Genomic DNA, 42,844 nt, shown 5'->3' with positions numbered 1-42,844 from the left:
CCCCCCCCAGGGCGTAAGGCGCAATCCGGGCCCCACCCCAACCCCTCCCCTGAAGGGGAGGGGCTTTTGGGTCACGCCGCCGCCTTGGCCGCCATCAGATAGTCGATCACGCTGCCCAGTCGTTCGCGCAGGTCCTTGCGCTCGACCACCATGTCGAGCATCCCGTGCTCGAGCAGATATTCGGAGCGCTGGAAGCCTTCGGGCAGCTTTTCGCGGATCGTCTGCTCGATCACCCGCTGCCCGGCAAAGCCGATCAGCGCATTGGGCTCGGCCATCTGGATGTCGCCGAGCATCGCGTAGCTGGCGGTAACGCCGCCGGTGGTCGGATCGGTCAGTACGACGATATAGGGCAGGCCCGCCGCGTGCAGGCGGCTGATCGCCACGGTGCTGCGCGGCATCTGCATCAGCGAGAGGATGCCCTCCTGCATGCGCGCGCCGCCTGCTGCGGTGAAGATGACATAGGGGCATTTCTCGGCAATCGCGCGCTCGGTGCCGCGGATGAACGCCTCGCCCACCGCCATGCCCATCGATCCGCCCATGAAGGCGAAATCCTGCACGCCGACTACCGCCTTGTGCCCCTGGATGCGGCCCAGCGCATTGGTCAACGCGTCGGTGGCGGTGCCCGCCGCGCGCGCGGCCTTGATGCGGTCGACATATTTCTTGCTGTCGCGGAACTTGAGCGGGTCTTCCTTGACCACCGGTGCGGGCAGCTCTTCCCAGATCTTGTCGTCGAACAGCATCGCAAAGCGCGCCTGTGCGCCGATGCGTTCGTGATGGCCGCATTTCGGGCAGACCGACAGATTGTCCTCGAATTCCTTGGCGAACACCATTTCGCCGCAAGCCTTGCACTTGTGCCAGAGATTGTCGGGCGTGGTGTCGCGCTTGGCGATCAGCGGGATGGAATTGCGGACACGGCTGAACCAGCTCATGGGGGATGCTCCTGTCAGGCGTTCGTGGTTTGGCGGGCGGCGGCGATGGCGGTGCTGAGGCTGCGGATATAGTCGCGCACCGGCGCCGCAGCATCGCTGCCATGCTGCGCAACAATGTCGACGATCGCGCTGCCGACGACGACGCCATCGGCGACGCGCGCGATGGCGGCGGCCTGCTGCGGCGTGCGCACGCCAAAGCCCACGGCGACGGGCAGGTCGGTCGAGGCCTTGAGCCGCGTCACCGCTTCCTCGATGCTCGCCTGCGCCGCCTGCTGCTTGCCGGTGATCCCGGCGACCGAGACATAATAGAGGAACCCGCCCGCGCCTTTGAGCACGGCGGGCAACCGCGCGGCATCGGTGGTCGGCGTCGCGAGCCGGATCGGCGCGATGCCCTTGGCGCGCAGCGCCGGGCCAAGCGCCGCGTCTTCCTCCGCCGGAATATCGACGCAGATGACGCCATCGACGCCGGCGGATGCGCAGGCCTCGGCAAACCATTCGGGACCGCGCCGGGTCATCGGGTTGGCATAGCCCATCAGCACCAGCGGTACGTTCGGGTGGCGGCTACGGAAATCGGTCGCGATTGCCAAGATGTCGGCGGTTTTCGTGCCAGCTGCCAGCGAGCGCAGGTTCGCCGCCTGGATCGCGGGGCCATCGGCCATCGGATCGGTGAACGGCATGCCCAGCTCGATCACATCCGCGCCGCCCTCGACCAGCGCGTCGAGGATCGCGGGCGTGGCGGCGGGTGTGGGATCGCCCGCGGTGACGAAGCACACCAGCGCCGCGCGGTCGGCGGGGAAGGCGTTAGCGAGGCGCGCGCTCACATCTCCACTCCCAGCTTGTCCGCCACGGTGAAGATGTCCTTGTCGCCGCGGCCGCACAGGTTGGCGAGGATGATCTGGTCGCGGTCCATGGTCGCGGCGACCTTGGCGACCGCCGCGATGGCGTGGCTGGGCTCCAGCGCGGGGATGATCCCCTCGGTGCGGCAGAGCAGCTGGAAGGCGTCCAGCGCCTCGTCATCGGTGATCGCGGTATATTCGACGCGGCCCATGTCCTTGAGCCAGGCATGTTCGGGGCCGATGCCGGGATAATCGAGGCCCGCACTGATCGAATGGCCCTCGGTGATCTGGCCGTCCTCGTCCTGCAGCAGATAGGTCTTGTTGCCGTGCAGGATGCCGGGAAAGCCGCCGAGCAGGCTGGCAGCATGCTGGTCGCCATCGAGGCCATAGCCTGCCGCCTCGACGCCGAGCATCTTGACCTGGTCGTCGAGGAACGGGTGGAACAGCCCGAGCGCGTTCGATCCGCCGCCGATCGCCGCGACCAGCAGGTCGGGCAGGCGGCCGGTGCGCGCCAGCATCTGTTCGCGCGCTTCCTTGCCGATCACGCTCTGGAAATCGCGGACCAGTTCGGGATAGGGGTGCGGGCCGGCGGCGGTGCCGATGATGTAGAAGGTGTCGTGGACGTTCGCGACCCAGTCGCGCAGCCCCTCGTTCATCGCATCCTTGAGCGTCGCGGCGCCGCTGGTCACCGGTACGACCTCCGCGCCGAGCAGCTTCATGCGGAACACATTGGGCTGCTGCCGCGCGACATCGGTTGCGCCCATATAGATCACGCAAGGCAGGCCGAAGCGGGCGCAGACGGTCGCGGTGGCGACGCCGTGCTGGCCCGCGCCGGTCTCGGCGATGATCCGCGTCTTGCCCATGCGCATCGCGAGCAGGATCTGGCCGATGCAGTTGTTGATCTTGTGCGCGCCGGTATGGTTCAGTTCGTCGCGCTTGAACCAGACCTGTGCGCCCTTACCCTCGGGGGCGGCCTTGCGCAGTTCCTCGGTCAGCCGCTCGGCATAATAGAGCGGGCTGGGCCTTCCGACATAATGTTCGAGCAGGTCGTCGAACTGCGCCTGGAACGCGGGATCGGCTTTCGCGGCCCGATAGTGCTTCTCCAGATCGAGCACCAGGGGCATCAGGGTTTCGGCAACATAGCGCCCGCCGAACTGGCCGAAATGGCCCTGTGCGTCGGGTTGATTGCGATAGCTGTTAAGCTGGGTTGCGGTGTTGGTCATGGTCGCGAACCGCTTGGCAAAAGCGGGCGATCTTGTCCATATCTTTGACTCCCGGCGCGCTTTCCACGCCCGAGGAGACATCGACCAGCGGGGCCTGGGTCGCGGCCAGTGCTTCGCGCACGTTATCGGGGTTGAGCCCGCCTGCCAGCCCCCAGGGCAGGGCGTGATGATGGCCCACCAGCAGCGACCAGTCGACCACCGATCCGTTTCCGCCGGGCAGCGCCTGGGCTGGGGCATCGAACAGCAACCGGTCGGCGCTGCCATCGAACCTGCGGGCATTGGTCAGCGTGTCTGCACTGCGCAATCCCAGCGCCTTCCACGCTTCGACCGGCATGTGCTGCTTCACGATCCGCAGCCATTCGGGCTTTTCCGATCCGTGGAACTGGATGACATCGGGCCGTACGGTGCGCTGCGCGCGCTGCGTCAGCTCTGGCGAGGCGTTGACCAGCAGCAGCACGACCTTGACATGGGAAGGCGTGCGGCGACGCAGCTCGGCGGCCTGTTCGAGCGTGACATGGCGCGGGCTCTTCTCGAAATGGACGAGCCCGATATGCGTCGCGCCCTCGCGCGCGGCGGTATCGATCGCCGCTTCGGTGGAAAGCCCGCAGATCTTGATGAGGGTTGTCATGTTACCTTCGTTTCCCGTGTCTCGTCATTCCCGCGAACGCGGGAATCCCGCTTTGCTGCTACCTGGCGCAAAAGCGGGACCCCCGCCTTCGCGGGGGTGACGGTAATATGGGGGATATTCTACAATGTCGCCATGATATCGCGTGCGGCCTGGTCAGGGTCTTCGGCGCGGGCGATCGGACGGCCTATGACCAGCACCGATGCGCCTGCATCGCGCGCCTGGCGCGGGGTGACGGCGCGCTTCTGGTCGCCCATCGCGGCGCTGGCGGGGCGCACGCCGGGGACGACGAAAAAGCCGTCGCGCCATTGCTGCCGCACCGCGCCGACCTCCTGGCCCGAACAGACGATGCCGTCGAGCCCGGCCTCGTGCGCCAGCTCGGCAAGCCGCAGCACATTGTCGTGCGCGCTGCCCGAATAGCCGATCCGCGAAATGTCATTGTCGTCGAGGCTGGTGAGCATCGTGACCGCGACGACCTTCGTGTTCGTTCCGGCGGCGGCCTTGGCGTCCTCCATCATGGCGCGACCTCCTGCGGCATGGATCGTCACGATCGCGGGTTCGAGCACATGGATCGCCTGCATCGCTGCCGCGACAGTGTTGGGGATGTCGTGCAGCTTGAGGTCGAGAAAGATCGGCAAGCCGATCTTCGCGATCTCGTGCACGCCGTGATGGCCATGCGCGCAGAAGAATTCCAGCCCCAGCTTCACCCCGCCGATATGGCTGCGCACCTGCTGCACCAGAGCGGTGGCGCGGGCCAGATCGGGAAGATCGACCGCGAGATAGATGGGATTGGACATGATGGAAAACGGGCCCCTATTATGATCCTTCAGACCGACCGCAATACCGGTTCAGGCTCGGCATGGTCTGCAAATTCCGTGGCTGGCGACGGTGCCGGTGCTGCCACAGGTGTCGCTGCCGTGCGCGCCTGGTTCGCCTCCAGCGTTGCCAGCCTGCGCTTCAGCCGCCACATCGCGGTGCGATGATAGGCCCATGCGGGCAGTACACCTGCCAGGAACGTGAGCAGCAGCAGCACCGGCAGCTTGGTCACCAGCTCCAGCCCGCCCCACAGGTCCACCGTCACCGCCTGCCAGTTGTTATAGGCGAACACGACGAACACCACCGCGATCATGATGAGCACAAGTGTCTTCAGAAACTGCATGACCGCCCAGTCTCCCTCAAGCGCATTCTCCCTCAAGCCAGCCCGCGTCCCGGCGGTCGACGGCCAGCATAGGAGGATAATTGCGGCTTGGCCAGTCCGCTGTCCCAGCGGACAATGGCCCGGTCAGTCGGTGCGGATTAGCCGGATGTCGATCTCGCGATCGATATAGCGCCATTCCTCGGTGATGCGCAGCCGCGCGAGCAGATCGTCGAACTCGCCTTCCAGCTCGGGTTCGAACTCGAACCAGGTGAGGAAGTCGAACGGTTCGCCAAGGTCGCGGCAGTGATGCAGGCGGCGCGCGATGCCGGGCAGATAGCCGAGGCCAATGGGGGTGTGGCCCGAGCGCTCATAGACCGCGCGCCGCTCGTCCTGCGCCATCGCCCACCAGGCGGCAGACTTGCGGATCGGGATCAGCGCCGCCATGCGTGCTTCGCTGCGCCCCAGCGGTGCCGAGCGGGCATCGAGACGCTGGCGTTCGGAGGCCGTGGTATAGCGCAGGTTCGAGGTGAAGCCGGTCAGCGTCCACAGCGGCGTGTCCACGGGACTGCCGGTGCCGATGCGCGCGGCAACCGGCAGCTCCCCGCCGATCCGGGTCGTTTGCCGCACCACCCGCCATTCGCCCTGCGAACCGGCATGAAAGGCCACTGTCAGTGGCGCGCTCACACCATAAGACACTGCACGGACCATCGACGAACCTCCTGACGCCGGGCGCGCAGCCCGGCCATCGCGGTTCGTCCGATGCCGTGGGGGCGTTACGCCCCTCGATGTTCAGCCGAAAACGCGTGCGAAGATCGTGTCGACATGCTTGAAGTGATAATCGAGGTTGAACTTCTCCTCGATCTCTTCCGGCGACAGCGCCGCGGTGACCTCTGCATCGCCCTTGAGCAGGTCGAGCAGCGACAGCGCGCCGTCCGCTTCCCACACCTTCATCGCGTTGCGCTGGACCAGGCGATAGGCGTCCTCGCGGCTCACGCCCGCCTGGGTCAGCGCCAGCAGCACGCGCTGCGAGTGGACAAGCCCGCCCATCTTGTCGAGATTCTTCTGCATCCGTTCAGGGTAGACGAGCAGCTTGTCGACCACGCCGGTGAGCCGCGCGAGGGCGAAGTCGAGCGTGATCGTCGCATCGGGGCCGATATAGCGCTCGACCGAGCTGTGCGAGATATCGCGCTCGTGCCACAAGGCGACATTTTCCATCGCCGGGATGGTCGCGCTGCGCACCATGCGCGCAAGGCCGGTCAGGTTCTCGGTCAGTACCGGATTGCGCTTGTGCGGCATGGCCGACGAACCCTTCTGGCCGGGCGAGAAATATTCCTCGGCCTCGAGCACCTCGGTGCGCTGCAAATGGCGGATTTCGGTCGCCAGCCGCTCGATCGACGAAGCGATGACGCCGAGGGTCGCGAAATACATCGCATGACGGTCGCGCGGGATGACCTGGGTCGAGACGGGCTCGAGCGCCAGGCCCAGCTTCTTGGCGACATGCGCCTCGACGCGCGGGTCGATATTCGCGAAGGTGCCGATCGCGCCCGAAATCGCGCAGGTCGCGATTTCCGCGCGCGCGGCCTTGAGGCGAGCGCGGCAACGGTCGAATTCGGCATAGGCCTGGGCGAGCTTGAGGCCGAAGGTGGTCGGCTCACCATGAATGCCGTGGCTGCGGCCGATGGTCGGCGTGTACTTGTGCTCCATCGCGCGGCGCTCGATCGCTTCGAGCAGCGCGTCCATGTCCGCGAGCAGGATGTCGGTCGCGCGCGCGAGCTGGACGGCGAGGCAGGTGTCGAGCACGTCCGAGCTGGTCATGCCCTGGTGCATGAAGCGCGCCTCGTCGCCGACCTGCTCCGCCACCCAGGTGAGGAAGGCTATGACGTCGTGCTTGGTCACCGCCTCGATCGCGTCGATCGCGGCAACATCGATCGCCGGGTTGGTCGCCCACCAGGCCCAGAGCGCCTTGGCGGCGGACTTGGGCACCACGCCGATTTCGGCGAGCGCGTCGGTGGCGTGCGCCTCGATCTCGAACCAGATGCGAAACTTGGCTTCCGGCTCCCAGATGGCAGTCATTTGCGGGCGGGCATAACGGGGGACCATAAGCTGTCCTTGCGGCAAGAGGCGAGATCGGGCCGCGCGCAGGCGACCCCGGCGAGTCCGCCGCGCAGCTAGCAGCTAGCCGCGGGGGGTTCAACCGGCGGCGTTTCCGCATTGGCGCCCGCCGCACGAAAATGCTGGATGACACTCATGGCTTTCGGGCATGGGGGAAAGCACGATTCCCCCCGATTTGACGCAGAGGCCCCCATGGTCATCGATACCGTAACCACCGAAAGCCGCGCCGAGACCGTCCGGCTGCTCACCGAGATCGAGCAGCGGCTGCGCTGGCTCTCCTCGTGGATGATCCACAATGCCAACAACATCCGCGAAAAGCGCGACGGGCTCAAGGTCGGCGGGCACCAGGCCAGCTGCGCCTCGATGACCGCGATCATGGCTGCGCTCTATTTCCACGCGTTGCGCCCGCAGGACAAGGTGGCGGTGAAGCCGCATGCCGGACCCGTGCTGCACGCGATCCATTATCTGCTCGACGAACAGACGCGCGAGAAGATGGAGCGGTTTCGCGGGCTCGGCGGGGTGCAGAGCTATCCTTCGCGCACCAAGGACAGCATCCCGGTCGATTTCTCCACCGGATCGGTGGGCCTGGGCGTCGCGATCACCGCGTTTTCGTCGCTGGTGCAGGATTATCTGATCGCGCACGGCCAGCTGCGCGAGGAGCAGGCGGGGCGGATGATCGCGCTGATGGGCGATGCCGAGCTCGACGAGGGCAATATCTACGAATGCCTGATCGAGGGCTACAAGCACGACCTGCGCAATTGCTGGTGGATCGTCGACTATAACCGCCAGTCACTCGATGCCACCACGGCGGACCGCATGTTCCGCCGCTTCGACGACATATTCGAGACCTGCGGCTGGCGCGTCGTGACCTTGAAGCACGGCAAGCTGCAGCGCGCGGCGTTCCAGCGCCCCGGCGGCAAGGCGCTGGAGGACTGGATCGAGACCTGTCCCAATGCCGATTTTGCGGCACTCACCTATCTGGGCGGCGCGGCCTGGCGCGAGCGGCTGATGCACGATATCGGCAAGAAGCGCGGTGTGGCCGAACTGATCGGCTCGTTCGACGATGCGGGCCTCGCGCAGCTGATGACCAATCTGGGCGGCCACTGCATCGAGACTTTGCTCGACGCGTTCGACAGCATGGATGACGAGCGCCCGACGCTGCTGATCGCCTATACCGTCAAGGGCTATGGCCTTCCGCTCGCCGGGCACAAGGACAACCATTCGGGCATGATGAACGGCGCGCAGATCGAGGGCTTCCGCGAGGCCCTCGGCATCGCGCCGGGCGAGGAATGGGGCAAATGGGCGGGGCTTGGCGACAATCTCGCCAGCGCGCTCCAGGCCTTCGTCGCGGACAGCCCGATCGCGCGCAAACAGGCAGAGCATGCCGCGCCAGCGATCCCGCTGCCCGATCGGCTGCCGGTGCCCGAGGGCGCGGAGCAATCGACGCAAGGAGCGTTCGGCAAGATCCTTCACGATCTCGCCAAGTCGGACGCGCCGCTTGCCGACCGGCTGGTCACCACCGCGCCCGATGTCACGCAGACAACGAACCTCGGCGCGTTCGTCAACCAGCGCGGGCTGTTCCGCCGTCAGGAGCTGGCCGATGTGTTCCAGCGCGTGAAGATCCCCTCGGCGCAGAAATGGGCGGCGCACCAGGCGGGCCAGCATATCGAGCTCGGCATCGCGGAGAACAATTTCTTCCTCGCGCTCGCCGCCCTGGGCCTTTCGGCACCGCATTTCGGCACGCGGCTGATGCCGGTGGGCACGGTCTATGATCCGTTCATCGCGCGCGGGCTCGATGCGCTCAATTACGGTTGCTATCAGGATTCGCGATTCCTGCTGGTCGGCACGCCCTCGGGCATCACGCTGGCGGGCGAGGGCGGCGCGCACCAGTCGATCAACACCCCGCTGATCGGCATGGGCCAGCCGGGGCTGGAAAGCTTCGAGCCGGCGTTCGCCGACGAGGTCGCGCTGATGATGGGCTTCGCGTTCCGGCACATGCAGGCGCAGGACGGCGCGTCGGTCTATCTCAGGCTCACCACCCGCGTCATCGAACAGGTCGCCCGCGTGGACGACGCCTGGGAGGCGGATGCGCTTGCGGGAGCCTATTGGCTCCGCGAGCCCGCGCCGGGGGCAGAGGCCGCGATCGCCTATTGCGGCGCGGTCGCGCCCGAGGCGCTCGCCGCCTGGGAGGCGCTGAAGGACGACATTCCCGGCCTCGGCCTGCTCGCCGTCACCTCGCCCGACCGGCTGCACCGCGACTGGTCGGCGCACAGGTCGGCGCGCTGGACCGGCACCCCCGGCGGCCAGAGCCATGTCGCCCGGCTGCTCGGCCAGCTCTCGCCCAGCGCAGGTCTGGTCACCGTGCTCGACGGTTCGCCCGCCGCGCTCTCGTGGCTCGGCGGCGTGCGCGGCCAGCGCGTCAGCCCCTTGGGCACCGACCGGTTCGGCCAGACCGGCGACCTGCCCGACCTCTACCGCACCTACCGGCTCGACCGTGATGCGATCATCGATGCGATGGCGGAGCTGTTCGTCGGGCGCGATTGACCGGGCTTGCGCCCCTGACATAGACTAAGCCTCACGAGCCCTGTCGGGCCGGGGGAGGAGCGCGGGAGCTTATGAGCCTGCCGTCGGCGGCATTGATCGGGCTTGCGGTCATCCTGCTGCTGTTTGCGGTGGCGGCCTTTGTCGAGCGGCGCGCGGGCGAGGCGGAACGGCGGCCCTGGCTCAGACAACTCGCCTATACGCTGGCGCTCGGCGTCTATTGCTCGAGCTGGACCTTTTATGGCGCGGTCGGTTCGATCGTGCGCGATGGCTGGTTCTACCTGCCGATCTATCTCGCGCCGATCTGCCTGTTGCTGTTCGCCCCGCGCTTCCTCAGGCGGCTGGCCCAGGCCGTGGCGGAAGAGCAGGCGACCACCGTTTCCGATTTCATCGCCGCGCGCTTCGGGCACGACAATGGCGTCGCGCGGCTGGTGACGCTGATCGCGCTGGTCGGCACCATCCCCTATGTCGCGCTGCAATTCCGCTCGATCGGCGGCGCGCTTTCGCTCGCTTCGGGCAGGCCAATGGCCGATGCGGCGATGATCGGCGCGGCGGTGCTGCTGGCGCTGTTCGCGATCCTGTTCGGCGCGCGCCGCTACGAGCTGGCCGGGCGCAGCGAGGGGCTGGTCTATGCGATCGGGCTCGAATCGGTGATCAAGATCATTGCGCTCACCGCGGTCGCGGCGGTGGCCGTGGTGTTGCTCGCCGGTGCAGATGCCGATGCCGTCGATCGCGGCACGACACTGATCGCGGAGAATTTCCGGCCCGAACGACTATCGGTCGAGTTCGCGGTGATCTTTCTCATTTCGCTGATGGCGATCGTCGCGCTGCCCCGGCAATTCTATATGGGGCTGGTCGAGGCGCAGGATGCAGGCGCGCTGCACCGCGCGCGCTTCGGCTTGGCTGCCTATCTTGCGGTGATGGCGATCATGGCGCTGCCGATCGCGCTCGCCGGTGCCAGCCTGGTGCAAGTGGATACCGGTGCCGATCTGTACGTGCTGCAGATTCCCGCGCTGGCGGGCAATGGCGGGGTGCTCGTGCTCGCGCTGATCGGCGGGATCAGCGCGGCGGCATCGATGGTGATCGTCGATTCCACCGCGCTTGCCACCATGGTCTCGAACGACCTGATCTTCCCCGCGCTGCTGCAGCGCGACCGCTCGGATGCGGCGGAAGGCGCGTTCGGGCGGCGGATGCTCCGCGTGCGGCGCGCCTCGATCCTCGGCATCGTCGCCGCCTCGCTCGCCTGGGCGCTGCTGATCCCGGCGGAAAACACCCTGGCCTCGATCGGGCTGGTTGCCTTCGCCGCGATGGCGCAGTTCACCCCGCACCTGATCCTCGCGACGCAGGGCGGCGGGCGCGATGCGCTGGCGGCGCGGGTCAGCCTGTCGATCGGCTTTGGCTTGTGGCTCTATACGCTGGCGCTGCCGCCGATCCTGCCCGATGCCTGGCTGGCGGTGCTGGAAGGGACATTCGCCGATCCGATGCGGCTGTTCGGCATCGGCAATGCCTCGCCGCTCGTGCATGGCGTGGCGTGGAGCCTGGGGTGCAATCTTGTCGCCTATAGCCTGGTCGCGGCGCGCAAGGTGCAGGGACGCCCGCTGCTGTGGCAGCTGCGCGGCGCGCAGAAGATCAGCGATCTCGACGATCTCGCGCGGCTGACCGCCAGCTTTGTCGGCACCGAGCGGGCGAGCTCCGAATTTCCCGATGCCGCCCCCGGCGTGCCGATCAACCGCGCCGCCGCGCAGCGCGCGCGGGATCTGATCGCGCGCGTCGTCGGCGCATCGTCGGCGCGCGCGCTGGTCGCCTCGGCGCTGGCGGGCAGCCAGATGAGCCTTGCCGATGTGACGCGCCTGCTCGGCGAGCGCGGCCAGTCGCTGCGCTTCTCGCGCGAGCTGCTCGCCGCCACGTTCGAGAATGTCGATGCGGGAATCAGCGTGGTCGATGCCGAGATGAACCTGGTCGCGTGGAACAGCCAGTATCTCGACATATTCGGCTATCCGCCCGGCCTGGTGCGCGTGGGCACGCCGATCGCGGACCTGATCCGCTACAATGCCCGGCTCGGCGATTTCGGCTCCGAGGATATCGAGCATCATGTCGCCAAACGGCTGATGCACATGCGCCGCGGCCAGCCGCACAGCTTCGAGCGGCAGCGCAAGGACGGGCGCGTCATCAAGACCGTGGGCGGGCCGATGCCGGGTGGCGGCTATGTCACCAGCTTCACCGACATCACCGCCGAAGCGCAGATGCGCGACGAGCTCGAACGCACCCTGGCCGAGCTGGAGCAGCGTGTCGCCGACCGCACGCAGGAACTGAGCAGCGCCAACCGCCAGCTCGCCCAGGCGACGCGAGACAAGACGCGCTTCCTCGCCGCCGCGAGCCACGACCTGCTTCAGCCGCTCCACGCCGCGCGGCTGTTCACCGCCGCGCTGACCCGTGATGCCGAGCCGGGCACGCAGCAGCTCGCCCAGCGGATCGACAGCGCGATCGGCGCGGCCGATGGGTTGATCCGTGCGCTGCTCGATATCAGCCGGCTCGATGCCGGCGGGGTGGAGCCGAGCCCCGAGCCGGTGGCGCTGCAACCGTTCCTCACCGATCTGGTCGAAAGCTTCGCGCCGATGGCCGAGGACAAGGTGCTTTCGCTGCGCACCGGCGCGCTCTTCGGGCATGTCCATACCGATCCGGGGCTGCTGCGCTCGATCCTGCAGAACTTCCTGTCCAACGCGCTGCGCTACACGCCCGAAGGCGGGGTTCTGGTCGGCACGCGGCGACGCGGCAGCCGCATCCGCATCGACATCATCGATACCGGGGTCGGCATTGCCGAAGACCAGATCGAGGCGATCTTCGCCGAATTCACCCGGCTTGGCACGGTCGAGGCCGAGGGGCTGGGGCTGGGTCTTGCGCTGTCCGAGCGGATCGCACGGCTGCTCGGCGGGGTAATCGAGGTGAAGTCGGTGCCGGGCAGGGGCAGCCGGTTCAGCCTGTCGCTGCCCGCCGCCGGAGGGGGCGAAGCGCCGAAGATCGGGGCTCGCCCCGCGCCCGCCATCTGGCCCGATCGCGCGCTCAAGGTGCTGGTGATCGACAACGATCCGCTGATCGTCGAGGGCACCACCAGCCTGCTCGCCCTGCTGGGACACGATCCGCACGGGGCTGATGGTCCGGAGGCAGCTTTGGCCGAGCCGGGGCCGTTCGATGCAGCGCTGGTCGACTATCAGCTCGGCGCATCGATCGACGGGCTCGTGCTGATTGCTGCGCTGCGCGAGAAGCATCCGGGCCTGCCTGCTGCGCTCGTCACCGCGCAGGGTTCGCCCGCGCTGGCACGGCGCGCAGCGAGCATGGGCGTGGTGCTGATCGCCAAGCCGGCGGGGGCGGAGCTGATCGGCGGTTTCCTCGCCAATGTCGCTGCAGGCGCGCGCGAACCCGCCTAGTGCTTGAGGTCGAGCCCTAGCGAGCGGGCGACCAGTGCGGCCTGGGTGCGGTTCTGCACGCCCAGCTTGCGCATGATCGTGGTCATGTGCGCCTTGACCGTCGCCTCGCTCATCGCGAGGTCGTGCGCGATCTGCTTGTTGAGCTTGCCGTCGATCACCTCGCGCAGCACGCGCAGCTGGGTGGGGGTGAGGCCCGCGACGTCCTGCGGCAGTGGTTCCGGCGCGTTCGATGCGGCAGCAGCAGGTGCGCGGCCGCCCAGTGCGCGGGCGATCGCGGCCTCGATCGTACCGAGATCGCTGTCCTTGGAGAGGAAGCCGACCGCGCCGAGCTGTCGCGCCTCTTCCGCCACTGCCGCGCCTTCCGCGCTGGAGACGACCAGGATCGGCACCTCGGGTCGCTCGGCATGGAGCATGGCAATGCCCGAATAGCCCATTGCGCCCGGCATCTTCAGGTCGAGCAGGATGAGGCGCAGCCCTTGCGCGGTGCTGGCGGCGGCGGCCGCTGCGGCCAGCGTTCCGGTCTCCAGAATCTGCGCCTGCGGAGCGACCCGGCTGACCGCCAGGATCAGCGCCTGGCGGAACAGCGGGTGGTCATCCGCGATCAGGATCGTTTCTATGTCGCATCTGCCATTTGCGGTCTGCCCGCGACAAGATGCTCGACAACCTGCGGATCGGCAAGCGTCGAGATATCGCCGAGGTTCGACAGGTCGTTCTCGCCGATCTTGCGGAGGATGCGGCGCATGATCTTGCCCGAGCGGGTCTTGGGCAGCGCGGGGGTGAACTGGATGATGTCGGGCGTCGCGATCGGCCCGATCTCGCGGCGCACCCATTGCACCAGATCGCGGCGCAGTTGCTCGTCGGGCTCGACCTCGACATTGGTGGTGACGAACGCATAGATGCCCTGGCCCTTGACCGCGTGCGGCATGCCGACCACCGCGGCCTCGGCCACCTTGGGATGCGCGACCAGCGCGCTCTCGACCTCTGCGGTGCCCATGCGATGGCCCGAGACGTTGATGACGTCGTCGATACGGCCGGTGATCCAGTAATAGCCATCCTTGTCGCGCCTGCAGCCGTCGCCGGTGAAATACAGGCCCTTGAAGGTGGTGAAATAGGTCTGGAAGAAGCGCTCGTGATCGCCCCAGACGGTGCGCATCTGGCCCGGCCAGCTGCGATCGATCACCAGACAGCCTTCGCCCGCGCCCTCGATGACCTGGCCCTCATTGTCGAGCAGCAGCGGCTTGACCCCGAACATCGGCTTGGCGGCCGAACCGGGCTTGAGCGCATGCGCGCCGGGCAGCGGGGTCATCATGCACGCGCCCGTCTCGGTCTGCCACCAGGTGTCGACGATCGGGCAACGGCCCTCGCCGACGACGCGGTGATACCATTCCCAGGCCTCGGGATTGATCGGCTCGCCGACCGATCCGAGCAGGCGCAGCGACTTGCGGCTGGTCTTCGTGACCCAGTCGTCGCCCTCGCGCATCAGCGCGCGAAGGGCAGTGGGTGCGCCGTAGAAAATCTCGACGCCGAACTTGTCGACGATCTGCCAGAAGCGCGAAGGATCGGGCCAGGTCGGCACGCCTTCGAACATCACCGTCGTCGCGCCGGTCATCAGCGGCGCATAGACGACATAGCTGTGCCCGGTGACCCAGCCGACATCGGCGGCGCACCAGTAGATCTGGCCGGGGCGATAGTCGAAGACATATTGGAAGGTCATCGAGGCCCAGACGCTGTAGCCGCCGGTGGTGTGCAGCACGCCCTTGGGCTTGCCGGTCGAGCCCGAGGTATAGAGGATGAACAGCGGGTCCTCCGCGCCCATTTCCTCTGCCGGGCAATCGGCGGACTGGCCAGCGACGCCCAGCGCCCAGTCGATGTCGCGGCCTGGCGTCATCGGCACGTCCGCGCCGGTGCGCTTCAGCACGATGACGGTATCCACGGCCTCGCAATGATGGCCGAGCGCGGCATCGACATTGGCCTTCAATGGAACCTTCTTGCCGCCGCGCAGCCCTTCATCGGCGGTGACGACGATGCGGCTATCGCAATCCTGAATGCGCCCGGCCAGCGCCTCGGGCGAGAAGCCGGCGAACACCACCGAGTGGATCGCGCCGATGCGCGCGCAGGCAAGCATCGCGACCGCGGCCTCGGGCACCATCGGCAGGTACAGCGTCACGCGCTCGCCCTTGCGCACGCCTTGTGCCTTGAGCAGGTTGGCGAAGCGGCAGACCTGCTCGTGCAATTCGCGATAGGTGATCGCGCGCGACGCCTCGTTGGGGCTGTCGGGCTCCCACAGGATCGCGACCTGCTCGCCGCGTTCGGCCAGGTGCCGGTCGAGGCAGTTGGCAGCGAGGTTGAGCGTGCCGTCGGCGAACCAGCTGATACCGAAATCGGCCTCGTGAAAGCTCGCCTCGCTGACCCTGGTGAACGGCCTGATCCAGTCGATCCGCTGCGCTTCCTCGCGCCAGAAGGCGTCGGGCTGCTCGATCGAATTGCGGTAGCGCTCTTCGTACACCGGCGCGGTGATCAGCGCGTTGGCGGCCCAGTCGGCGGGCACGGGATAGACGGCATCGGCCATGGTCACTCTCCTCATTGGGCTGCGTCTGAGGGCGCAGGGCTGGGGGTATGATAAGCCCGGAGGCGGGGGGCAGGCCATTAGACGAAGGTCGTAGATATCCGACCATGGTCGCTCTGGAAGGCGAGGGCCAATCGGCAAAGACTGAGGCTGCGACCGGGAGTACCCGGCGCAGGTTGAGGAGAGAGCGATGCCGAGGGGTTATCGATCGATGGGGGCGGCCTTGCTGGCCGCAAGCGCGCTGATGGCGCCGGAGCTGGCCATGGCCCAGACCGCGCGCGAGGCGGCGCTGGAAGAACGGCTCGCACGGCTCGAGGCAGAAATGCAGGCGCTGCGCGCGGACCTGAATGCGGCACGCAATGCACAGGCGGAGATGGCCGTCGCTGCCACCCAGGCGACGACGCGCAGCGAGGAAGCGGTGACCCGCGTCGCCGCGCTCGAGGCCAAGCCGACCGCGCCGGCCGAGGGTTTCCGCGTCGGCAGCACCACGTTCAAGCTGGGCGGCTTCGTCAAGGCGGTCGCGAGCGCGACGCGCTATGACGACGGCATGCTGGCAGGCGGATCGCTGGGCAAGGAATTCTACCTGCCGCAGCAGATCCCGGTCGGTGGCACCTCGACCCGCGACTTCATGGCCAATGCGCGCCAGACGCGACTGTTCTTCACCAGCTCGACCCCGCTGGGCGGCAAGGAACTGAAAAGCCATATCGAATTCGACTTCGCGCTCGCCACCGCGCCGCCGGGCGCGCAGCGTGCGACCAATGCCTATACGCCGACGCTGCGCCGCGCTTTCCTGACCTATGACAAGTTCCTGATCGGCCAGGAATGGACCACGTTCCAGAACCCCGCGCTGCTCCCCGAAAGCACCGATTTCGTCGGTCCGCTCGAGGGCACGGTGTTCGTCCGCCAGATGATCGTCCAGTATCGCCAGCCGCTGGCGAAAGGCCTTGAACTGCATCTCGCGCTGGAAAATCCGCAGACCGAAACGGTCAACACCACCAACGCCGCATTGGCCGACAACGATCAGGACCGCGTGCCCGATCTGGTCGCCAAGCTGGTCTACAAGCAGCCGAACCTGGACCTGCATGTCGCAGGGCTGGTGCGCCAGCTTTCGGTGCACGATGGCGGCAATGACGACGACGCGCTCGGCTGGGGCATCTCGGCGGGCGGGAAGCTCGCCTTCGGCCCGGACAAGCGCCACGATATCCGCTTCAGCGCCACCTATGGCGACGGCATCGGCCGCTATCTCGGCCTCGGCTATGCGCCCGATGCGCTGTACGACCGCATTGCGCTGGGCAACCGGCTGCTGAAGGTCGAGAATTTCGCGGCTTTCGGCTCATTGAAGCTCGGCTGGACCGGCAATCTGCGCTCGACGATCGCGGCGGGCTATCAACATGCCGACTATCCCGGCGGCGTCATCGTTCCGGGGCTCGCGAACGTTGCCGCGTACAGCGCGGCGGTCAACCTGTTCTGGTCCCCGGTCAAGAATCTCGACATCGGCATCGAAGTGCGTCACGCCGAGCGGGAAGTGGCCAATGGATTGAAGGGGCAGATGGACCGCGTCGAGATGGCGGCGAAATACACCTTCTAACGACACAAGCAGAGGAGTGGGTACAATGGCTACGGTGTACGAGGATGCTTTACCCAAGCATCACCAAGCGACCCAGGGGGAGAAGATGGTCATCGCCGCTTCCTCGCTGGGCACGGTGTTCGAATGGTATGATTTCTACCTGTACGGCCTGCTGGCGACGTACATATCCGCCCAGTTCTTCTCGGGCGTGAACGAGACGACCGGCTTCATCTTCGCGCTTGCCGCCTTTGCCGCGGGCTTTGCGGTACGACCCTTCGGCGCGCTCGTCTTCGGCCGGATCGGCGATCTGGTCGGGCGCAAGAACACGTTCCTTGTCACCATGGGCATCATGGGGCTTTCGACCTTCGCGGTCGGCCTGCTGCCCAGCTATGCCTCGATCGGGGTGGCCGCCCCGATCATCCTGATCCTCATGCGCCTCGCCCAAGGGCTGGCGCTGGGCGGCGAATATGGCGGCGCTGCCACCTATGTCGCCGAACATGCGCCCGAAGGAAAGCGCGGGCTCTATACCAGCTGGATCCAGACCACGGCGACCTTCGGGTTGTTCGCGGCGCTTCTGGTGGTCATCGGCTTCCGCTTCGCGCTGGGCGAAGAGGCGTTCGCCGCCTGGGGCTGGCGTCTGCCGTTCCTGATCTCGATCGTGCTGCTCGCGGTGTCGATGTGGATCCGGCTGCAGCTCAACGAAAGCCCGGTCTTCCAGAAGATGAAGGAAGAGGGCACCACTTCTAAGGCGCCGCTGACCGAAGCCTTCGGCCAATGGGGCAATCTGCGCTGGGTGCTGGTCGCGCTGCTGGGCGCGGTCGCGGGCCAGGCGGTGGTCTGGTACGCAGGGCAGTTCTATGCGCTGTTCTTCCTGGAAAAAACGCTGCGGGTCGATGGCGCCACCGCCAATATCCTGATCGCGATCGCGCTTGCGCTTGCCACGCCCTTCTTCGTTTTCTTCGGCTGGCTGTCGGACAAGATCGGCCGCAAGCCGATCATCCTGGGCGGCTGCGCGCTGGCGGCGATGCTCTACTTCCCGCTGTTCGGCGCGCTGACCCAGGCCGCCAATCCCGCGCTCGCCGCTGCCCAGGCCTCAGCCCCGGTGACGATCAGCGCGCACCAGGACGAGTGTTCGTTCCAGTTCGATCCGGTCGGCAAGAACAGCTTCGACACGACGAGCTGCGATATCGCCAAGACCTATCTTGCCAAGGCGGGCATCAGCTATGCCAATACCGAGGCAGCAGCCGGAACGGTGGCGATGGTGAGGATTGGCGACAAGACCTTCACCGCGCCTGATGCCGGCAAGCTGTCGGGCGAGGACAAGAAGGCGGCGATCAAGGCGTTCCAGGACGAGCTGAAAGCCGGCCTCATCGCGGCGGGCTATCCCGAAAAGGCGGATACGGCCAAGATCAACAAGGTCGCCGTGATAGCGATCCTCTGGGCACTGGCAATGCTGGTGACCATGGTCTACGGCCCCATCGCCGCGATGCTGGTCGAGCTCTTCCCCAGCCGTATCCGCTACACCTCGATGTCGCTGCCCTATCATATCGGCAACGGCTGGTTCGGCGGTTTCCTGCCCACCACGGCCTTCGCGATGGTCGCGGCCACCGGCAACATCTATTACGGCCTGTGGTATCCGGTGGTGGTGGCAGCGGCGACGGTCGTGATTGGCCTGATCTTCCTGCCGGAAACCTTCCGCCGCAATATCGACGATTGATATAGCCCTGGAGGGTCGCGCCCCAGCAAACCAGTGTGTCAGGTCCGCCTGGCACGCTGGTCTTGCCTTGGCAGCAGAGCCGCATAGCGATGGGGCTGGCATCCGGCCGACCCAGGGGGCGGCCCGTCCAGCTTTGGCTTGCGAGCCGATCGCACGGTGTTATGACATTGACATCGTTGAACCAAATGGACGCTGGATGGTCACCCAAGGATCTTCGACAAGGCTGGCCACGCGGCCTGATCTCGACACCAAGACGCCCCAGCGCCAGCGGGGCAAGGACACGTTCGAGATGATCCTGGCGACGGCGGGCGACCTCCTGTCCGAAGTCGGGTTCGAAAAGCTGACCACCAATCTGGTGTGCGAACGCGCGGGGATGACGCCGCCCGCGCTCTACCGCTATTTTCCCAACAAATATGCGCTGCTGACCGAACTCGCCAAGCGGCTGATGGCGGCGCAGGATGCCGTTGTCGACAGGTTCATGCGCAACGAGGCCTATGGCTCGCGTTCGCTCGACGAGGTCGTGGCGTGGAACATCGCGTTGCGCAAGGAACTGATCCGGGTCACCCGAGCGCAGCCGGGCGGCCTGTGGATCCTGCGCGCGATCCGCTCGGTGCCGGTGCTGCAGGAAGTCCGTAACGATTCGCGCGACAAGGTGCTCGACCTGCATGTCGGCCATGTCGCGCAGATCTATCCCGAAGTACCGATCGAGACTCTCAAGGCTGCCGTGCGGCTGTCCGAGCAGATGACCTATACGGCGATCGAGATGCTGCTCGAGGATCCGCTGCTCGACGAGGACAGGATTGTCGAGGAAGTGTCGTGGATGACCGCGATGTATTTCCTCAACCTGGGAAGCCGGCCCCGCATCGACCCCATCGCTATCGATCTGGGCGACTGATCGCACGTCGCGGCATTTCCTGGCCAATGCGACTATTTCTTTTCCGTGCCGCATCTTCACGCATCATCGCTGGCCATGCCCGTGACGAGCTTCTATGTTCGCAGGTACAGGGCAGGATGGGGCCAATATAGATGCTGAGCAAATTGCGTTCATGGATAGGGCGCCACAAGATCTGGTCCGCCCTGATCGCGCTTGTCCTTCTCTATGTTGCTTATCTGGCCGTGCGCCCGGTCCAGCATGATTACGAATATCTCGGCGAAACCGTGGCGCGCGGATCGGTGGAGCGCGTGGTCTCGGCCAGCGGCAAGGTGCGCGCGCTCAACACGATCAAGGTCGGCACCGAGGTGTCGGGGCAGATCACCAAGGTCTATGTCGATTTCAATTCGCCGGTGACCAAGGGGCAGGTGCTCGCCGAGATCGACCCGACCCGGGTGCGCGCGCGGGTGCAGCAGATCGAGGCGCAGGTCGCGCTCGCCCGTGCCGGATTGCAGCAGACCGCCGCCAATGTGGCGCGCGCCAGGGCCGAGTTGCAGATCCAGGAACGCGATTACGCGCGGCAGAAATCGCTGGCCGAGCGCGGGTTCGTGTCCAAGGCCAATCTCGACGCCGCGCAGACCCGGCTCAACAGCGCGCGCAATGCCCTGGAGGTCGCCACCGCACAGACCGAGAGCGGCGATGCGCAGATCCGTCAGGCCAATGCCGAGCTTTCCTCGGCGCGGCTCGATCTCAACCGCACTGTCATCATCGCGCCCGCCAGCGGCGTGATCATCAACAAGCTGGTCGAGCCGGGGACCACCGTGGCTGCAAGCTTCCAGACGCCCAATCTGTTCGAGATCGCCGCCGACATCACCAAGATGCAGGTCGAGGCTTCGGTCGACGAGGCCGATATCGGCCAGATCCGCGAAGGCCAGGACGTGACCTTCACGGTCGACAGCTATCCCGATGACGTTTTCCGCGCGCGCGTCCGCCAGATCCGCAAGGCGCCGGTCGAAACGCAGAATGTGGTGAGCTATCTCGTCATCATCGATGTCGACAATCTCGATGGCAAGCTGCTGCCGGGCATGACCGCGAATGTCGAGATCATCACCGGGGCCAAGGCCAATGTGGTGCGCGTGCCGACCAGTGCGCTGCGCTTCCGACCCAAGGCGGCCGACCGTCAGGCGCAGGAGGAGCCGCAGCCGGGCGATCCGGATCGCAAGCAGGCGCCGCGGCATTTCGTCTATCTGGCGGGAACGGACCCGTATCGTCCGGTCCGCAAGCAGGTGAAGATCGGGCTGGAGGGCGACGACTATACGGAAATCCTGTCGGGCACCAAGCCGGGCGACAAGGTGCTGGTGCGTACCAAGTCGCTGAAGCCCAGGACCCCGAGCGAAGATGCGGACGAAGATGACAGCGCCGCTTCTTGAGACCCAGGATCTCATCAAGAACTATGTGATCGGTGGAGAGATGGTCCACGCCGTCAACGGCGTGTCGCTGCGCATCGATCAGGGCGAATTCGTCGCGATCATGGGCGCGAGCGGATCGGGCAAGTCGACCTTCATGAACATGATCGGCTGTCTCGACGTGCCGACGTCGGGCGTGCTCAGGCTCGACGGCATCGATACGCGCACGCTGAACAGCGACGAGCTCGCCGAGATCCGCAACCGCAAGATCGGCTTCGTCTTCCAGCAGTTCAACCTTCTCGCGCGGACCAGCGCACTGGACAATGTCGCGGTGCCGCTGATCTATGCCGGGGTCGGGCCTGCCGAACGCCGCCAGCGCGCGCAGGCGCGGCTCGAGGCGATGGGGCTGGGCAACCGGCTGCTCAACACCCCGGCCAAGCTATCGGGCGGGCAGCAGCAGCGCGTGGCGATCGCGCGGGCGCTGGTCACCAATCCGCTGATCCTGCTCGCCGACGAGCCGACCGGCGCGCTCGACACGCAGACCTCGCTCGACATCATGGGCATCTTCCAGAAGCTCAACGACGAGGGCATCACGCTGGTCGTGGTCACGCACGAGCCCGATATCGCCGAATATGCCGCGCGGCGGATCGTGTTCCGCGACGGCAAGGTCATCGAGGACGCTGCGGTGACCTCGCGCCGCCGGGCCGAGCCGGCATGAACGGGCTGCTCGGCACGCTGGCGGGCTGGGGCGTCAATGTCGCGATCGCGTTCACGGCGCTGCGCACTAACCTCATGCGCTCGATCCTGACCACGCTGGGCGTGATGATCGGCGTGTTCTCGGTGATCCTGGCGGTCGCCGTCGGCAATGGCGCACAAGTTTCGGTGACCGAGCAGATCGCGACGCTGGGCTCGAACATGGCGATTGTGGTGCCCGAGCCCGAACGCGCCAACGGCCCGCCGCGCCCCGGCGATCGCGGCCGCCTGACCGAGCGCGACGGCGAGGCGATCGCGCGCCAGGTTCCGGGGGTGGTGGCGGTCGCCCCGCAGATCCGCACCAGCGTGCAGCTGGTCACCGGCGGGCGCAGCGCCTCGACCCAGGCGGTCGGCTCTACCGAGGCCTTTGGCAGCATCTCCAATCTCGGCACGTCCGATGGTCGCTTCATCACCAAGAGCGATGTCGGATCGGCGGCGCGGGTGGTGGTGATCGGCCAGACTGTGGCCGACAAGCTATTCGTCGACGTCAATCCGATCGGGGAGAAGGTGCGGATCAACCGCGTGCCGTTCACCGTGATCGGCCTGCTCGAAAGCAAGGGCAGCAACCTCGGAAACGACAATGACGACCAGATCGTCGTGCCGATCACCACGTTGCGCCAGCGCCTGTCCACCGCCACCGCGCAGGGGCCTGACGATGTCACCTTGCTGTTCGTCGGCTTCGAGGACGAGGACACGCTGGTCGCCGGCGACCGCGAGATCAAGAGCCTGTTGCGCGCGCGCTATCGCGTCTCCAAGGGCAAGATCACGCCGTTCACGGTGCGCACTACCAAGGAAATTGCGGAAACCTCGGGCGAGGTGACGCAGATCTTCCAGGCGGTGCTGGTGGCGATCGCGTCGATCTCGCTGCTGGTCGGCGGTATCGGCATCATGAACATCATGTTGGTCAGCGTCACCGAACGCACCCGCGAGATCGGGCTGCGCATGGCGCTGGGCGCCAAGCGCAGCGACATCCGCAACCAGTTCCTGGTCGAGGCGGCGGTGCTGTGCATCATCGGCGGCGGCATCGGCCTTCTGCTGGCGATGGTCGCGGCGGCGATCTTCCAGCAGGTGGCGGATTTTCCCGCGCCGATCGGGCTCGATACCGCCTTGCTCGCCATCGCCTTTTCGGGCGTGATCGGGCTGGTGTTCGGCGGCTATCCCGCGATCCGCGCGTCGCGCCTTTCGCCGATCGAGGCGCTGCGCAGCGAATAGCCCGCAGCGCCATCGATCCGCCGATCCCGATCAGTCGAAACCGAGGAAAGTAACCTGCTCGTCGAGCGGCACGCGCTCGCGCTCGAAATTGTTGACCGGTGCCTCTTCATCGCGCCAGCCGATGCCCAGCCCGCAGAACAGCAGGATGTCGTCCCCCATCCCCAGATGGTCTTTGATCGTGCGGCCATAGACGCCCATATATTCCTGCGGACAGCTGTCCAGGCCCTCGCCGCGCAGCAGCAGCATGATCGTCTGCAGCCACATGCCGCAATCGGACCATTGCGGTTCCTTCATCAGCTTGGGGAAATGGCACAGCAGCAACACTGGTGCGCCGAACGAGACCATGTTCATCTTGACGAAATCGGCGCGCTGTTCCGAATTGTCGCGCGCCACCGCCATCGCGCCGTACATCGCCTTGCCCAGACTCGACAGCCGCTCCTGATATTTGGGCACCTGGCCGGGGGCGGCGAAGTCATATTCCTGCGGATCATCGGGCTGGCTGGCGAGCAGGCGTTCCTGCAGCGCGGCGAGCGGCGCTCCGGTCAGCACCGTTGCTTCCCAGGGCTGATAGTTGCAGCCCGAAGGCGTCATCCGTGCCTGTTCGAGCACCCGCCGCACCGTCTCGAGCGGAACCGGTTTATCCTTGAACGCCCGGATCGACCTGCGCGTGGCGACGGCTTCGGCTACATTCATCAAACATCCCTCCTGTTTGGCAACATTGGCCGGACATTCCCGGCCGCGGGCCTGCCTTGCCAGAGCGGGCCAGCGGCTGCAATCGTGCGCGACTGAAACCGGAGCCGCCTTCCCAGCGAACCTGCACAATGCCGTCAAGGGGGGGTGATGCGATGCAATCTGGCGCTGCCAGGGTTCATGGACCGTCCGTTCATGCCGATGCCCGGCCCGGCGAGCCGTCATGCTGCTGATCCTGGTCCTGATATGCGCGTTCCTCGTCGGCATGGCGATCGGCGGCAGCAGCACCTGCGCGGTAACCGCCTCGCGCGAGATCCTGCTGCATCGGCGCGGCACCATGCTGCAGGGCTTTGTCATCGCGATGGGAATCGCAGGCGCGATCACGTTGCCGCTGCACTGGCTGCTCGGCTCTGCGGCCCATCTGGCGTCCGAAGTGCCGATCTCGGGTGCGCTGGTGTCCGGCGCGGTGCTGATAGGGCTGGGCGCGGTGATCAACGATGCCTGCCTGCTGGGTACGCTGGCGCGGATCGGACAGGGCGAGGTCCGCTTTCTGGCCTTGCCCTTTGGTCTGGCGCTGGGCTTTGCCCTGGCCGATCGGCAGCCGCTGCTGGCCGCCGGCCCGGCGCTGGGCAATGTCCATGCAACGCCGATGTGGCCTGGCATCGCGCTTGTCATCGGCTTTGCGCTGCTGGCGGTCTGGGCCTGGCGCGAGCGTGGCCGATCCATCGAACCCGGGCGGGCAAGGCCTGCATGGCCGCGCGTGATGATGCTCGCCATGGGTCTGTGCGGCGCGCTGCTCTTCGCGCTGGAACCGAACTGGGCCTATTCGGATGCGGTGCGCGCCATCGTGCGACGCGGGCAGATGGAGATGCACAGCGATGCCCGCGCCTTTGCGCCAGCCGTCGCGTTGCTGGGCGGCGCGCTGGTCTCGGGCCTCCTTGCGCGCTCGTTCGTGTACACGCCGCCCCGCCTGGCGGATCTGGCCCGGTCGCTGGCCGGTGGTGTAGTGATGGCGCTTGGCGCATCGCTCATCCCTGGGGGCAATGACACGCTGCTGCTGGCGGCGATCCCATCGGGCACTCTGAGCGGCCTTGTCGCCTATCTGGTGATGTCGGTAACGGTTCTGCTGGCGCTGCAATCTGCCGCCTGGCTCGGCGCCCGCGCAAACACGAAACTGGCTGCCTGAAGCAGCGATCGTCGACCCCATGGTTCCATCGGGCTTGCCGCGCGCCGGGGGAAGAGCCAGGCATGCAAGCGTGCGAGCGCTGGATGCCCGCCCCTACGACGATCAGCGTCTCGGCGGGCAGGATGTTTTCGAATCCATCTATGGGTAAAGTCCCGGTTAGCGGTTCGGGTCGACCCGAAGCATGGTGCACGAACATTTTTGCCATGTCTTCAAAGTGTAACAAATATTTAAGCGCTTGTTTACTACGATTCCGATAATTTGTTCGGGTATGATGCAGTCGCCATCCGCCTTTTCTTCCTCCGCCGGGTCATCCGGGGCAGATGCGCGATCGGATAGGATCGGCGACTGGCTGTCGGCGGCAGATCGCGAGCCGCCACATATCCTGCACGGCGACACGCTGGTCAGTGTGATCGACCGCTTTCAGGCCAATCCAGACTTGCGATTGCTGCCGGTGCTCGACGCAGCGGGTCGACCGTGCGGTGCCATTTTCGAGCGTGATATGCGCCGCCTGCTGCTCAACCCCTATGGCCATGCCCTGCTGCGCAATCCGGCTTATGGGGGCGACCTGAGGTCGCACATTCGCGATTGCCCGAAGGCCGATGTCGCGCAGTCGATCGGTGCGGCCCTGGAGCAATATCGGGTCGGCCGAGGAACCGAAGGCATGATGATCCTGCAGGGTCATCGATTGTTTGGCGTGCTGACCAACCGCCGACTGGCGCTGCTCGCGGGCGAATGGGAGGGGCATAGGGCCCGCCACAGGGTCGCGCGCGCCGACCAGATCGAGGCTGCTGCAGAGCGTTTCGAACGCGAAGTTGCGGCTCTGGGCCAGATGATGGACAAGCTGTCGAGCATGCTGGAAAACGACGCTGCCCAGGTGGCGGAGAGGTCGACCCAGGTCAGCACCCGCGCTGCCGCCGTTGCCACTGCGGCCGTACAGACCAGTACGCATATGGAGGAAATTGCTGGTAGAGGCCGCGAACTTGCAGATGCGCTCGACTCCATTGCCGCCCGGACGGACGAGGCGCGTGAGGCCGGAAACGAGGCGGTCGCGCTCGTAACGGCAGGCAGCGCCCGTACTGCCGATCTGCGCGTCTCGGCGGCATCGATCGAATCGGTGATCGACCTGATTGGCGAAATCTCGCGTCAGGTGAACCTGCTGGCGCTCAACGCGACGATCGAAGCTGCGCGCGCAGGCGACGCTGGGCGCGGTTTTGCCGTGGTCGCCGGTGAAATCAAGCAACTGTCGCATCAGACCGCCATCGCCGCCAATCGCATCCGTGCCTATGTCGATGAAATCGGGAATGCGGTCGACGAAGTGTCTTGCGGCCATGCTCGCGTCGAAACCGCGATTGCGCGCATCGCCTCGAACTCGGCCGAAATTCAGGGCGCGGTTGCCCTGCAACGATCGGCGACGCAGCTGATCGCCTTCAACGCCGCGCAAACCCATGACGCCAGCCGGGCGACAGGCGTGGATGCCGATGCGATCAACGGCATTGCTCAGAGCGCTGCGGAAAGGGCGGAAGCCATGCTCGGCATTGCCAAGCGCGTGTTCGACGGGGCCCGCCAGCTGGCCGCCGAAAGCAGCCATTTCGTCGAGCAGATCCGCGCCGCCTGAACCTGTATCGCTGCGACGCGTTGCCTCTCCGCAGCAGGGCCGGGCAAGCCAGCCCTTTGCCGACAAATCGCATGGCCAGCCATCGCGCAAGATGCTTCACATCATTTCAGAACCGTTTCCGCCGTAACTTGGCATATTTCGAGCGTTGTCAAGTACGTTCAATCATTAAACGGTATTAAACGCCAATATTGCTTTTTCGCATTCGTTTGACAAATTATCCGATTTGAAGGACACTTAAAGTGTTACTCGAATCATCAGGGTATTTCTCAATAAGAGTCGATCCATAGTACGAAATATGGCTAACCGTATTGACGGGAGCAATGGCTGGTGCGCAACGATATTGTATATGAGGACACGACGCTTCGGGACGGAGAGCAATCCCCAGGCGTTGCATTCGGTCGTGATACCAAGATCGCCATCTTCACGGCTTTGCGTGCGCTGGGCGTGCGCTGGATGGAAGTCGGCATTCCCGCCATGGGGGGCAGCGAGCTTGCCGTCATCCGGGAGTTGCTCGAACGCGGCTCCGACCTGATGCTGATCGGCTGGAACCGGGGGAAGCTGGACGATGTGGTGCAGTCGCTGGACCTGGGTTTTCGTGCGATCCACATCGGCCTGCCGGCCTCGGACGTGCATCTGAAGCACAGTGTCGGGCGTGACCGCGGCTGGCTGGTCGAGCAGGCCAGGACACTGATCGGCGTCGCGAAGGATCGCGGGGCCTTTGTGTCGATCAGCGCAGAGGATGTCGGGCGGACCGACCCCTCGTTTCTGATCGACTATGCCGGCGCGGTGAAGGACGCGGGCGCGGACCGACTTCGGCTTTCCGACACGATCGGCATTCTTTCACCGAGCCGGTACGCGGCGGTGGTGGCGAGCATCGCGAAGGCGGTGCCGATCGACCTGCAATGCCATGCCCATAACGATTACGGTCTGGCCACGGCCAATACGCTGGCCGGTCTCGAGGCGGGGGCTCGCTATTTCCATGCCACGGTCAATGCGATCGGCGAACGCGCCGGAATGGCCGACATTGCCCAGGTTGCCCTGTGCCTGCGCGACTTTCACGGCGTGGATCTGGGTCTGGACCTCACCCAGCTCAAGGCTCTGAGCGACTTGCTGGCGCGGGCGACCGGCCATGCGCCGCCGCCATGGCATCCGGTTGTCGGGGACAACGTGTTCGCCCATGAATCCGGAATTCACGTCAAGGGCGTGGTCCGCAACGCGAATACCTTCGAGCCATTCGACCCGGCCGAGGTCGGCGGCACCAGAAAGATCGTCATCGGCAAGCATTCGGGGACCGAAGCGATCCGATATGTGCTGCGCGAGCAGGGGATCGAGGCCGATGCGGGCGAACTCCGCCAGTGCCTCGGCGCGGTTCGTGAATTCGCGATGGAGGAGGAGCGGGCGCTGTCAGCCGGAGAGCTGGTCGCCATCCATCGCAGGATTGCGAGCGAGGCCGCGGTGGCATGACGCTGGTGCAGCAGATCATTGCCGATCACGCTCGGCAAGCGAGGGCCGAAGTCGGCAGCATTGTCGAGGTCGAGGTCGACTGGATCTATGCACAGGACGGCAATGTGCCCACCATCGCCCGCCTGTTCGAACTGCATGGCCTGCATGTCGGAGATACATCGCGGATCCGGTTTGTCTGCGACCATTCGGTGCTGGCGCCCGACCGTCTCATGGCCTCCAGGGTCAAGGATGCCGAGCGCTTCGCCGCGCGCCAGGGCATCGAGATGGTGCCGGTCGGCTCGGGAATTAGCCATCTGCTCGCCGCAGAGCAGCAATGGTTCAGGCCGGGGCGGCTGGTTCTGGGCGCAGACTCGCATACCTGCACCGGCGGAGCCTTCCAATCGCTGGCGCTGGGGATGGGCGCGACCGACATCGCCTGCGCGATGGCCGAAGGCAGGACCTGGCTGCGGGTGCCTGAAACCGTGCGGATCGAATTGCGCGGCCGCCCTTCGCGCCACGCGTCGCCGAAGGACGTCATGCTGCATATTCTGGCGACGAACACGCCCGAGGCATTTCTGTATCGCTCGATCGAATGGTGTGGCGAATGGATCGAATCGCTCAACGCCGAAGGCGCGGCCACGGTTGCCAACATGTCCGTAGAACTGGGTGCGAAATGCTGTTTCGTCTCGGCCTGGCAGGGCTGCCCGAGCGGAATGATGCGGATCGACCCTGATGCCGAGGACGGCGCCCGCAAGATGGTCATCCAGCTCGACGGGCTCCAGCCCCAGTTTGCAGACGGGCATGCAATCTCGACCGGACGATCGATAGACAAGGCCGACCGCGAGCCTGTCGACTGTGTCTTCGTTGGCAGCTGCGCCAATTCGAGGCTGGAAGACATAGGCACTGTCGCTCGCCTGCTGCGCGGTCGCAGCATAGCACCGGGATTGCGGCTGGTGGTGACGCCGGGCACGCGCAACATCCATCTTCAGGCGCTGCAACACGGCCATGTCGAAACGCTGATAGCCGCCGGTGCGCTGGTAACCCCGGCGGGCTGCGGCCCCTGCGTAGGAACACAGGGACATGTGCCAGCGGATGGGGATCTGGTGGTCTCCACGATGAACCGGAACTTCCTGGGGCGCATGGGCAATCCGCATGCCCGGATCGTGCTGGTGTCTCCCCTGGTCGCTGCGGCAACGGCCCTGCTGGGGCATATCCCTTCGCTCGCCGAACTCGAGGATCTGACACTGACAGACGATGTCTCGCCTGATCATGACCGTGCCGACCAACCGGAGCGCGCGTCATGATGCAATTGCGGGCAAGACGGATTTCGGGGGCCGTGTCGACGGACGATATCCTTCCGGCGCGCTACAAGCACGCATCCACCAATCCGGATGAACTCGCAAAACACGTCTTCGAGTATTTCGTGCCACCTGGTTTTGCCCCCTTTGCCCCTGGTGACTGCATCATTGCCGATTCTGTCTTCGGCATCGGCAGTTCGCGGGAACAGGCGGTCAGCGCCCTGATGGCCGCAGGTGTCGGTGCCCTGATCGGCCCGGCGTTCGGGCGGATATTCTATCGCAACTGCTGGAACCTGGCGCTTCCGGCGATCGAAGCCGACCTGAACGATTGTCGCGAGGGCGACCTGGTCCAGATCGACCTCGCCGCAGGACAGATCGTCTGCCCAGGCGCGACCGTCGCATTTTCGCCTCCTCCGCCCTTGCTTCTCGACGTCTACCGGGCCGGAGGCCTGCTGCGCCATGTCGCGGCGAAAAAGCTCTCTCGCCAAAGCCTTCAAAGTCAGGGAGAAGGATCGTGAATGGCATGCTCGGCAATGGTAACGCTGTTCCGGATGCTGGCGCGGCGTTGAAGCGGCTGCTCGCCCGGGATCGGCTGGCATTTGCAATGGAGGCCCATAATCCGCTGGCGGCGAGAATTGTCGGCAATGCGGGATTCGATGTCGTCTGGGCCTCGGGCTTCTCGATATCGACGGCGCTGGGCAAGCGCGATCGCAACGAAGTCTCCTCGACGCAGCTCATCGATGTGCTCCAGGGAATGCGCGAGGTCACCGATACGCCGATCCTGGTCGATGCCGATACGGGATTTGGCGATTTCAACAATTTTCGCCTGCTGGTCCGCCGGCTGAGTGTGATGGGCGTCGGCGGCGCCTGTATCGAGGACAAGACCTTTCCGAAGCTGAACTCCTTCGTGAACGGACGCCAGGTCCTGATCGATGCCGAGGAATTCTGCGGCAAGATCCGGGCTGCAAAGGACAGCCAGCTGTCGAACGACTTCTGCATCGTCGCGCGGACCGAAGCGCTTGTCGTCGGTGCCGGCATGCACGAGGCGCTGGAGCGGGCGGAACGGTACCGGCTCGCCGGGGCCGATGCGATCCTGATCCATTCGAAAGAGAAGACGGCCGATCAGGTGCTTGAATTTGCGCTGCACTGGGCTGGGCGCACCCCGCTCATCGCTGTCCCGACGACCTATAGCGAAACGCCCTGCGAGCTCTTCGAAGCGTCCGGCTTCGGTCTTGTCATCTGGGCCAATCACATGATCCGGGCCAGCGTGGCTGCCATGTCCGAGGTGTGCAACCAGGTCTCTTCGCAACGGTCTGTGCAGGGCATCTCCAACAAGATCGTGGCGATGGAAGAGGTGTTCGACCTGTTCGACTATGCGGAGGTGACGGCGGCGGAACGGCGCTACTGTCCCAACGGGGCAGCCGGGGCATGATCCGCGACGAAACCGCCTTGCTTGCCCATGGCACCGCGGCGGACCCGGGCCGAGGCGACAGCGTGCATTTTGCGATCCTCGATATCCCGATCCGCCTTGATGTGGAGGAACCGGAATTCGCCAGCATCACGCACGCCTTCATGGGGGCTTATGCGCCTGGGGAGGCAGCGGCGATGGCTGCGGGCGACGGCCTTGCCTTTCATGTCCGCCGGGTTGCGACGCTTCCGGCATCACCAACCGAGAAGGTCGCCGTGCACCGCACCAGACATCCGTATTGGGATTTCGGCGGGCTGACCGATGCTGCGCGCGTGATGCATGTCTGGCCGACCCGCGGCCTCTCCATCGAACGGATGGGCCCCCGCAGCTGGGGCATCGGGGTGCGGCATGATGTGGATGCGCGATTTGCCGCCGAGGGCATATTTCACGCCATTCGCAGCCTGGCGCTCTATCATCGCCCGCCCGGCAACATGCTGCATGGTAGCGCGGTGGCTTGCGGCGATCGCCTGGTCGCCTTTGTTGGCCCTTCGATGGCCGGCAAGACGACGCTGATGACGCGAATGCTGGCGAACACGGGCTGCCATCCTTTTGCCAATGATCGCTTCCTCGTCCTGCCGGATGCATCGCTGGAAACGCGTTCCTGGCCTTCCTATGCCAGCTTCTGCGAGGGCCACCTGCAGGGCGATGCGTCGCTGGCGGCCGCCGCACGCCGCTATGAAGCGGAGGATTGCGCCTATCGTACGCGGCGCTGGGGGATGCAGCTCAGCGATCGGTTCGACAAGGCGGGAAAGCGAACCTACCCCATGCGCTGGCTGCGAGAGGTCTATGGACGCCCGTATCGCAACGCAGGGCAGCTGGCAGCCATCGTGTTGTGCCAGGTTTCGCCTGACATCGAGCGGACTGTCTTTCGCGAGCTGGACCTTGACGGCGCCGATCGGGAACAGGCTCTGAGCTCCCTGCGCGCATCGGCCTTCGACGATCATGAACCCTCGTTCCTGCCCTGGCATGGCCTTCCGATCCCTCGAAACGCTCCCGAGCTCGGCCATATCCTCGACAGGTTGAGTGCAGCTGGCGGGAAGGTGATCTCGCTGGCCGTGCCGGTGAACCAACTGGACGATGCGACGCGCCTGCTTGGCAAGGCTCTCGCCCTCATGCCGGACCGAGAAAATGGATAAGGAAAGACTTGAAGCCTTTGACGAGATTGCCGGCGGCTATCGGCAGTTTCGGCCGAGCTACCCTGAGTCCCTCTTCGATGAACTGGCGCGTTATGTCTCGCCGATCGAACCTGAGGGCGATGGCCCTCTGCTGGCGCTGGATGTCGGCGCTGGTACCGGCATCGCCACGCAGCAGCTGGCGCATGTCCTCGATCGGCGGTGGCGCATCCTGGGGGTGGAGCCCGGGGCCGGCATGCTCGAACAGGCGCAGGCCGTCGACGATCCGCGCATCGCATTCGTCCGTGGTCAAGCCGAGCATCTGCCGGTCAATGATGGCGCGGCGGCACTCATCATGGCGGCTCAGGTGGCTCAGTGGTTCGATCGACCGGCCTTCTATGCCGAGGCAAGGCGCGTGCTTCGGCCTCATGGGGCGATCGCCCTGATCCAGAACAACCGGAACTGGCAGACATCGGAATTCCTCAGCGCCTATGAAGCGCTGCTGGAAAGCAGCAGCCCCGGCTATAGCCGCAACTATCGCGCGTTCGACTATCGCCAGGAGCTCGAGGCCCAGGGTTTCACGCGTATCCGCGTCCACCAAGCGGAGTGGATCCGCGAGATGACGGGCGAAGCTTTTCTCGGGATGGCGCATTCCTCGAGCAAGGTCGCCGCGGCGGTCAGGGCCAGGGGACGCGCGCTGGTCGATCAGGCGATCTGGGATCTGCTCGCCACGTTCGGTCGCGACGGCACGATCGAGATTCCGTATGTCACCGAACTGTTTCTGGGCGAAGCCCTCGCAACCAGGGCGCAAGCGGGCTGACACGGCCCGGTTCGATCGAAGCGAAACCGGGCTGTCGCTACTCCACCGAAGCGCGCGCCCGGGGATGCCGGGGGCGGTCCAGGCCCAGCTTGTCGCGCAGCGTGCCGGTGCGATAGGCCTGCTTGAACCAGCCAGCGCGTTGCAGCAGGGGTATGACCCCTTGCGAGAAATCATGGAGGAAATCGGGCATCTGCGGCGGCATGATGTTGAATCCGTCGGCGGCCCCCGTCGCCACCCACTCGACCAGTTCGTCCGCGATGTCCTGGTACGACCCGATCGCCATGAAATGGCCCCGCGCGACGACCAGCCGTTCGTACAGGCTGCGGATGGTGGTACCTTGCTGTGCGGCGAGCTTTTCGATCATCGCCCGGCGGCTCTGGTTTCCATTCGACCGGGGCAGTGGGGGCAACGGGCCGTCGATGTCATAGGGCGAGAGGTCGAATCCTCCCAGCAGGTCGGACAGCATCGACAGGGCAAGGCCCGGCGCCACCTTGTCCTGCAGGTCCTGCAGCTTGCGTCGGCCATGGTCTGCGGTCGGTCCACAATAGGGGCTGCATCCGGGCAGGATCTTCAGCTGATCCGGATCGCGGCCATGGCGCGCGGCCCGTGCCTTGACATCGCGATAGAATTCGCGGGCATCCTCGATGCTGCCCGAAGCGGTGAACACGAGTTCGGCATGCCGTGCTGCAAAGTCGCGCCCCGTCGCGGATGCCCCCGCCTGGACGATGACCGGCCGCCCCTGCACCGGGCGCGCGATGTTGAGCAAGCCACCTGCAATCCGGAAATGCTGCCCTTCGAAATGAACGGGGTGGCGCTTGGCCGGATCGTAGAAGAGGCCGCTCGCCTTGTCCCTTGGGAAGGCGTCATCTTCCCAGCTGTCCCAGAAGCGGCAGGTCAGATCGAAAAACTCCCCGGCACGATCGTATCGGGCCTCGTGCTCGGCATGCGGGGCGTGGCCGAAATTGACCGCAGCACCCGCCTTGGACGAGGTCACCAGGTTCCAGCCCGCGCGTCCCCCCGAAATCCAATCGAGAGAAGCATATTCGCGCGCGAGGTTGAACGGTTCCTTGTAGGACGTCGAAGAGGTCGCGATCAGCCCGATATGGCGGGTTTGGACTGCCATGGCGGCGAGGAATGTCAGCGGCTCGAAGACAACAACCCTGCTGCCATAACCCAGATGGTCATCTGCAAACACCGAGGGGGTGTCGCTCAGGAAGATGAAGTCGAAGAGATTGTCTTCGGCGTGTTGCACCAGACTCGTATAATGATCGATGTTCTGCGCCGCATCGGCGCAACTGCGGTCCATGCGCCAGGCGGCCGGGTGATGCCCCGTCCCGTAGGAAATATAGGCCCCGAGGATCATTTCGCGTGGTTGACGAACGGACACGGCACGCCCTTTCTGGGTTCATGAAAACGAGCCGGATGCTCTCTGGCCCATGGCTGCCCTGGCTCCGGTTTGCCGGTCGGGTTGGGGCAGATGATCGGCGTTGAGGGCAGCCTCGAGCCGCTCTGCCGCCGCGCGGGCCATATCGAGCGCCGACAGATAATCGCGTTCGGCCTTGGCCAGATCGCTCTGGCAGTGGCTGCAGACCTTCTCCTCGGGCCATACGAACTGCCGGCAGGACCGGCACAATAGCAGAGAGGGGGCGACTCGTCCGGCGGTCACGACAGCACCGTCCGGCCGGATAGCGGCATATCCTCCACCACCAGCGCATGGCGTCCGTAGTCAAAGGCATGGCCCGGCGCATCGGCCACCTTGACCAGCCTTTCGCGCTTGCCGCGCCGCGCGAACTCCAGCGCGCGGTAATGGCACATCGGATTGTTGCCCGGCCGCCCCATCAGCGAATGCGCTGTCCATGTGCATCCGGCCATGCAGATTTCGGCATAATAGCATTGCGCGCAATAGCCCCACAGGTCGCTCTTCGTCGCGCGATGGGTGAAGGCCAGTCGCTCGGCGCGGTCCCAGATCAGCCGCAACGGCTCGTCACGCACATTCCCGCCGACATAGTCGCGCGACAGCCCCGGACAGCCCTTGATATTGCCGTCCGCTTCGATGCCCAGGACATTGTCGCCAGCGCTGCAGCCGGTCCAGTGCGCCGCGATATCGCCGACCAGGCGCAGCTTTTCCTCATAGGGGCCGAAATAGCCGATATTGTTCGATGGCTGCAGCACGATGCCGTGTTCGGCAGCACGGTCATGAAGGCTGGCAAGAAGGGGAAACAATGCGAGCAGGTCATAAGGCTGGAGCAGCAGGTCGTCATTCTCGGCGGCGTTGCCCATCGCGACGGTCAGCGCCAGTTGCCAGTTCGAGACCTTCGCTGCGATCAGGACATCGAGCAGTTCGGGAAGCTGCTTCATCGTGTGACGGTTGATCTGCGTGTTCACGCTCGCCATGATCGGCCGGCCTGCCACCCGGCGCAGCAGCGCCAGCGCCGCCTCGAAGCTGCCCGGCACCCCGCGCTGCAGGTCGTGGGTCTGGCCGACGCCGTCGAGCGACACCCCGATGCTCATGACGCCGGCCTCGATGGCGGCATCGAGCGTGGCCGGAGTGAAGAACCGCCCGCCGGTCTGGACCGAGCAATCCATGCCCGATTGGCGGATGCGCCGAACAATCTCCAGCCAGTCGCGCCGCAGATAGACTTCGCCGCCGATCAGGCCGATGTCCCGCGCACCGAGCTCGGCAAGCTGATCGACAAGATCGAGGCATTCGACGCTGGACAGTTCCGCACGTGCGCGCCTTCCGGCCCTTGAGCCGCAATGACAGCAGGACAGGTCGCAGGCTCGGGTCAGTTCCCAGACGACGCTGACGGGTACGCGCCCGCGCTGATCCGCCGAACCGAAGAAGCGCGCATGCGGCAGCTCCGCCTGCGGGACCATTGTCAGCGTTTCTCCAGCCTGGCGATGGCCGCCTCCAGGTCGGCAATTCCGGCTGAGAGGTTTCCGGTCTCTGCCTGAACCTTTCTGGCGCGCTTGAGAACCGATTTCATCCGGCCGACCTCTCCGAGCGTCAGCGCCTCGCGGATCGCCGGATCGTAGACCGCACGACTCATGCGGATGTCTGAACCCTTGCCGGTCATTGCACACCTCCCCGTAACGAACATGAACAATACTCAATCTTTAGCCGAAACGATTCAATATGTCGATACGGCTATTGAATCATTGTTGACAATCCGATGGTGTTTTGTATAGTGCCCATGTAAGCTGCTTGCAAACATTGCCGGCAATTCTGGTGTAGCTAATTCAACTCAGCTGTAGTCAGAGTTGTTTGTTCGGGCAATATTCAAAACAATGATTCGAATGGAGATTTATGATGGCAAAGGCTGAAAATGTGACTCGCGCTGCATATCTTGATCGCAAGCAGATGGTGACGAAGAAGATCGACGTTGTTGAATCCCGTCTCAATGAACTCGCCGCCACCTTGCGTACGCTTCGCGCAGACGTGGTCGCCTGATCGTGGTATTGGCTGCGGATATTCATCCGCAGCCAATGTCCGGTATCAGTGTAATAGTTTGATTGTTGTCCCTCCTGGCGTCATTCGCAAGTAGAATGCAGGGCACAACTCATCCTCTACCGACCCATGCTTCCATGGCAGTTTGCCAGCGCTTCGGCGTCGACATGGGCGAATTTCTCCCGGCAATACCGCAGCGCTTCATCGAGCATGGAGCCATCTTTCTTGCAGGATCGCTGGTGGAGGGATTTGGCAACAAGACCTCCGATCTCGATGTCATGATCGTCAGCGAGCTGGCGCTGGACGGCATCGATCATGTCGTCCGCAAGGATCATATGCTGATCAACATGATCTTCGGCAAAGCTCGGCGGATCGATCTGGAATATCTCCACACTGGGACCATTTCCTCGCCGGTCGCGGAAATTGCTGCGCTCGATATTCCCGTCGACTTTGTCGCAGAGCGCATTGACGAGCGGCAGGAGCTGCTGATCCATCGCCTTCTGAACGCGGTCCCGCTCTTCGACACACCCGCCTATCGCGCGCTGCTTGCCGCCGCGCAGGCCTGCGATTTCCGCCGCTACATGGTCAAGCGCTGCATGCACAAGATCGACGGGGCCGCACTCGATCTTGAAGGGATGGTTGATCGCGGAGATCCGGCCGAGGTGCTGCTGCGCCTGTTCGACATCATCGACCATAGCGTGGATGCCATCCGCTTTGCGCATGGTTTCACGAATCCACTCGGAAAATGGCGGATCAGATCGCTTCGGTCGATGCCGCCATCGCCTGAGGCCGAAAATGCGCTCAGCATCTATCTGCGCTATCGTGTGCTCGGCCTCGGGCTGGAAGAGCCCGATATGGAGGAAGTGCTGACGCTGGTGCGGCAGGTGCTCTACTGGTCCGACTGTGCCCTGAGGCGGGTCTATGCCTGAAGTGGTAAGGGAGATCTCGGCGGTGTTTCGCTTCTATCCCGATTCGAGGGGCGATATCCGCATGATCCACAATGGGCATAGCCGCCTCGAGGTTGACGAAACCATCGAGGCGCTGTGGTTCGAGATCGACAGCCAGCGCAGCCTCTCGCAAATCTATCGCTCGTTTTGCAACGTGACGGGTCGCGCGCACGACCCGGTCTCGGCAACGCTGTTTGCCGATATTCTGCGCGAGTTCGAGCAGGCGGGGCTGATCCGGCGGAACGGTGACAGGACCACGTGCCTGGCTTGCGGTTGCGAGCAGCGTCGTCCGAACCCCTTGCAGGCGATGCCCGCGCGCTTCGAGCCATGCGCAAGCTGCCACGACCCACTCGGTATAGTGGCGTGGTGGCGTCCTTCATCCCCGCCTGCGGCCCAGATGTGAGGTTCTGCTCGACGACGCCGGCTCATGGCGTCGCGGCCAGATGTCGGCTGGGGCAAGTCAAGCCGACCCGGAACGCGGGTTTGCTACCGAAACTCCTGCATGGCCACTCCCTGCGCATTCCTGAAGGGGATCCATCCCGTTGGGGCCAGACAGCTCGGCTCGCTCCCGACGCCTGCGTGTACCGCGCCAGGTGATTTCGGTAGCTCTTCTGCTAGGCAACAGCAGAGACAGTCCGGTGTTCTTCGAGGCTGCTGACCATCAGGGCTGGGCTGTGGAACAGGAAGTGGCGGAGACGGAGTCCGCCAAACTATGGGCCGATGGAAGTCGATCTTAGTCAAAAAACATCATTATTCATGGGAAAACCTCTTGGTTTCTGCAAACGACCGTCCGTATGAGTTCGATTGTGTTCCCATAAAACCGTGCTATTATCGGGGAACAGTTTTGGGAGCGCGAGGCCGCGACGCCATTGGGGTGATCTGGGGGCAGTTTCGGTTCCCTGACAGGGAGCGATAATGCCAAAAAAGCTTAGCAACGTGCTCACGCCCTTGGCGGTGAAGAATGCAAAGCCCGGTCGCCACGCCGATGGTGGCGGGCTGCATTTGCTGGTGAAAGAAAGCGGTGCCCGGTCATGGGTCTATCGATTCATGCTCAATGGGAAGTCGCGCGACATTGGCCTTGGCGCGGCTGGACCGGACGGCATTTCCTTGTCGCAAGCCCGCGATGCCCGCGACGCACTGCGTCTTAAGGTGAAGGCTGGAATTGATCCCCTTGAAGAACGCCAGCGGGTGGCCGCTGAGGCCCTTTCAGCAGCTCAGGCGGCACAGGTTGCCGGAATAACGTTCAAGGCCGTGGCGGAGACCTACATCGGTGCGAACGAGGGAAGCTGGCGCAATGACAAGCACAGGCAGCAATGGAAGAACACGCTGGCCACTTACGTCTACCCGGTGATCGGGGAATTGCCCGTTGCCGAAGTCGGCACTGCCCACGTTCTGCAAATCCTTGAGCCGATCTGGAAAGACAAGGCGGAGACTGCCAGCCGGGTCAGGGGACGCATGGAAACGATCCTTGATGCCGCCAAGGCGCGCGGATACCGAGAAGGCGAAAATCCCGCCCGGTGGCGCGGCCATATTGCGCAAATCCTGCCTGCCCGGTCCCGGCTCACACGCGGCCATCACAAGGCCATGCACTATGAAGCGATCCCGGCATTCATCGGTGATCTGCACGAGCGGAAGGCTGTCGCCGCGCTGGCGCTGGAATTTGCGATCCTGACCGCTGCCCGCACTGGTGAGGTGATCGGCGCGAAGTGGGATGAGGTCGATTTGGACAAGGCAATCTGGACCATCCCGGCCAGCCGCATGAAGGCAGGTAGGGAACATCGCGTGCCGTTGTCGCTGCGGGCCGTAGCGATACTGGAGTCGGCAAAGGCGTTGCGAAAGGAATGGCTGTTTCCGGCGACCAGCGGTGGAAAGCTATCTGGTATGGCTATGACCATGCTGCTGCGTCGTATGAAGGTCGATGCGACGGTACATGGCTTCCGATCGGGTTTCCGCGACTGGGCTTCCGAATGTACGGGCTATGCTCACGAGGTTGCCGAGATGGCTTTGGCACATACCATCGGCAACAAGGTCGAGCGTGCTTATCGGCGCGGCGACCTGTTCGAGAAACGGCGACGGCTGATGGAAGATTGGGCCATCTATTGCACAAACCCGCGCGCGATCGATCGCAGTGTCATTCCAATTCGGCAGGAAATCTTTGCATGATCTTTCGCAAGTGCCATTGTGGCCTGACTGCGCAAGCAGCCAACAATGGTGCAGATTTGGAGTTGGAAAGCTGTCGATCATGCTGACTGCGAGATTTGATGCCGCCCTGGCTTATGCAAGCGAAGCACATCGCAGCCAGGTTCGGAAGGGAAGCAATGTCCCCTATATATCGCACCTTCTGGGGGTGGCGTCGATTGCGCTGGAGTTCGGGGCTGACGAGGATCAGGCGATCGCTGCGTTGCTGCATGATTCAGTCGAGGATCAGGGTGGGTTGGAGAGGCTGGAAGATATCCGGTTGAGGTTTGGCGACCGGGTTGCCCGGATCGTCATGGACTGTACCGACGCTGTGCAAACCCCAAAGCCTGCCTGGCGAACCCGGAAGGAGCAATACCTTGCCAGCCTTGCTCAGAAGGACCTGGACTCGCTTCTTGTTTCGCTAGCGGACAAAACCCACAATGCTGAGGCGATAGCTGCGGACCGCGGTCAGATTGGGGAGGCTATCTGGGACAGGTTCACTGGCGGCAAAGACGGTAGCATCTGGTACTATCAGGAATTGGCCAAGGCGTTTGCCGCGCCTTTTCCGCAACAGGTTGCAAGATTGGAACGCGCAGTTGCCGGCTTCAGCTAGCGCACCGGTACGTAGACAAGTTCTGAACCCTCAGGCCGTCACGAAAACAGGTGTTTCTGGATATCGATAAACGCCCCGCGTATCTGTGGGATGGACCCCAGAACCCGCTTGGCGTCATTGGTCCCGCCGTAGCGAATCTGCAGGAAGTCACTGATCCGGTGAGGAGCCAGTTCCTGAATGCCCTGGAGCTCGTAGGCCTGCAGGATGTAGCTCAGAAACTCCCGCATCTCGGCCTCGTAGCCCGTCAGCCCCTTGGCCTTTGCCGCCTCGACCCGTTCTGACCGTGACAGGGGCGCGAGGGTGAAGCGGACATAGGCGAGTACATCGAAAATGTCGCTCTTGGGTGAGTCGATCAGGCGGCGCATGTCGTCCATGCGGTCGCGGTCGTACCCCATTTCCTCGAGCCGCTGGATGAAGGCAGTGCGGCGGTCGGGATCGATCCAGATAGCGCGGAGCTCATCGGCATCGGCGACCATCGTGCCCAGGTCACCGAACAATTGCTCCATGAACTCGTTAGCGGTGATCTGTCGCCCGTTGAACCAGTAGGTGGTCTCGGCGACATACTGGATCTTCCGCTCCTTGCCGTCAGCCAGCTTCACGACGACCCGTTGGACCGGGGGCAGGGGATCGATGATGGTATCGTCGTCGTCTGGTTCGTCCTCAGGGGCTGGCTTGGGCGGTTTGGGGCTACCGGGGCCAGAAACCGGCTCCTCCGGCTCGCCGTCCCACGCCGGATCCTTGAAGTGCTCATAGGCCTTCACGAAATCGTAGATCGTGAAGAAGTCCTTCCCGTCGAAGGTCCGCGTGCCTCGGCCGATGATCTGCTTAAACTCGATCATCGACTTCACGGGGCGCAGCAGAACGATGTTGCGCACGTTGCGTGCGTCCACCCCGGTCGACAGCTTCTGCGACGTGGTAAGGATCGTCGGCAGGGTCTTCTCGTTGTCCTGGAACTCGCGCAGGTGCTGTTCGCCCAGCTTGCCGTCATCCGCCGTCACCCGCTCGCAATAGTGCGGGTCGGGATTGGTCTTCACCTGGTTGATGAAGTTGCGCACCCGTGCCGCGTGATCCTGAGTCGCACAGAAGACCAGCGTCTTCTGGCGCTGGTCGATCTGGTCCATGAACTCGCACACCCGGCTCATCTCGCGCTCGTCGATGATCAGCTTCGTGTTGAAGTCCGCCTCGGTATATTCCTTGTCGGGGTCGATCTCCCCGCTCAACACCTCGTCCTCGTCGCTGAAGGTGTAGGTGTCCATCGTGCTCGCCATCTGGCGCACCTTGAACGGGGTGAGGAAGCCGTCGCCGATCCCCTCCTTCAGGGCATAGGTGTAAACCGGGTCGCCGAAATAGCGGTAGGTATCGGCGTTCACGTCGCGCTTGGGCGTGGCGGTGAGGCCGAGCTGCACGGCAGGCGCGAAGTATTCGAGGATCCCGCGCCATGTGCTTTCATCGCGCGCACCGCCGCGATGGCATTCGTCGATCACGATGAAATCGAAGAAGTCCGGCTCATAACCTTCGAACCGGAACTCGTCCTCGCCGGTCATGAACGTCTGGAAGATCGTGAAGAACACGCTCGCATTGGTGGGCACCTTGCCCTGCTTGCGGATTTCCTCTGGGCTGATGCGGCACAGCGCATCGGGCGGGAAGGCGCTGAAGGCGTTGTAGGCCTGATCGGCGAGGATGTTACGGTCAGCAAGGAACAGGATGCGCGGGCGACGGGTCGGCTCGCGGGTCAGGTTCCAGCGCGACTGGAACAGCTTCCACGCGATCTGGAACGCGATCGACGTCTTGCCCGTGCCCGTGGCGAGCGTCAGCAGGATGCGCTGCTGATCCTTGGCAATCGCCTCGAGCACGGCGGTGATAGCGTTGTGCTGGTAGTAGCGCGGCTGCCACTTGCCGCCGCCGGTTTCAAAGGGAACCGCGCCGAAGCGCTCACGCCACGCATTGCCGGCGGGGAAGCAGCGCTGCCACAGCTCGTCGGGCGTCGGGAAAGGCGGGGCGATGGCCCCTTCCTTGCCCGTGTGCATGTCGACCTCATACCACTCGGCCCCGTCGGAGGCGTAGGCGAAGCGGGCTTTCAGACGGGTCGAGTAATCCTTGGCCTGACCGACGCCTGCTCCTGCGCCCTTACCATAGCGCTTGGCCTCCATCGTGGCGAGCTTGTGGCCGCGATACTCGAAGACGTAGTCGGCCGAGAGCGGAGCGCCGCGCTGGCCGCCGGGCATGATGCGCCCCGGGCAGATTGCCTCCCGCCGGATATGCGCGCCCTCGACCACGCCCCAGCCGGCCGCGCGCAGCAGGGGATCAATGCGATTGGCGCGGGTATCGGCTTCGGTTTCCTGCATCAGATCAGGTCAGCTCCCCGGCGAAGGCCTTCTGGAGGAGAGATTGGCGAAGGTCGGTGATATCATTGATCTGGTAGCTAAATGCCCTCGCAAGAGCGTTAGTCATTTGCCTCACTTTTCCAAGATTTTGCGCGACATCTTGCTGCACGTCGATCGGGGGCATTGGCACATTCAATGTCGCAACCGACTTAGTGTTAATAACTCCCTGAGCTGAGCCCGTCGTCATTCCTAGCAGACGGTCTTTTCCTTGCCGCGATTGGCAGAAAGCTTCCAAATACTGAAGCTCTCCTTCGACCGGCTTCGCAAACACGACATTTGCGCAGTTCATAGGGCCCAAGCCTTTCGGAACGAGGCAACAATCCGAGCGATTTGCGCCTACACGAACGAATAGCAACTCACCTCCTACGAGTTGAGATTTCTTCAGTTTCGAGTGAAATTCTGAGCTAATATAACGGGTGCCATCGAGGTCGAGCCCACTTGGTCGAACGTTCTGAGAGCGCAGAAACGGAATCCCGTCTGTCTCGACGTAGTGCTTCGAGGTCTCCCCCACGTGCCCTACCGAGACACGAGAACATATCTGACCAAGCGACTTGGCAGGATGTGATTTTTCGACTTTGTCAAAAATCGAAAACCGAACGCTCTCAAAAACCTCCTCTGCATCCGCCAGATTGGCTTCGGTGAGGGCGCGGGCGCGGTCGAGGGCGGCGAAGGCCTGATCCAGCACCGCGACAATCCGCTTCTGCTGCTCCAGTGCGGGGAG

Annotated in this window: 38 protein-coding genes (1 of these 38 only partly in view); 21 read left to right on the top strand and 17 right to left on the bottom strand. The window is 64.6% G+C overall.

All coding sequences use genetic code 11. The features are described 5' to 3' along the window. Window positions 1-71: 71 nt before the first annotated feature. From accD to purB, 8 genes are all read right to left on the bottom strand, one after another. Complete coding sequence (accD, locus tag FG486_RS05105) at window positions 72-929, bottom strand: acetyl-CoA carboxylase, carboxyltransferase subunit beta (protein WP_066284317.1); 858 nt, start codon at window positions 927-929, stop codon at window positions 72-74. Window positions 930-943: 14 nt separating this feature from the next. Next, a complete protein-coding gene (trpA, locus tag FG486_RS05100) occupies window positions 944-1,750 on the bottom strand; it encodes a tryptophan synthase subunit alpha (RefSeq protein WP_181266676.1) in 807 nt (268 codons plus the stop codon). After that, entirely contained in the window at window positions 1,747-2,988 is a 1,242-nt protein-coding gene (gene trpB, locus FG486_RS05095; protein ID WP_181266675.1) for a tryptophan synthase subunit beta, read from the bottom strand. Before trpB ends, trpA begins: the two co-directional genes overlap by 4 nt. After that, window positions 2,963-3,616: a phosphoribosylanthranilate isomerase gene (locus FG486_RS05090; RefSeq protein ID WP_181266674.1), complete on the bottom strand. Its 654-nt coding sequence runs from the start codon at window positions 3,614-3,616 to the stop codon at window positions 2,963-2,965. Before FG486_RS05090 ends, trpB begins: the two co-directional genes overlap by 26 nt. A 119-nt stretch (window positions 3,617-3,735) precedes the next feature. Then, complete coding sequence (pyrF, locus tag FG486_RS05085) at window positions 3,736-4,410, bottom strand: orotidine-5'-phosphate decarboxylase (RefSeq protein ID WP_181266673.1); 675 nt, start codon at window positions 4,408-4,410, stop codon at window positions 3,736-3,738. Window positions 4,411-4,439: 29 nt separating this feature from the next. Further along, the gene (locus tag FG486_RS05080; protein WP_181266672.1) at window positions 4,440-4,772 is read right to left on the bottom strand and encodes a hypothetical protein; all 333 of its coding nucleotides are present in this window, start codon (window positions 4,770-4,772) and stop codon (window positions 4,440-4,442) included. 123 nt (window positions 4,773-4,895) lie between these two features. Next, the gene (locus FG486_RS05075; RefSeq protein ID WP_181266671.1) at window positions 4,896-5,459 is read right to left on the bottom strand and encodes a chlorite dismutase family protein; all 564 of its coding nucleotides are present in this window, start codon (window positions 5,457-5,459) and stop codon (window positions 4,896-4,898) included. A gap of 81 nt (window positions 5,460-5,540) precedes the next feature. Continuing rightward, window positions 5,541-6,851 (bottom strand): adenylosuccinate lyase, encoded by a 1,311-nt coding sequence (gene purB, locus FG486_RS05070; protein WP_066284330.1) that lies wholly within the window; start codon window positions 6,849-6,851, stop codon window positions 5,541-5,543. Between the two features lie 204 nt (window positions 6,852-7,055). Between purB and FG486_RS05065 the strand changes: the two genes are divergently transcribed. Continuing rightward, on the top strand, window positions 7,056-9,407 hold the full coding sequence (locus FG486_RS05065) for a transketolase (RefSeq protein ID WP_181266670.1): 2,352 nt from the start codon (window positions 7,056-7,058) through the stop codon (window positions 9,405-9,407). A gap of 71 nt (window positions 9,408-9,478) precedes the next feature. Further along, on the top strand, window positions 9,479-12,829 hold the full coding sequence (locus FG486_RS05060) for a hybrid sensor histidine kinase/response regulator (RefSeq protein WP_181266669.1): 3,351 nt from the start codon (window positions 9,479-9,481) through the stop codon (window positions 12,827-12,829). Here FG486_RS05060 and FG486_RS05055 read toward each other — a convergent pair. Together FG486_RS05055 and acs are read right to left on the bottom strand one after the other, a co-directional pair. After that, window positions 12,826-13,446 carry a LuxR C-terminal-related transcriptional regulator gene (locus FG486_RS05055; RefSeq protein ID WP_181266884.1) on the bottom strand — a complete coding sequence of 207 codons (621 nt, stop codon included), beginning with the start codon at window positions 13,444-13,446 and terminating at the stop codon, window positions 12,826-12,828. The genes FG486_RS05060 and FG486_RS05055 overlap by 4 nt on opposite strands. Then, window positions 13,443-15,398, bottom strand: a complete 1,956-nt coding sequence (gene acs, locus FG486_RS05050; RefSeq protein WP_181266668.1) for an acetate--CoA ligase — start codon at window positions 15,396-15,398, stop codon at window positions 13,443-13,445. Before acs ends, FG486_RS05055 begins: the two co-directional genes overlap by 4 nt. Window positions 15,399-15,585: 187 nt before the next feature. Here acs and FG486_RS05045 point away from each other — a divergent pair, with 187 nt between their 5' ends. The 6 genes from FG486_RS05045 to FG486_RS05020 all read left to right on the top strand — a co-directional run bounded on the left by FG486_RS05045 (window position 15,586) and on the right by FG486_RS05020 (window position 22,921). Further along, a complete protein-coding gene (locus FG486_RS05045; RefSeq protein WP_241695578.1) occupies window positions 15,586-16,983 on the top strand; it encodes a DcaP family trimeric outer membrane transporter in 1,398 nt (465 codons plus the stop codon). 25 nt (window positions 16,984-17,008) lie between these two features. Further along, window positions 17,009-18,679 (top strand): MFS transporter, encoded by a 1,671-nt coding sequence (locus tag FG486_RS05040; RefSeq protein ID WP_181266667.1) that lies wholly within the window; start codon window positions 17,009-17,011, stop codon window positions 18,677-18,679. 196 nt (window positions 18,680-18,875) lie between these two features. Beyond that, window positions 18,876-19,574, top strand: coding sequence for a TetR/AcrR family transcriptional regulator (locus FG486_RS05035; protein WP_082751216.1), 699 nt, complete (start codon window positions 18,876-18,878; stop codon window positions 19,572-19,574). Window positions 19,575-19,705: 131 nt separating this feature from the next. Next, window positions 19,706-20,980, top strand: a complete 1,275-nt coding sequence (locus FG486_RS05030; protein WP_181266666.1) for an efflux RND transporter periplasmic adaptor subunit — start codon at window positions 19,706-19,708, stop codon at window positions 20,978-20,980. Beyond that, on the top strand, window positions 20,961-21,674 hold the full coding sequence (locus tag FG486_RS05025; RefSeq protein WP_060979409.1) for an ABC transporter ATP-binding protein: 714 nt from the start codon (window positions 20,961-20,963) through the stop codon (window positions 21,672-21,674). Before FG486_RS05030 ends, FG486_RS05025 begins: the two co-directional genes overlap by 20 nt. Further along, window positions 21,671-22,921, top strand: a complete 1,251-nt coding sequence (locus FG486_RS05020; RefSeq protein WP_066283912.1) for an ABC transporter permease — start codon at window positions 21,671-21,673, stop codon at window positions 22,919-22,921. The genes FG486_RS05025 and FG486_RS05020 overlap by 4 nt, the downstream gene beginning before the upstream one ends. Window positions 22,922-22,951: 30 nt before the next feature. Here FG486_RS05020 and FG486_RS05015 read toward each other — a convergent pair whose 3' ends face one another. Continuing rightward, window positions 22,952-23,614 carry a nitroreductase gene (locus tag FG486_RS05015; protein WP_181266665.1) on the bottom strand — a complete coding sequence of 221 codons (663 nt, stop codon included), beginning with the start codon at window positions 23,612-23,614 and terminating at the stop codon, window positions 22,952-22,954. A gap of 220 nt (window positions 23,615-23,834) precedes the next feature. On the opposite strand from FG486_RS05015, the gene FG486_RS05010 reads away from it, so the two are divergent. The 8 genes from FG486_RS05010 (at window position 23,835) to FG486_RS04975 (ending at window position 32,553) form a co-directional block, all read left to right on the top strand. After that, complete coding sequence (locus tag FG486_RS05010) at window positions 23,835-24,797, top strand: YeeE/YedE thiosulfate transporter family protein (RefSeq protein WP_181266664.1); 963 nt, start codon at window positions 23,835-23,837, stop codon at window positions 24,795-24,797. Between the two features lie 268 nt (window positions 24,798-25,065). Continuing rightward, window positions 25,066-26,412, top strand: a complete 1,347-nt coding sequence (locus FG486_RS05005; protein ID WP_181266663.1) for a methyl-accepting chemotaxis protein — start codon at window positions 25,066-25,068, stop codon at window positions 26,410-26,412. Window positions 26,413-26,739: 327 nt separating this feature from the next. Continuing rightward, on the top strand, window positions 26,740-27,876 hold the full coding sequence (locus FG486_RS05000; protein WP_206678371.1) for a homocitrate synthase/isopropylmalate synthase family protein: 1,137 nt from the start codon (window positions 26,740-26,742) through the stop codon (window positions 27,874-27,876). Further along, window positions 27,873-29,159, top strand: coding sequence for a 3-isopropylmalate dehydratase large subunit (locus FG486_RS04995; RefSeq protein WP_181266662.1), 1,287 nt, complete (start codon window positions 27,873-27,875; stop codon window positions 29,157-29,159). Before FG486_RS05000 ends, FG486_RS04995 begins: the two co-directional genes overlap by 4 nt. Then, window positions 29,156-29,671 carry a LeuD/DmdB family oxidoreductase small subunit gene (locus FG486_RS04990; protein WP_181266661.1) on the top strand — a complete coding sequence of 172 codons (516 nt, stop codon included), beginning with the start codon at window positions 29,156-29,158 and terminating at the stop codon, window positions 29,669-29,671. The genes FG486_RS04995 and FG486_RS04990 overlap by 4 nt, the downstream gene beginning before the upstream one ends. A 5-nt stretch (window positions 29,672-29,676) precedes the next feature. Then, complete coding sequence (gene aepX / locus FG486_RS04985; protein WP_181266660.1) at window positions 29,677-30,585, top strand: phosphoenolpyruvate mutase; 909 nt, start codon at window positions 29,677-29,679, stop codon at window positions 30,583-30,585. Beyond that, window positions 30,582-31,757 carry a hypothetical protein gene (locus FG486_RS04980; protein WP_181266659.1) on the top strand — a complete coding sequence of 392 codons (1,176 nt, stop codon included), beginning with the start codon at window positions 30,582-30,584 and terminating at the stop codon, window positions 31,755-31,757. The genes aepX and FG486_RS04980 overlap by 4 nt, the downstream gene beginning before the upstream one ends. Next, entirely contained in the window at window positions 31,750-32,553 is an 804-nt protein-coding gene (locus FG486_RS04975) for a class I SAM-dependent methyltransferase (protein WP_181266658.1), read from the top strand. The genes FG486_RS04980 and FG486_RS04975 overlap by 8 nt, the downstream gene beginning before the upstream one ends. Window positions 32,554-32,590: 37 nt before the next feature. Here FG486_RS04975 and FG486_RS04970 read toward each other — a convergent pair whose 3' ends face one another. The 4 genes from FG486_RS04970 to FG486_RS04955 are packed head-to-tail and all read right to left on the bottom strand — an operon-like array spanning window position 32,591 to window position 35,630. Beyond that, a complete protein-coding gene (locus FG486_RS04970) occupies window positions 32,591-33,940 on the bottom strand; it encodes an NtaA/DmoA family FMN-dependent monooxygenase (RefSeq protein WP_206678369.1) in 1,350 nt (449 codons plus the stop codon). A gap of 18 nt (window positions 33,941-33,958) precedes the next feature. Continuing rightward, the gene (locus FG486_RS04965; RefSeq protein ID WP_137775986.1) at window positions 33,959-34,219 is read right to left on the bottom strand and encodes a hypothetical protein; all 261 of its coding nucleotides are present in this window, start codon (window positions 34,217-34,219) and stop codon (window positions 33,959-33,961) included. Then, window positions 34,216-35,430 carry a radical SAM/SPASM domain-containing protein gene (locus FG486_RS04960; protein ID WP_181266657.1) on the bottom strand — a complete coding sequence of 405 codons (1,215 nt, stop codon included), beginning with the start codon at window positions 35,428-35,430 and terminating at the stop codon, window positions 34,216-34,218. Before FG486_RS04960 ends, FG486_RS04965 begins: the two co-directional genes overlap by 4 nt. Before the next feature lie 2 nt (window positions 35,431-35,432). Beyond that, window positions 35,433-35,630 carry a DUF1843 domain-containing protein gene (locus FG486_RS04955; protein ID WP_171007825.1) on the bottom strand — a complete coding sequence of 66 codons (198 nt, stop codon included), beginning with the start codon at window positions 35,628-35,630 and terminating at the stop codon, window positions 35,433-35,435. 233 nt (window positions 35,631-35,863) lie between these two features. Between FG486_RS04955 and FG486_RS04950 the strand changes: the two genes are divergently transcribed. From FG486_RS04950 to FG486_RS04930, 5 genes are all read left to right on the top strand, one after another. After that, window positions 35,864-36,004, top strand: a complete 141-nt coding sequence (locus tag FG486_RS04950; protein WP_156447466.1) for a hypothetical protein — start codon at window positions 35,864-35,866, stop codon at window positions 36,002-36,004. A 164-nt stretch (window positions 36,005-36,168) separates the two neighbouring features. Further along, complete coding sequence (locus FG486_RS04945; RefSeq protein ID WP_181266656.1) at window positions 36,169-36,930, top strand: hypothetical protein; 762 nt, start codon at window positions 36,169-36,171, stop codon at window positions 36,928-36,930. Then, a complete protein-coding gene (locus tag FG486_RS04940) occupies window positions 36,923-37,351 on the top strand; it encodes a hypothetical protein (RefSeq protein ID WP_066279523.1) in 429 nt (142 codons plus the stop codon). The genes FG486_RS04945 and FG486_RS04940 overlap by 8 nt, the downstream gene beginning before the upstream one ends. 512 nt (window positions 37,352-37,863) lie before the next feature. Continuing rightward, window positions 37,864-39,111 carry a tyrosine-type recombinase/integrase gene (locus FG486_RS04935; protein ID WP_181266655.1) on the top strand — a complete coding sequence of 416 codons (1,248 nt, stop codon included), beginning with the start codon at window positions 37,864-37,866 and terminating at the stop codon, window positions 39,109-39,111. 79 nt (window positions 39,112-39,190) lie between these two features. Then, the gene (locus FG486_RS04930; protein ID WP_181266654.1) at window positions 39,191-39,739 is read left to right on the top strand and encodes an HD domain-containing protein; all 549 of its coding nucleotides are present in this window, start codon (window positions 39,191-39,193) and stop codon (window positions 39,737-39,739) included. A 38-nt stretch (window positions 39,740-39,777) separates the two neighbouring features. On the opposite strand, the gene hsdR is transcribed toward FG486_RS04930, so the two are convergent. After that, the gene (hsdR, locus tag FG486_RS04925) at window positions 39,778-42,084 is read right to left on the bottom strand and encodes an EcoAI/FtnUII family type I restriction enzme subunit R (RefSeq protein ID WP_181266653.1); all 2,307 of its coding nucleotides are present in this window, start codon (window positions 42,082-42,084) and stop codon (window positions 39,778-39,780) included. Between the two features lie 4 nt (window positions 42,085-42,088). After that, window positions 42,089-42,844, bottom strand: the 3' portion of a protein-coding gene (locus FG486_RS04920; protein WP_277816968.1) for a restriction endonuclease subunit S. The gene runs 411 nt beyond the window's last position; 756 of the gene's 1,167 nt are visible here — the last part of the coding sequence; its start codon lies beyond the right edge, outside the window; the stop codon is at window positions 42,089-42,091.

The organism is Blastomonas ursincola, assembly GCF_013607875.1.
In the GTDB taxonomy this organism is placed as follows: domain Bacteria; phylum Pseudomonadota; class Alphaproteobacteria; order Sphingomonadales; family Sphingomonadaceae; genus Blastomonas; species Blastomonas ursincola.
The sequence above is the reverse complement of the archived record's forward strand: the minus strand, read 5'-3'. Positions and strand labels throughout refer to the sequence as shown.

Excerpts from the sequence above, each read along its gene's own strand:
- accD (WP_066284317.1), bottom strand. The coding sequence starts at position 929 with ATGAGCTGGTTCAGCCGTGTCCGCAATTCCATCCCGCTGATCGCCAAG.
- trpB (WP_181266675.1), bottom strand. The coding sequence starts at position 2,988 with ATGACCAACACCGCAACCCAGCTTAACAGCTATCGCAATCAACCCGAC.
- FG486_RS05090 (WP_181266674.1), bottom strand. The coding sequence starts at position 3,616 with ATGACAACCCTCATCAAGATCTGCGGGCTTTCCACCGAAGCGGCGATC.
- pyrF (WP_181266673.1), bottom strand. The coding sequence starts at position 4,410 with ATGTCCAATCCCATCTATCTCGCGGTCGATCTTCCCGATCTGGCCCGC.
- FG486_RS05080 (WP_181266672.1), bottom strand. The coding sequence starts at position 4,772 with ATGCAGTTTCTGAAGACACTTGTGCTCATCATGATCGCGGTGGTGTTC.
- FG486_RS05075 (WP_181266671.1), bottom strand. The coding sequence starts at position 5,459 with ATGGTCCGTGCAGTGTCTTATGGTGTGAGCGCGCCACTGACAGTGGCC.
- purB (WP_066284330.1), bottom strand. The coding sequence starts at position 6,851 with ATGGTCCCCCGTTATGCCCGCCCGCAAATGACTGCCATCTGGGAGCCG.
- FG486_RS05065 (WP_181266670.1), top strand. The coding sequence starts at position 7,056 with ATGGTCATCGATACCGTAACCACCGAAAGCCGCGCCGAGACCGTCCGG.
- FG486_RS05060 (WP_181266669.1), top strand. The coding sequence starts at position 9,479 with ATGAGCCTGCCGTCGGCGGCATTGATCGGGCTTGCGGTCATCCTGCTG.
- acs (WP_181266668.1), bottom strand. The coding sequence starts at position 15,398 with ATGGCCGATGCCGTCTATCCCGTGCCCGCCGACTGGGCCGCCAACGCG.
- FG486_RS05045 (WP_241695578.1), top strand. The coding sequence starts at position 15,586 with ATGCCGAGGGGTTATCGATCGATGGGGGCGGCCTTGCTGGCCGCAAGC.
- FG486_RS05040 (WP_181266667.1), top strand. The coding sequence starts at position 17,009 with ATGGCTACGGTGTACGAGGATGCTTTACCCAAGCATCACCAAGCGACC.
- FG486_RS05035 (WP_082751216.1), top strand. The coding sequence starts at position 18,876 with ATGGTCACCCAAGGATCTTCGACAAGGCTGGCCACGCGGCCTGATCTC.
- FG486_RS05030 (WP_181266666.1), top strand. The coding sequence starts at position 19,706 with ATGCTGAGCAAATTGCGTTCATGGATAGGGCGCCACAAGATCTGGTCC.
- FG486_RS05025 (WP_060979409.1), top strand. The coding sequence starts at position 20,961 with ATGACAGCGCCGCTTCTTGAGACCCAGGATCTCATCAAGAACTATGTG.
- FG486_RS05020 (WP_066283912.1), top strand. The coding sequence starts at position 21,671 with ATGAACGGGCTGCTCGGCACGCTGGCGGGCTGGGGCGTCAATGTCGCG.
- FG486_RS05015 (WP_181266665.1), bottom strand. The coding sequence starts at position 23,614 with ATGAATGTAGCCGAAGCCGTCGCCACGCGCAGGTCGATCCGGGCGTTC.
- FG486_RS05010 (WP_181266664.1), top strand. The coding sequence starts at position 23,835 with ATGCTGCTGATCCTGGTCCTGATATGCGCGTTCCTCGTCGGCATGGCG.
- FG486_RS05005 (WP_181266663.1), top strand. The coding sequence starts at position 25,066 with ATGATGCAGTCGCCATCCGCCTTTTCTTCCTCCGCCGGGTCATCCGGG.
- FG486_RS04995 (WP_181266662.1), top strand. The coding sequence starts at position 27,873 with ATGACGCTGGTGCAGCAGATCATTGCCGATCACGCTCGGCAAGCGAGG.
- FG486_RS04990 (WP_181266661.1), top strand. The coding sequence starts at position 29,156 with ATGATGCAATTGCGGGCAAGACGGATTTCGGGGGCCGTGTCGACGGAC.
- aepX (WP_181266660.1), top strand. The coding sequence starts at position 29,677 with ATGCTCGGCAATGGTAACGCTGTTCCGGATGCTGGCGCGGCGTTGAAG.
- FG486_RS04980 (WP_181266659.1), top strand. The coding sequence starts at position 30,582 with ATGATCCGCGACGAAACCGCCTTGCTTGCCCATGGCACCGCGGCGGAC.
- FG486_RS04975 (WP_181266658.1), top strand. The coding sequence starts at position 31,750 with ATGGATAAGGAAAGACTTGAAGCCTTTGACGAGATTGCCGGCGGCTAT.
- FG486_RS04960 (WP_181266657.1), bottom strand. The coding sequence starts at position 35,430 with ATGGTCCCGCAGGCGGAGCTGCCGCATGCGCGCTTCTTCGGTTCGGCG.
- FG486_RS04955 (WP_171007825.1), bottom strand. The coding sequence starts at position 35,630 with ATGACCGGCAAGGGTTCAGACATCCGCATGAGTCGTGCGGTCTACGAT.
- FG486_RS04950 (WP_156447466.1), top strand. The coding sequence starts at position 35,864 with ATGGCAAAGGCTGAAAATGTGACTCGCGCTGCATATCTTGATCGCAAG.
- FG486_RS04945 (WP_181266656.1), top strand. The coding sequence starts at position 36,169 with ATGGGCGAATTTCTCCCGGCAATACCGCAGCGCTTCATCGAGCATGGA.
- FG486_RS04940 (WP_066279523.1), top strand. The coding sequence starts at position 36,923 with ATGCCTGAAGTGGTAAGGGAGATCTCGGCGGTGTTTCGCTTCTATCCC.
- FG486_RS04935 (WP_181266655.1), top strand. The coding sequence starts at position 37,864 with ATGCCAAAAAAGCTTAGCAACGTGCTCACGCCCTTGGCGGTGAAGAAT.
- FG486_RS04930 (WP_181266654.1), top strand. The coding sequence starts at position 39,191 with ATGCTGACTGCGAGATTTGATGCCGCCCTGGCTTATGCAAGCGAAGCA.
- hsdR (WP_181266653.1), bottom strand. The coding sequence starts at position 42,084 with ATGCAGGAAACCGAAGCCGATACCCGCGCCAATCGCATTGATCCCCTG.